Genomic DNA, 55,480 nt, shown 5'->3' with positions numbered 1-55,480 from the left:
AGGGCGGCGGTGTCCATCGACAACGCCCGCCGGTACACCCGTGAGCGTTCCACCGCGCTCGCTCTCCAGCGAACCCTGCTGCCGCGACACACGGCGAAACAGTCGGCCGTCGAAGCGGCCTCGCGATACCTGCCCGCCGGGTCCCGTGCGGGTGTGGGCGGTGACTGGTACGACGTGATTCCGCTGTCCGGGGCCCGCGTCGCGCTCGTCGTCGGCGACGTGGTCGGACGCGGCCTGCACGCCGCCGCCACCATGGGTCGACTCCGCACAGCCGTCCGCGCCTTCGCCGACATCGACCTCATGCCCGATGAGCTGCTCACGCATCTGGACGACGTGGTCATCCGGATGCAGCGCGAGGAGTCACGGGACGAGGGTGAGACCAGCGCCACCTGCCTGTACGCGATCTACGACCCCGTCTCCCGTCTGTGCTCCGTCGCCAGTGCCGGCCATGTCCCGCCGACCGTGGTGCCCCCCTCGACCACCGGCGACGACACCCGGACCTCCAGCGTGGTCGAGCTGCCCCAGGTGTCGGTCGGTCCGCCCCTCGGCCTGGGCGGACTCCCCTTCGAGACGACCGAGTTCGAACTGCGGGAGAGCAGCCTGCTGGTGCTGCACACCGATGGGCTGATCGCCGACCGCACGCGTGACGTGGACGTCGCACTCACCACGCTGCACGATGTCCTCACCTCGGCGCCGGAGTCGCTGGAGGAGACCTGCGACCACCTGCTGGCCGCTCTGCTGCCCAGCCGACCCGCCGATGACGTCGCTCTGCTGATTGCCCGGACCCGCGCCCTCGATCCCGACCATGTCGCAGCGATCAACCTGCCGTCCGATCCAGCAGCCGTATCCGAAGCCCGCCGCTTCACGTCCGACGCACTTGCAGCCTGGGGGCTGGAGGAGATGTCGTTCACCACCGAGCTGGCCGTCAGCGAACTGGTGACGAACGCGATCCGCTACGGCAAGAGCCCCATCCAGCTCCGCCTGATCCTCCAGTCGACGCTTACCTGCGAGGTCTCCGACGCCAGCAGCACGGCCCCGCATCTGCGCCGCGCCCGGATCTTCGACGAAGGCGGCCGGGGCCTGCTGCTGGTGGCCCAGCTAACCGATCGCTGGGGCGCACGACACAGTCGTGAGGGAAAGGTCATCTGGGCCGAGCAGGCTCTCCCCGCGGACAGCGGATCCGACCACCGAGCCAACGAGACACCGCTCGGGCCTGACGGCTGAGGCGCGTGCGACCAGGGCGTTCGCGTGGCCGGTGACGAAGCCCTCGATCGAAGCGACTTGATCGATCGACTAAGTCGATACACTGGACTGCATGGCTCATGTTTCCGCGGCGGAGCGCCGCCCCCAGTTGATCAAGGCGGCCATCGACCTCATGACCCGGGAGGGCGTCGCCGCGGGAAGCACCCGTGCCATCGCCGCGGAGCTCGGCGTCGCACAGGCCACCGTCCACTACACCTTCGGCACGAAGGAGGATCTCTACCGGGCGGTGATGGACCAGATCACCGACGAGCTGGTCGCGCAGGTGCAGCGGGCGGCGCCGGAGGACGCGGGCTTCGAGAGGACCTTCAGCGCCCTGGCGGGGGCCTTGTGGGGCACCGTGCGCGAGCCGACGTCGCACCAGCAGCTGCTCACTGAACTGACCATGTTCGCCCTGCGTGTGCCCGGGCTCAACGAGGCCCGGCAGAGCCATTACCAGCGGGTCATCGAGGTGACCGCACAGGTGATCGCCGAAACTGCGGACAGGACGGGACAGAAACTGGCCGAGTCCCCCGAAACAGTGGCTCGGTTCTTCCTCTCCGGCTTCGACGGACTCACCATGCAGGTCCTGCTGTGTGTGCCGGACGAGGCCACGGAGCGGACGGGCCTCAGGGCACTCGTCGCCGCGACCGTGGCGCTGGCCAAGGGGAGCCTCGACCTCCCGGACGTGCCGACGGCCTGACACGACGTGAAGACGGTTGGGGGCGCACCTGGAAGGTGCGCCCCCAACCGTCTGTCTCTGCCCACGCGTGAGACTCAGCCGGCCCAGACGTCTTCGACGTAGCGCCCGGACTCGACGAGCGCCGCGAGCCACGCCACGGCCTGCTCATCGCTCGCACCGGTCCGTTCACGATAGAGCGCCATGAACGCTTCCCGTACGGCCGGTGCCATACGGCGGCCGTCGCCGCAGATGTAGACGCGCCCGTCGGACTCCAGGACCGACCACACCTCCTCGCTCTCGCGGACGATGCGCTCCTGGACGAAGCGGGCGCCGTTCTCGGGCGCGTGCATGAAGGTGGGGCGCATGCTGACGGCGCCGGCCGCCTCGGCTGCCTCGAACTCCTCCCGGTGGAGGAAGTCCACGTCGGGATGGTCGCAGCCGAAGTAGCAGAGCAGGGTGCCGGTCGAGCCGGCGTGATGGCGATCGAGGACCGCGCCGCGGAAGGGCGCGAGGCCGGTACCCGCGCTGATCAGGATCACCGGTACGGAGGTGTCCTCGGGGAGGCGGAAGGACTCGCTGCACGGCAGGACCCGGGCCTGGATCACATCGCCCGCGTTCACCGTCTGCAGGAAGTGCGAGGCGATGCCCCGGAAGGTGCCCTCCCCCAACCGGTGGGGCGCCGCGAGCAGCGACACCATCAGGTCCGCCTCACCCGGCCGGGCCGCGGCGGACGACGAGATCGAGTAGTGCCGGGGACGCAGCACCGGCAGCATCTCCAGGAAGCGTTCGAAGGGCAGTTCGCACGCACCGTAGCGCTCCACGAGGTCCAGGACGCTGAGCCCCGCGACGGTCACGTGCTCCTGGAAGGACTCGGCACCGGCGGTGGCGAAGACGGTGAGCGGCTGCTTCTCGGGCGGGCAGGAGGTGTGCTCGGCGAGCACGGCGACCTGCTCCTGGGTGGCCGGGTCCTGCAGCTCGACGAAGTCGGTGAGCAGGCGGCGCAGGGTCAGCGGCCGGTCGACCGGCAGCGCGCCCCGACTCCGACGGCGGGCGCGCAGCCGGACCGTGCGGTCCAGGTCGAGGCCGAAGCGGTCGGCGACACGCTGGACGAGGGCCTCGGGGTTGCTGGGCAGTACGGCCAGGTGATCAGCGGTGCGGTAGCTGACGCCCTCGGGCAGACGGAGCCGCAGGAACCGCTTGGAGCGTCCGAGTTCGTGGTCGGTGTCGACGAGTTCGTACGCTTCGATGACCTCCATCGGCTGGACGCCGTGGCGCTCGGCGAGACCGCCGAGGACCGACTCCGAGGTGTCCTCCAGCTCGTACAGCCCTTCCGCTTCCGGCTCCGGTGCGGTGCCTGCCGCTTCGCCGGCGACCGCTGCGCCGTACTCGTCCAGCAGGACCGTCCACAGGTCCGCCGTCCACTGGTCGACCACTCCGCCGAAGTCACCTGATGCGTCGGCGGCGCCGCGCTCCAGAAGCGGGACGGCGCCGGCGGCGGCCAGACGCTCGTCGATCAGGGTGGGGATGCGCTGGTAGGTCGCCGCCCAGTTGCGGTCGCCGACACCGAGGACGGCGTACCGCAAGCCGGTGAGCGAGCCGGGGGCGAGGTTCTCCAGAGCGGCGACGAACTCGGCTGCGTCGTCGGTGGGGCGGCCGTTGTAGGAAGCGGCGACGATGACGACGGGGCCCTCGGTACCGGCCAGCCTTTCCGTGTACTCGTTGAGGGCGGCGACGGACGGGGCGAAGCCGTGCTCCTCGCCGTCACCGCCGAGGTCGCGGGCGATACCGGCGCAGGTGCCGAGGTTGGATCCGTGCAGCAGGGTCAGCGCGGTGCCGCTCGCACGGCGCGTCACGGTGGCGGTCCGGCCTGCGAGGGCGTCCACCGTCGTCACGGCGGGCAGGCGCCGTTCGTCGCTGGTGCGGCGGGCGAGCCGGAGGCTGAAGCCGTCGGGCTTGATGGTCAGCGTCGACTTGATCTTCAGCTGGTAGTCGGTGTGGTCGATCAGACGGTAGCGGTGCACCAGCAGGCCCAGCAGCAGGGTGGCCTCGTGCAGCGCGAACTGGCGGCCGATGCAGGCCCGCTCGCCGTTGCCGAACGGCTTGAAGGCGTGGACCGAGCGGGCCGCCTCCCGCTCGGGGGTGAAGCGCTCGGGATCGAACAGCTCGACGTTCTCCCCCCAGGCCGCGTCACGGTGGAGGGCCGAGGTGATCACCATCAGCGACTCGCCCTTGCGTACGGGGTACTTGCCGCCGATGACGGTGTCCTCGATCGGCTCGACGGCGAACGCGGGAGCCGTCGGCCACAGCCGCAGGCTCTCGTTGAGCACCTGACGGATGTAGGTGAGCTTGCCGATGTCGCCGTACCCGGGATCCGGGTCGTCGACGTCACCCCACAAGGCGTCCACCTCGGCCTGGGCCCGGGCGAGCACCTCCGGATGCTTGGTGAGGTAGTAGAGGGCGAAGGAGAGCGCGCTGCTGGTGGTCTCGTGGCCGGCGATCAGGAAGGTGATCACCTGGTGGCGGATGTTGACGTCGTCCAGCAGCTCGCCGGTGGCGGGGTCCTCGGTGTGCAGCATGAGCCCCATCAGGTCGTCCGTGCTGGTGTCGCCGGAGGCACGGCGCTCCTTGATCACCTCGTCGACGAGGTCCGTCATCAGGTCGACGTCCCTCCGGAACTGCTCGACCTTCTTCCTCTTGAAGAACTCGGAGCCCGGCATGGACTCGCCCTTCTCCTGGGCGAAGACAAGAGCCCGGGCCATCGCGTCGACGAACGGATGCAGCTCGTTGCGCCGGAAGGACTGGAAGTCGTAGCCGAAGCCGCACAGACCGATCGTGTCGAAGGTCAGCCGGGTCATCTCGTCGGGGACATCCACCGACTGCACCCCGGCGAGCCGGTCCCACTTGCCGATCAGTGAGCGGGCGACCTTGAGCATGGGGGCGTGGTAGCTGCGCATCGCGCCGAGCGAGAACGCGGGCATCAGGACGTCGTGGGCCTTGCGCCAGTTCGGTTCGTGGTTGTACGCGGTGAACAGACCGTCCCCGGCCAGGGCCCGAACCTCGACCAGGTCGGCGTGAACGTGCTTGCGGAAGCGGGTCTCGTCCGACAGTTCGGTCACGAGGTCCAGGCCGCCGATCATGACGGTGTCCCTCCCGAAGACCCGCAGCCGGTACACAGGCCCGAACTCCCTGAACTCCTTCAGCAGGTAGGCCAGGAAGTCCGCGCCCGCAGGAAGGTTCAGCGCGTGGCCTACGAGGGGCAGCGGGGGGCGCTCGGGGATCGCCCGCGCCGCACCTACGGACACCTGAGTCATGAGCGTGCCTTTCGTTTCTCTCCAGCGGTCACCAACCAATCTACACACGACTTTGTCAGTCGAACATGTCAGGTGACTGTATCGAAGGACACAGGCGACTGGGGAACCCGGAATCCGATACGAACGTCCGGCGGCAGCCGCTTGACAGGCGACCTCGTCAAGAGACACGGTTAATCGACATGGTCATGTGACCATGTCGTGCGTCTGAGCTGCAGGCGTGCGCTTCTTCCCGAGCACATCGAGGTTTGCGCATGAACACCATGCTGGCCGGGCGGCTTCGCCTGGACACCCGCACCTTCGCCGTCGAAGAGGTCCCGATCCCGGTTCCCGGCCCGGGCGAAGTCCTCGTCGAAGTGCGGGCCGCCGGCGTCTGCCTGTCCGACATCCATCTGATCGACGGCAGCCTGAGCCCCTTCTACCCCGTGGACACCGTCAAGGACTCCGGTGCCCTCACCCCCGGCCACGAGGTGGCCGGTGTCGTCCACACCGTCGGCCCCGGTGTCAAGGGCGACTGGACCCCCGGCCTGCGCGTCGTACTACAGGCCGGTCAGGCGTGCGGTGACTGCGCCGACTGCCTGCGCTACATGACCTGCCGCCGGCCTCTGACCCGAGGAGTGGACTACGACGGCGGCTGGGCGCAGTACGCCCTCGCCCGGGAGGACACGCTGCTCCCCATCCCGGACCACCTGCCGTTCGACCAGGCCGCGATCATCCCCGACGCCGTCTCCACCCCGTACGCCGCGATCGTCGACACCGGCGCGGTCCGCCCCGCGCAGGCAGTCGGCATCTGGGGAGCCGGAGGTCTCGGCGCCCACGGCATCCGGCTCGCCCGCCTGGCCGGAGCCGCCCCAGTCATCGCCGTCGACCCGCTGCCCTCGGCCCGAGAGCGCGCCCTCCTGTTCGGAGCCGACGAGGCGCTGGACCCCACGGCCGGAGACTTCACCGAGTCGGTGCGCAGGGCGACGGCAGGGCGGGGCATCGACGTCGCCTTCGACTTCGCCGGCGTAGGAGCTGCCCGCGCCCAGGCCGGCACCGTGCTCGGCCCGAACGGCGTCCTGGTCCTCGCCGGCCTCACCCCGGAGCCGGTCAGCGTCGCCGACAGCATCGACTTCTGTTTCAACGTCCGGCAGATCCGCGGACACTACGGCTCCGAACCTGAGCACGTGGAACAGCTCGTCGCGCTGGCCGCCGCCGGACGGATCGACCTCGGCCCCTCCGTCAGCGCCCACGTCCCCCTGGCCGAAGCCGCGGACGCCGTCGCCCGGCTGGAGAAGAAGATCGGAGACCCGATCCGCCTCGTACTCACCCCCTGAGCACGGCGGGGTGGAGTCCGGATCACCAGGCACGACGCAGCCGACCCGGATTATTCGGCCACCCCGCGCCGACAGGGCAGCCACTCAATTCTGTTTTGACTTTTCCGAGGGATCAGAAATCAGCCGAAGCCGGTGTTCGATTACGAGACCGGACGGCGAGCAACTTCACGATCGCCGAATTGTTCGAATGAAGCCACAGGCTTCGGGCGTGGCGAGGTATGACGTGCCACATCGCCCGTCAATCGGCGATGCTGCGTACTCAGGAGGGAATCGGTGCATCGTGCACTCGCCCCGATCGAAACAGGTGCACTTTTCTGTTGCAGCCGGACTCCACAATTGGGACGGTGGAAACGTCGGAACCGCGACCAAGGAGGAGTCGGAAACTGGCATAGGCGCCGCGGATTCAGGCGTGGCACGTCACCATATCTGGCGCGGCATACAGCAGTCTAGAAATCTCTTACCGACCCGTTCACCCAATACATCCCACAATACGCAGACCGCGTGAGTGAAGGAGGAAAGCATGTCGAACTCTCTTAAGGGCGGAACCGAGGAAACAGCAGTCGACGTCGTGATCGTCGGCGCCGGCTTCGCCGGCCTGACCGCCGCAGAACGGCTGGGGAACATGGGGGTGTCGGTCTTGGTCGTGGAAGGTCGCGACCGCGTCGGAGGCCGAGCGTTCTCAGGCGAAGTGGCCGGGGTCAAGGTCGACCTCGGGGCAACGTGGGTCGCACAGCGGCACACTGCGATCCGAGACCTCGCGAGCCGGTTGGGGTGCACCACGACCAGTCAGTTCGACGAGGGCCACAACGTCCTGTGGATGGACGGACAGCGCAGCACCTACACCGGCACCTTTCCCGAGGTCTCACCTGAAGCCTTGGAAGACTTGGCCCGTATTCAGATGGCGGTGGCGGAACTGACTTCGACCATCAACGTCGATGCGGCATGGGAATCCCCGGACGCCGGCCGGCTCGACGCGGTCTCGTTCGGAGAATGGCTCGACCAGCAGCAGGCGACAACGAGCACGCGGGCGCTGATGACCATCCTCACCAAGGTGCAGTGGGGCTGCAGCCCGGGGGATGTCTCTCTGCTGCACGCGTTGCGCTACATTCGCGCTGCAGGGGGCGTGGAGCACATGCTCAGCGTCGAGGGCGGTCAGCAAGAGGAGCGAATCACCGAAACCACTCAGGAGATCGCCGTGAGGCTCGCCGAGCAACTCGGCGACAGGGTTGTCGTCGGTGCCCCTGTTCGACGAATCACCCAGGACGACAGCGGCGTCACGGTCAGTACCGACTCGAAAGTGATCAACGCCAAGTACGCCATCGTCACCGCCGCCCCCTCGCACCGCGCCGACATCGACTTCCAGCCTGCCCTGCCCGACAAGGCGGAAGGGCTCGCGAAGACCTGGCGTCTGGGCACACTGAGCAAGGCGTTCGTCGCCTACGAGAAGCCCTTCTGGCGGAGCAGCGGGCTTTCGGGTGAGGCACTGACCGACACCGGGACCGTTTTCATCACCTTCGACGTTTCGCCCGATGACAGCGGACCAGGCGTCCTGATGGCCTTCTGCGACCCTCGCGTATTCGACGGTTTCAACTCGGCGGATCGACGTCGCCGGGTGATCGACCAGCTCGTCGGGTTGTACGGCGCTCAGGCGAGCACCCCCATCGACTACGTGGACCACTGCTGGGGCCCGGCGTCCGAACCGTTCGCCCCGGGAGGGCCGAACCCTGCTGTAGCCCCCTATGCATCCGTCAGTTACGGCAGCGCCCTCACAGAGCCTCACGGGCGCATCCACTGGGCCGGGGTAGAAACCGCCGGCGAGTGGGCCGGAACCATGAACGGCGCCGTGCTTACGGGCCAGCAGACAGCCGAGCGGGTCGCACAGCGGCTTGGAGGGCACGCCGACAAGGGTGCCCAGTAGGGCAGCGCTGCGGGGAGCCGATCTCGGCAGGCCGAACGGGAAGGCGTGGCAGAGAGCTGCGTCGACCGGCGAGAACGCCGCCGAATCGGCTCCTGGCATCGCGCCAGTGCTGCGGGGGGGCAGGGCAGTCGGGTTCCTCGTCCTCCAGGAACAGGACCGGGCCGGGGGCGCCCGCCGCGCCGAAGAACCCCGAGAACCGCGCCATCCCCGAATCCCCCGACACCCACGCCGTCACTGCCGAAGAGACTGAGAAGAAGTGAATCTCGCCGCCGCGACCAACGAGCATCTCGCGAACGTCAGCAACACGCTGATCTACTCCGCGATGGCCGTCTACACCCTGGCCTTCTTCGCGTACATCACCGAGTGGCTCTTCGGCAGCCGCAGCAAGGTCGGCCGTACCGCCGCCGCACTCACCGCCGGCGCAGCCACCAAGGCGGCGTCCGGCCCGGCCGTCACCGTGAAGAAGGCCGGGGGCACCGCCGTACTGCAACGGCCGCAGGTCGTGGTGCGCTCCGCCTCCGGCTCCCGTGACGTGCCCGACGGTCCCGGCGCGCACGGCGGCACCGAGAAGGGCGACCTCTACGGACGCATCGCCATCTCACTGACCGTCCTCGCCTTCGCCATCGAGGCGGGTGGCGTGGTCTGTCGCGCCCTGTCGGTGCAGCGGGCGCCGTGGGGCAACATGTACGAGTTCAACATCACGCTCACGACGGTCGCCGTCGGCGTGTACCTTGTCCTGCTCGCCTTGCGAAAGAACGTCCGCTGGCTCGGCCTGCCGCTGGCCACGACCGTCCTGCTCGGCCTCGGCCTCGCCGTCACGGTCCTGTACACGGCCAGCGACCAGCTGGTGCCCGCCCTCCACTCGTACTGGCTGTACATCCACGTCTCGACTGCCATCTTCTGCGGCGCGGTCTTCTACGTCGGCGCTGTCGGCACGATCCTGTACCTATTCAAGGACAACTTCGAGAGCAAGCTCGCCGCCGGCGGCACGCCCGGCCGCTTCGCCAACTCGGTCCTGGACCGGCTGCCCTCCGCCGCCTCCCTCGACAAGTTCGCCTACCGCGTCAACGCCGCCGTCTTCCCGCTGTGGACGTTCACGATCATCGCGGGCGCGATCTGGGCGGGCGACGCCTGGGGCCGCTACTGGGGCTGGGACCCCAAGGAGACCTGGTCCTTCATCACCTGGGTTGCCTACGCCTGCTACCTGCACGCCCGCGCCACCGCCGGCTGGAAGGGCCGCAAGGCCGCCTTTCTGGCCCTGATCGCCTTCGGCTGCTGGCTGTTCAACTACTACGGCGTCAACATCTTCGTCTCCGGCAAGCACTCGTACGCGGACGTGGGCCTGGGCGCCCTCCAGTCGGTCAGTTTCTGAACCGGCCCCCTACTGCGGGAGGTCACCGCGGGCGACGCCCGTGACGATGTCCCGCAGCCGTTCCACGTACAGCCGCAGGTTCTTGTGGGCGACGTCGGTGTCCGGGTAGCGGCTTGCGAACCACAGGCCCACCAGCCAGAGCCTGTTTCAGGTAATTCCGCGACCGTCTTCTGCCCCAGCTCCCGGCGCGCTTCCGCGACAGACGGCGCCGCGCTTCTTCTCCGCATAGATCTGCGTGAGGCCATCGAAGGCGTCATCCTGCGTGCCGAACCCGCCCTCCTCGACCTGCTTCCCCAGACCGCTGCGGAAACGGATCGTGTATGGGTGCGGGCATCGCGTCGGCCTGGCACAGCCGCAGCCCTTGGAGAACGACTCCATACCGCAGGCGAGTTGACGAGCCACGCGACGCACCTTCTGCACCCAGGCCCCGGCCGCGGCATCACCAGGTCAGCAACCCAGGACGCCCTCGCACCCGATGCTGACCAATTGCTGACCTGAGCGGCCCTACTATGCCTCTGACCTGCACAAACGCCCAGATGCTAGATCTTGGACTTGAACATGGTACGGAACATGGAGTGGCTCCCGAATCATCTGCTCCCTGCCTGTCTGATACAGGTCAAGGGCGGCCTTCACTTTACAGCGGACATCCGCTTGGACTTGAGGACTGTGAGGAACGGCGCTTCAGTCCGACGGCAAGACTCCCTACCTGTGTGCCGATGCCGGCGCCTCCAGCCCTTGTCATCCGTGCGGCAGGTCCCCGGACCGGACCACACCCGCGCGCCCAGAGGTGGCTCAGTCTCTCCCTCGTATGCCAAGTGGAGTGCACGTCGTGCCCGGGTCGTCAGAAGGGTGCTCAACCTCGGCTTGTGAAATGGCCGTTGCCGACCGTTCCGGCATGATGGCTCGTATGACGGGTGGGTTGGATGTGCACGCGGCCGTGGCCAAGTTCGACAGGGGCTCCGTAACGGAGGCCGAGTCGGCCGCCGAGGACGAGCAGAAGCAGGTGCTGGCCCGGTTTCCGCTGGAGGAGTGGGCGGAGCTGCCGCTGGAACGCTACGCCCTCGGGCAGGGAGAGCCGCCCGGGGCGGGGCCGACGGGCGAACCGCTCGTGGACGGTCTGCCACGGCCCGAACCGGTCGGGAAGATCCCGCCACGGAGCGGTCCGCAGCCGCCACAGCACCCCGTTGACCACCTGCCGGTGATCACGCCACGGACGGCCCCGTCCGTCCACCTGAGGCAATAGGGGCTCTATCCGCCTCCATGCCGCATCCGTCAACTCGCCTCGACCTGCCACAAGATCAATTATCAGCCCGGCTATAGAGTCCTGCCCGTGGCGAATCATCAGGACGAGACCAGGACGGCCTACGACGGTGTCGTCGAGCTGTACGCATCGCTGTTCGCAAACCGGCTGGAAACACAGCCTTTCTCCCGGGCCATGATCGGCACCTTCGCCGAACTGGTGCGCGCGACGGGCAACCTGCGGACAGCGGACGTCGGGTGCGGGCCCGGACATCTGACAGCCATGCTGCACGAACTCGGCCTGGACGCCTTCGGACTAGACCTTGCCCCCGGCATGGTCGACCACGCCCGGCAGGCCCATCCGGCGCTGCGCTTCCAAGAGGCGCGGATGGAATCCCTGCCGATCGAGGACGCCGCGCTCGGCGGTGTGCTGGCCCACTACTCAATGATTCACACCCCTCCGGGGGAACTACCGGAGCTGCTCGCCGAACAGGTACGCGTCCTGGCACCGAACGGTCTGCTCCTGGTCTCCTTCTTCGGGACCGACGGACAAGTACCGGTCCGGTTCGACCACAAGGTGGCGCCCGCCTACAGCTGGCCGGTGGATCGCCTCGCCGAACTGCTGGGCGATGCTGGGCTCGATCCCTTCGCCCGGCTGCTCCACGATCCATCCTCTGATCGGGGCTTCCTCGACACCCATCTACTGGCCCGCCGTTCGTAGCCACTGCCCAGTCCCCCCAGCCGATCGGCGCACTCCGGATTGCCAGCTCAGCCGAATCTCGCTGATCAGACCGGAATTGTCAGACACCCCCTAGTGCACCCGGGCACCGCTACTTACTGGGTTGGGCCGGGCAAACCATCGGCAAGTCGCTCCCAAGGGCGGGTTCGCGAACGCGGCTCGGGCAAACCTCCATGGAGCTCCTGCGAGATGACCTGCCGGACCACGGCATGCGACGTGAAGCAGATCTCCAGCTTGCTTGCGCCTTATCTTCGTACAGGGTTTTCCCTCCTGACTACCTGACCACCCCTCACGATCCGCAGGGGGCGGGCACCCAGCCAGTACCGCCTTTCCGCGCGCAGGTCGAGTCAGTAGTCAGTCACCTGTAGCCTGGGCAACTGCCGCACCGCAGCGTGCCGTTGATGGTGCTTAAATCATCACCACAGACACCGCAAACGACTGCCCCTTCAATGGCCGCCCGTGACTGTGCACCAATACGGTCGCCCTGAAAACCGATGACCTCGTGTACCGCGGAAAGCCCCTCAATGGGGCCGTCGTAGGACCACTCCGCCCGTCGCATCCCATCGGGGTGCTCTTCGATGATTTGCCGAGCGGTAATGTGCTGCCCTCGCGCCTCGACGTCGACACCCTTGATCGATATGGTCGCCCGCTTGACCCCGGGCTTGAATAGGTGTCGGATCAGCAGAGCGAAGACAATGCACAACGTGGCCACGATGGCAACAATGGCCACATAGTTGCCCACGAGCACCAGTAGAAAGCCCTTGACCGATTCAACGTTGCCCCCGTCCAGAATCACGTCACGACTGGTACCGAAATCTACGCCTGCCAGCGTGTAAACGGCTAGAGCGGGCAAAGCGATTCCGACCTGAACGTGTATTCGGGGGCCCACATCCACCCATCTCGACACCTCGGTTGAGCGACGGCACAAGCTGCTCGTCATGCAGCCGCCACACCTGCCTCGGTTGAGGGACATCCCGTAAACGATCTCCGACATCGGCGGTGTGCTACCCCATGACCGCGCGGGCCGCGTCCAGAAATGCCAGCCGGTTGTCCTCCAAGTAGTCACGCACGCTTTCACCGTCGGGCAGGCCCTCCCACACCGTCCGGTTGAGGTCGAGGAAGTGCGCGCGTGCCGCGTCGTGCACGGGTAGGGGGAACTGGATGCGGATGAGACGCTCCGTGACCCAGAGCCTGTTCATGACGTCCTGGGTCGCGAGGAACCAGTCGTCGGTGTCCGCCCACTCGGAGGGCCTGCTGAAGGCGAAGCGTTCGGCTTCGGCCCCCACCTCGATGAACCGCTCCAGCAGTGCCAGCCGTTCCCCGCGCCGGGCCTCCGACAGGGCGGTCCTCTGCCGTTGCTGTTCAGCGCGTTCCGCCGAGAGTTGGGTTCTGTGCTGGACGAGGTAGGACAGCGAGCCGCCGAGGGCGACGCCGCCGAGCGATATGAGTGAAACCCAGACCTGACCTGACATGGCGGTCATCGTGCCATGCGGTCGCCCCCTGGGACGATCTTGCTGCGGTTTGTGTGATCACGGTGCCCCAGCCGCCCTGGACAGCCACGTTCACCGGGCTGAGCTCACGTCAGTTCGGCAAGCTGATCACCGCTGTGGGGCGAAGGCGGGGATCCCGTACGAAGGGCCGGCCGAGGAGCAGGAGCCTGCCGCTGGAGGAACGGATTCTGCTGGTTGTCGCGTACTGGCGCACAAACCTCACCCCGTGCAGGAACTCCCGGGCACGGGCCACCACGGCGGCGGTGTGCATGTGTCGTGGGGCAACGGGTCTGGCTGTTGGGGCAGCGCTCCCCGGAGTCGTTATCCGGCCACAGCCGCCACCACAGCCGCACAGGGGGACACTTTTCGTCCCGCCCTCCACATTCAAGACAACCGTCGAAGCCGCACTGTCGCAGGCGTAGGAGCGCCCCTACGCTGATGAACGCAGTCGGTTCGCGCCTCCCGCCCGTTCGGGCGCCCGGTGGCGCGACGCAAGAGGGAACCCGGTGCGAATCCGGGGCTGTCCCGCAGCGGTGAGTGGGAACGGAAGCCGTCGATGTCACTGGGCCCGTCAGGGCCGGGGAAGAGACGGCCGGTAGGTGTCCGCCCTTCCGGTGGACGTGCCCGCGAGTCCGAAGACCTGCCACTGCGCCCGCGTCCCGCGCGGGCTGTGCACGTGACCTCGTGGACTGGGTCGGCGGTATGGGCGGTCGTACGTCGTGCGTCGTACGGGTGGCCGCGCCTCCTTCCCCGTCGGCGTTCAAGGCCCGGTGCGGAGGAGGATGGTGTGCGGGACCCAGCCGGTTCGCGTCTGCCGTACCGACCCCGGGAGCCGGACGTGGACGGCGGCACGGTGTCCGGTGTCTGCCAGGGCACTCTGGGTGAGCTGTACCAAGGGCCGTCGCGAGTCGGCGCCGATCCCGGGATCGCGGTGGTGTCCTTTCCCGTGGACCGCCACTCGTGGGTCTATTTCACTCCGCGGACGGCGGCCGGTCCCCCGCCGCACGCACCGCCGCTCGGGAAGAAGTCGGCGGAAGCGGCCCGGCTCTTCCTGGACCACTACGGCCTCACTCTGCCCCCCGGTGACTGGCACACCCACTCCGAACTGCCGGTGGGCGTGGGTATGGCCAGTTCGACGGCGGACATCGTGGCGACCCTGCGCTGCCTGTTCCGCGTCTTCTCCCTGCCGTACGACACGGAGGTGATCCGCGGCGTCCTGGCGCGGATCGAGCGCTCCGACAGCGTCTTCCTCGACGAGTTCGCCCTGTACCTCAGCGGCCGGCACCGGGTGGTGCGGCGGCTGGGACCCGATGTCGGCTTCCACACCGCCTACGTCACGGAACCCGGCACGGTGGACACCGCCGCCGTCACTCCTCTGCTACTGGACCACTACCGGCGCCGCGGCGAGGAGTACCAGCGGTGTCTGACCGATCTGGTGAAGGGCTTCGACTCGGGTGACCCGGCCGCCGTCGCCCGTGCCGCGACGGTCAGCGCCGCGTTGTCCCAGGAGGTGCTGCCCAAGGCCACCTTCGGCAGCCTGCAAGCCCATCGTGAGCGGTTCGGCGCCGACGGCGTCTTCGTCGCCCACACCGGCTGCCTGGCCGGCTATCTCTTCGCCTCGCGCCCAGGCGCCCAGGTCAAGTCCGACCTCTCCGCGTTCTTCCGCTCGATCGGCCACCAGTGCACCTTCGCCCAAGGAGGCTACGGGTGATCCACCCCCACATCGCCGACGCCCTGAAAGCCCCGGACCTAGTACGGCTCAGCGACGGGCTGGTCCTGCTGCGGTTCGAGTCGATGAAGATCTACTCGGCTCTGGCCGCCGTCCGCCATCTGCTGGAGCGGGGCACCGTCCGCCCGGGGCAGACCCTGATCGACAGCTCCAGCGGCATCTACGCCTACGCCCTCGCCCTGGCCTGCCACCGGTACGGCATGCGGTGCCACATCGTCGCGTCCACCACCGTCGACGCCACCACCCTCGCCCAACTGGAGGTCCTCGGCAGCACCGTGGAACAGGTCAGACCGTCGCGGAACCTCAAGCTCGACCAGGAACTGAGGGTGCGACGGGTGCGCGAGATCCTCGCCGAGCGTCCAGGTCACCACTGGATGCGTCAGTACCACGACGACGTCCACTACCTCGGCTACCAGGAGGTCGCCGACCGGATCGCGGCGGAGTTCCCGGACACGCCGCTGACCGTGGTCGGCGGTGTGGGCTCCGGAGCCTCGACCGGCGGCATCGTCGAGCGCCTGCGCGGCTCGAACCCCTCGGTGCGTCTGGTCGGTGTCCAGCCCTTCGGGAGCGTCACCTTCGGCAGCCAGGACCATCACGATCCCGAGGCGATCATCGCCGGCATCGGCTCGTCCATCGCCTTCGACAACGTCCGGCACCATCTCTACGACACCGTGCACTGGCTGGACTTCACCCACGCCATGTCCGGTGCCGTCGCCCTGCTGCGCGAGCACGCGGTGTTCGCCGGGCTGTCCACCGGTGCCGGCTACCTCACGGCGACGTACGAGAGCCGCCGTCATCCCGACCGGCTGCACCTGGTGATCGGGGCCGACACCGGACACCGGTACGTGGAGCGCGTCTTCGCCAGGCACTCCGAGGCTCTGGAACCGGCTGCGCTGAAACCCGTCGAGGTCCGCAGTCCGGAGGAGATGGCCATGCCCTGGTCGAGGATGACGTGGCAGCGCACCGGCTGCCCGGCCGACCGGAAGGAGCGTGCCGCATGACCGTGGCCTGCCTGGAGTCACTGACCTTCGGCCTCGGCCATCTGGTCCGCGCCGCCGACCGGCTCGGTGAGCGCCTGGTGCTCCTCACCCGGGATCCCGCCTACTACGCCTACGAACTGGACCGGCTGCCCGCCGGCGCCCTCGAAGTCGTCGTGACCGACACCTTCGACGTGGAGCGGGTCGCCGCTCTGCTCCACCGCACCCCTCGGCTGGGCGGTCTGATCAGTTCGACCGACACCTGGACCCTGAGCGGCGCCGCTCTCGCCGAACGCCTCGCTCTGCCCGGTCTCGACCCCGCCGTACTGCGGCTGACCCGGGACAAGGCCGCCGTACGCAACAGGCTGCACGATGCGGGTCTCACCCGGGCGAGGGCCGTCGAGAGCGCCGACCCGGACCGCGAGGCTCGCGGGCTGCTGCTCAAGGAGGCGGGGCTGCCGCTCGTCCTCAAGGACACCGCGGGCACCGGGAGCCAGAACGTGTGGCTGGTGCGCGACGAGGGCGAACTCGACGCGGCGCTGGCGCAGGCGTCCGGGCGGGAGCTGAAGGGACGCCTGTTCGCGGAGCCCTATTTCAGCGGCCCCGTGTACAGCGCCGAGACGCTCACCTGGGCGGGCCGGACCCGGCTGCTGGGGGTGTCCAGCCGGCTGATGTCGCCGGAGCCGCACTTCCGGGAGGAGATCACCGCCTTCCCGGTCGCCTTTCCCGCGCCGCAGGCGGCGTCTCTGGAGCGTTGGCTCGACCGGGTCCTCGAAGCCATCGGCTACACCGACCGCTTCGCACACGTGGAGTTCGTGCTGACCGCCGACGGCCCGGAAGTGGTGGAGGTCAACCCCAGGATCGGAGGCGCGCTGGTCGGAGAAGGCCTGTGCCGGAGCCTCGGCGTGAACGTGTACGAGGCGATGGTCGAGGCAGCGCTCGGCCGCCGCCCCGGTCTCATGGACGTGGACCTTCCCGGCGGTCCGGCCGTCGCCTTCGTCCTCGGCTACCCGGCCGTTCCCGGCGTGTTCACCGGTGTCGCCGGGCTGGACCGGCTCACCGGCATGCCGGGGGATCCCGCCTGGTACCCGACCAAGCAGGCCGGCGACCTCATCGAGCACCTGGGCGACAGCCGGGGATACGCGGGCATCGTGTACGCGGAGGCGGAGACCGCCGAACTCGCCACCCACCGCGCCGTGGCCGCCGCCAACGCCCTGCGGGTACGCACCGTCCCGGCCGGCCGGGACGCGCCCGGTGGGTGAGCGCACCGCCCGGGGACCCGGCCCGCGCGCCTCGCTGTTCCCGCTCACCGGTCCGCTGCGGTTCCTCTTGCTCAGCTCGTTCCTCATTCCGCTCGGCAGCTTCATGGTCCTGCCGTTCATGTCAGTGTTCCTCCACGAGCGGCTCGGGATGGGGCTGGGCACGGTCGGCCTCGTCCTGGCCGCGGCGTCGCTCGTACAGTTCTCCGGCGGCATCGTCGGCGGAGCCCTCTCGGACCGGATCGGGCTGCGCCGCACGATGGTGTGGGCACTCGTCGTACGCACCGCCGGTTTCGCCGGGCTCCTGGCGGCCCTGCGCTGGCCGCCCCTCGCGATCTGGGCGCTGGTGCTGACGTGCTGCGGTGCCGCGCTGTACCTGCCCGCGAACAAGGCGTACCTGGTGCACGGTGTCGAGGACGAGCGCCGCCCGGCCTTCCTGGCGGCGGGCAACGCGGCGCTCAACGCCGGGATGGCGGTCGGCCCGCTCATCGCCGGACCGTTCGTCCTGTCGTCGCCCGGCTGGCTGTTCGCGGCCGTCACGGCGCTGTTCCTCGCGGTCACGGCGGGGCACGCGCGGCTGCCGGGGAGCGACGGCGCGGACGGCGGGGGCCAAACCGCGTCGCGGGGGACGGCTTCCCCGGGGCTCCTGGCCGGATTGGCACTCCTGCCGTTCGCCGCCAACGCGCTGGCCTTCTACCTCTACTTCCACTTCCAGCACTTCCTGGCGGTGTACGCCGTCGAGCGTGCCTCCGGCACGTTCTACAGCATGGTGCTGCTGCTCTGCTTCACGCTGGTCATCGTCGTCCAGCCGCTCGCGTCGGACCTGATCCGGCGCATGCCGTACGCCCTCGCCCTCGCTGTCGGGTTCACGGGCCTGGCCGCGGGCATGGCCGTGCTGGCGGCCGGCACCCGGGCGGCGCTGCTGGCGGGCGGCGCGCTGATCACCCTCGGGGACATCGTGCTGTTCCTCAAGAACGACCTGGAGGCACTGCGCCGCAGTCCGCGCTCCGACGCAGTGGTCTTCGGCCAACAGCGGCTGGCGGCGGGCCTGGGCGCCTGCGCGAGCGGCGTGCTGGGCGGGCAGGCGTACGGCTTCGGCGAACGGGCGGGACACACCGGCTGGTTCTGGCTGCTGGCAGCCGCCCAGTGTCTGCTCCTTCCCCCTCTGCTGCTCACGGTGCGCCACCGCGCGGCGCGCCGCCCTGTCCCCGACGACGACCATGAAGACGACCGTGAAGGAGCGCTGACGCACGATGGCACGCACCGGCGGATTCCAGGACGATGACTTCTGGACCGAGTTCCACGACTTCCTCTTCTCCGAGCAGCGCTACGAGCAGGCCGAGGAACTGCTCGACACCTCTCCCCTGCTCGCCCTCGCCGAGGGGGCACGTGTCCTGGACCTGTGCTGCGGGCCGGGGGTGTTCACCGTGCCGCTCGCCCGCCGGGGTCACCGGGTGACCGGAGTCGACCTGAGCCCGGCCATGCTGGACCGGGCGCGCAAGCGGTCGGCCGAGGCCGGTGCCGACGTGACGTACGTGCGGGCCGACGCACGCGAGTACAGCGAACCCGGCGGCTTCGATGTGGTCCTGAACATGTTCACCTCCTTCGGGTACTTCGAGGACCCCGCCGACAACGCGCGCGTGCTGCGCACCATGCACACCTGTCTGGCACCCGGAGGCATGCTCGTCCTGGACCTCGCCGGTAAGGAACTCCTGGCCCGCAGGGTCACCCCGCCCAAGGTGGTGCGGCGGGGCGAGGACGTGATGGTGCAGACCGACACCGTGCTCGACGAGTGGGCGCGGCTGCGCAGCGAGTGGGTGCTGGTCCGGGGCGAACGGGTGACGCGGGCGACCCTGACGTGGTTCGTGTACAGCGCGGTGGAGCTGCGGCGGATGGCCGAGGAGGCGGGGTTCGGCCGGGTGGAGGTCTTCGGCGGGTTCGACGGACGCCCCTACGACGAGGACGCCGAGCGGCTCGTCCTCAGGGCTGTCCGCGAAGCCTGAGGGACACGTGTGGGCCATGCGAGGTAATGACATCCATTTTCATGTAGTATCGCTCGCGCTCACCGATCAGACCCGGAGGTCCTCATGGCCGTGCCCAAGCGCAAGATGTCACGCAGCAACACCCGCCACCGCCGCGCGCAGTGGAAGGCCACGACGCCCCAGCTGGTCACGGTCACGGTGGACGGCGTGCCGTACCTCGTCCCCCAGCGCCTGGCCAAGGCGTACGAGCGCGGCCTCCTGCGCCCCGAGGGCTGATCCCCGGATGACGCACACCCCCTCGCCGCCACTTCCCGTCACCGTCCTGTCGGGATTCCTCGGTGCCGGCAAGACCACCCTGCTCAACCACGTCCTCACCAACCGCGAGGGCCTGCGCGTCGCCGTCATCGTCAACGACATGAGCGAGGTCAACATCGACGCCGCACTCGTGCGTGGCGGTGAGGCCGCCCTGTCGCGCACCGAGGAGCGCCTGGTCGAGATGACCAACGGGTGCATCTGCTGCACCCTGCGCGACGACCTCCTGGAAGAGGTGGACCGGCTGGCGCGCGAGGGGCGCTTCGACTACCTGCTCATCGAGTCCTCGGGCATCTCCGAACCCATGCCGGTGGCCGCCACCTTCTCCTTCGCCCGCGACGACGGCGCCACCCTCGGCGACCTGGCCCGCCTCGACACGATGGTCACCGTCGTCGACGCCGCCAACTTCCTCCCCGAACTGGCCACCGGCGACGAACTGACCGAGCGTGGCCTGGACCAGTACGAGGACGACGAACGCACGGTCAGCGACCTGCTGATGGACCAGGTCGAGTTCGCCGACGTCATCGTCCTCAACAAACTCGACCTCGTGGACTCGGCGTCGGCGGACCGGCTCCGGGCCACCCTGGCCCGCTTCAATCCGGCCGCCCACGTCGTGCCGGCGGTGCGGGGCCGCGTACCGGTCCGTGAAGTCCTGGGCACCAGCCGATTCGACCTGGAGCGCGCCCAGCAGGCTCCCGGGTGGGTCAGGGAACTCAACGGCGACCACGTCCCCGAGACGGAGGAGTACGGCATCTCCTCCACTGTCTTCCGCTCCTCCACGCTCTTCCATCCCGGCCGGCTGTGGACGTTCGTGACGGAGGCGCTGGACAGCGGGGCCTACGGTCAGGTCCTCCGGTCCAAGGGCTTCTTCACTCTCGCCGGCCGGCCCCACGTGACGGGACTGTGGTCGCAGGCCGGTTCGGTGGCACGCTTCGAACCCTCCTCCGCGCGTGACACCGACAGTCCCCACGCCCAGGAAATCGTCTTCATCGGAACCCATCTGGACAAGGAAGCGCTCGACGCGGCCCTGACCGGCTGCCTCATGCGGCAGGGCGAACCGCGGCCCGAATCCGATCCGTTCCCCGCCTGGGACACCTACGGTTTCGACGAGACCTGCGCACACGAGCACGACCCCCTCACCACCGTGACGGGGCTCTGAGACTCCGGGCCGGACGGTGGTCGCAGCCACGGCACCGTCCGGCCCGGTACACATCTGTGTCAGGGAGGCCGCTCATGGACAGGGAAAAGCCACTCCTGGGAACGGTGCAGGAGGCGCTCCTCATCCCGCTGTACGCCCGGTCCGTGGAGACCCGCACAGGGCAGGCGCCGCTACGGAACGCGCGCGCCGAAGAAATCGTCGCGTCCATCGACTACGACTTCGGACGCTTCGACGGTCTTCCGAGCCTCACCGGCGCGCTCCTGCGGACCCTGATCGCGTCCTCCGTTACCGACGAGGCGTGGGCCGCCGAGGTGACCTCGAGTACGGACGGGCCCTACCTGTTCCTCGCCGAGGCCGTACTTCCCTACCTGGACGAGGCCGATGTCCACCAGGTCGTCGATCTGCTCGCCGACCGCTTCCCCGGCGCCCTGCTCGCCCTCGACACCGCGGGGCCGGGATTCTTCGACAGCCAGGAGCAGCACGACGCGCTCAGCCGGGTCGAGGCACGAATGCACTGGTTCTGCCCCGACCTGCCGGACCAACTGGCCGACTGGCCGACTGGCCGACTGGCCGACTAGCGCCCATAGGCCGACATGGTGGCTTCGCACACCCTCACCAGCCTGCCCGTCGCTCTGCTCGAACAGTTGCCGCTCCCCTACCGGCAGATGGTGGCCGCGCTCTCCGCGCCGAAGCTCCCCCAGGCCGAGGGCTACCGGCTCGACCTCGTGCGCCTGCCCTGAGATCCGCGCACCCGTCTTCGGTGCCGTAGGCGCCGCCCGTGACCCCGCCGAGTCACGGTCGGCGCCTACGCTCCTCTTGCGGACGGCGACGTCACCAGGAGGACTTGGTGACCCCCGGCAGGAAGCCGGCGTGCGCCTGCTCGCGCAGATTGACCCGTGACAGGCCGAACTTCCGCAGGTGTCCGCGGGGCCTGCCGTCCACGCTGTCGCGGTTGCGCACACGCGTCGCGCTCGCGTCGCGGGGCTGGCGCCGGAGCTCGGCGACGGCCGCCTCGCGTTCGGCGTCGGTTGACGACGGCCGGCGGATGATGTCCTTCAACTCCTCACGGCGGGCCGCGTACCGCTCGACGACCGCCTTGCGCTTCTCGTTCTGCGCGATCTTGCTCTTCTTGGCCATCAGACCTTCCCCCCTCGGGCGCGAATACGGGCCACGGCGGCCTCGATGCCGATGCTGTCGACGGTCTTGACCGCCTTGGCGCTGAGCGTCAGCCGGACGTGCCGCCCCTCGCTGGGCAGCCAGTAGCGCTTGCGCTGGATGTTCGGGTCGAAGCGGCGCGAGGTGCGCCGGTGCGAGTGGGAGATGGTGTTGCCGAAGCCGGGCTTGGCGCCGGTCAGTTGGCAGTGGGCGGACAAGGTGCTGCTTCCTCTCGTCGGACGGCTACTTTTTGGTAATGGAAACCATTCCCATATACTACCTCCATGGCACGGGCCGAGTCCCACCCGCTGGCCATCCCCCCTCCGCCCCAGACACCGAGGAAGCGCCATGAAGCCCGGAATCCACCCCTCGTACGGCCCCGTCGTCTTCCGCGACCGCGCCGCGAACTACGCGTTCCTCACCCGTTCCACCATGACCAGTGAGAAGACCATCGACTGGGAGGACGGCAACACCTACCCGGTCGTCGACGTCGAGATCTCGAACGCCAGCCACCCCTTCTACACGGGCACCGCCCGCGTACTGGACACCGCCGGGCGGGTCGAGCGCTTCGAGCGCCGCTTCGGACGACGCGGAGCCAAGTGATGCGGGACGATGCCCGACTCCCCGTCGTCATGGTCGGCGGGCTGCACTCGGAGGCGCGCGGACAGGTCGTGGACCACCTTCTGCGCTCCGTCCCCGGAAGCGTCGCCCTGCACCACGACCTGTCCACGGCCGCGGAGCACGGCACCGTCCTGCGCCATGTGCGCGACGCCTCGGGCGAGGTCTCCCGCGGCGAGGCCCCGTTGGCGAACGACTGCGCGTGTTGCGCGCTGCGCGAGGATCTGGCTCCCGAACTGGAACGGCTCGCCGACGCCGGTCTGACCCGCCTGGCCGTCGTCGAGTTGTGGGACTCCGTCGAGCCCAGGGAGATGGCCGAGGTCGTCGTCCACCACGGCGGCGACGCGATGCGGCTCACCAACGTGATCACGGCGGTGGACCCGGCGCTCGTTCTCCCCTGCCTCGGCAACGGCGACGACCTGGCCGAGGTGGGTCTCGCGGCCGCCGCCGGCGACCAGCGCACCGTCGGTGACACCTGGGCCAGACAACTGGAGTACGCCCCCGTGCTCGCCGTCGTGGAGAGCCCTGACGCCGACGACGAGGATCGCGCCCTCCTCGCCCAGCTCCACCCCACCGCACACCAGGTCCGTGCGGACTCCCCGGAACTCGCGGAGCTGGCCTTCGCACGTTTCGACGCCGAGGCCGCCGCGGCAGCCCAGCACCCGGCCTGCGCCCTCCTTCCCCAGGAAACCGACGAAGCGGGCGTCACCACCTTCGTGTGGCGGCGCCACCGGCCGTTCCACCCCGAGCGCCTCTTCCAGGCGCTGGAGGATCTCTGCTGCGCCGCCGCCCGCAGCCGCGGACGGTTCTGGCTCGCCGACCGCCCCGACACCCTGCTGGCCTGGGACGCCGCCGGCGGAGCCCTGTGCGTCGAGAGCGCCGGACCGTGGCTCGCCTCTCTGCCCGACGCCGCCTGGGAGTTGGAGCCGCCCGTCCACCGGGCAGCAGCCGCTCTCGACTGGCACCCCGAGCACGGTGACCGCTGCCAGCACCTCGTCTTCACCTCACCCGGGCTCGACCACGACGGACTCGAGCGCGTCCTCGAGTCCTGCCTGCTCACCGACGCCGAGTACGCCGCGGGACCCGAGGGGTGGAAGCACCTCCCGGCAGCCTTCGCCCCCCTCCTCGACCCCGCCGTATGACACGGCCCGTCCACCCCGCACCGAAGGAGCACGCATGCCCTCCCGCCAAGGCCCCCGCAAGCCGCTGAAGTCCCGCCCCAACCCGCTCGACGCGGCTGGGATCACCTACATCGACTACAAGGACACCGACCTGCTGCGAAAGTTCATCTCCGACCGCGGAAAGATCCGCAGCCGTCGCGTCACCCGAGTCACGGCCCAGCAGCAGCGGCAGATCGCCAGGGCGATCAAGAACGCCCGGGAGATGGCCCTCCTTCCCTACTCGAGCCGATAAGAGCGTCCGTGGCGGCAGGAAACTGATAGATGAAATGCACCCCCGCTACCGGGGATGCATTCATTTTCGTCCGGGATCGGATCGAACAGGGCTCAGTGGTCGTCCCAGTGGCCGTCGTGTGCCGCGTGGCGATGACCGTCGTGCACGTAGTCCACGTAGTCCACGTGGTCGCCGTGCGGACGCGCCACGTGCCCGCAGCCCTCACCGTGCACATCCTCGTGTCCGGGATGCGGCTGATGCTGCACTGATGTTGTCACGCTACCCATCTCCACGCTTCGGAGCGCCGCCCCCCGAAGACGGCAGTACGGAATTCTCTTCCGATTTCCATCCCCACCGGAAAGACTGCCATGGAGGACACGCGCCGACAAACGGGCTACTCCGCCCATGCATTCGGTAACGGTTTTCACTGCGAATCAAGAGGGAATTCTCCGAACGATTCGACAACGGCATCGGCGCGCGGACCGCCGACGGGCGTCCACATGGCACCGTCGCCAGGTCTCCTCGATCTCCCGGTCCGGGCAGGACTGGACGGTGACTCCCGCGCCCGCGCGCAGCCAGGATTCGTCGCCGTCACCGATGAGGGTGCGCGGGACGAGGACCGCGTCCAGGGCTCCGGCGGTACTGCCCCGGAAGACCGCGCCGCCGTACAGGCCCCTGGGTCCGTCCTCGTGGCAGCCAGGGCGTGGAGGGCGTCGCGCTTGGAGACACCGGTGGCGGTGATCGCGGGGAAGAGAGAGGCGAAGGCGTCCCAGGGCCCGGCGTTCTCGCGGAGCCGGCCCGCCAACCGTGACGCCAGGTGCGGCACCGATCCGCTCGGCCGGACCGTCATGAACTCCTCGGCCACGACCGAGCCGGGCCGGCACACCGCCGCCATCTCCTTCCAGGCCAGGCGTACGGACACGGCCAGTTCCGCGCGGCGACGGTCGTTCTCCGCCGGGTCGAGGCCGTGCGCGCGGGTGCCGGCGAGGGGCTGGGTGCTGACCCGGCCGTTCTCCGCGACCTCCAGGACGCTTTCCGGGCTGAACCCGGCCGCCCGGTAGCCGCCGAGGTCCAGCAGGTAGGAGCGGGCTGGGGTGTTGGACCGGCGACCCGCGAGATGGGTCGCGGCGAAGTCGACAGCCGGTGCGGCGGGCAGGGGGACCTTCCGGGAGAACACGGCCCTCTCCAGGAGCCCGGCACGGATGTCCTCGATCGTGCGGGCGACCGCGCCGCCGTAGGCCGCGGTGCCCGCGGCGATGACGCGTTCGGCCGCCTCCCGTGTCGCTCCGTCCTGCAGGGGCTGTCGGCCGGGTCAGGGCGGGAGGTTGGCAGAACAGAACGCCCGCCGGAACACAGTCCGGCGGGCGTTCTCCCTCGGGCCCCTCAGGGAACCCCGGAACGGGACGCGTCAGTGACCGGCCACCGTCCCGGACAGTTCGTTGGTGCCCTTCGGCAGCGTCACGGACGTCACCTTCTCGCCCGAGTCCAGGTCGAAGGAGTGCAGTTGGCGCTTGCCCGGGTCGGAGACGTACGCCGTGTGGTCACGGACGAACAGGGTGGGCCTGGGCTGCTGCCAGTCCAGGGGCTCCGTCCAGTCGCCGACGGCGTCGATCTTCTTCTCGACCTTGCCGGTCTCCGGGTCGATGACGTGCAGAACGCCGTTGGTGCCGAGCACGAGGGCCTCACCGTGCGGGCCGCGGGCGAGGGAGCGGAAGGAGTAGCTGGTGCCGAGGTCGACCAGCTTCATCTTGGCGGTGCGGGTGTCGATCAGGGAGATGCGGGTCGGCCGCTCCAGCTCCGCGTCGGGGTCGGTCTTGTAGTCGCCCAGGAGGATCGGGGAGGCGTCGCTGCCGGCCTGGTTGCCGGTACGGGCGTAGTCACCCGGAGCGTCGACCTTGGTGAACTTGCCGTCCTTGTAGAGCAGGACGCCGTCCTCGCAGCCGAGTCCGACCACCTCGTCCTTGGCCGCGGCCTCGCCGTGCACGCCGGGGCAGTCCTCGGAGCGTGCGATCTCCTTGCCGTCCTTGTCCAGGACGAGGGCGCCGGTGCGCTTCTCCTCGGTGCCGAGGGTGGTGACGAGTTCGCCGTCGGCCAGTTCGATGGCCACGCCGTGGTGGGGCTCGGGGGAGGTGTAATTCCGGGTCTTCGGCTGCTTCCCGCCGGCCAGGTCGGCGGAGTCGAGGACGTTCACCTCGCCCGTGCCGTCGGTGAACAGCACCGTCTTGCCGCCGTGCCGCACGACGTGGCCCGGCTTGGCGCCCTTGAACTCGGCGTCGGTGAACTCCTGCCGGGCGGCGTCGAACACGCGGAAGCCGGTGTCGGTGGAGATGACGACGTGGTCCTCGTCGCCCGCCGGGTTGACCCGGTTGAAGCCGGGCAGCTCGATCGTCTTCGCCAGCTTCAGGGTCTCGCCGTCGAGGATGTAGAGCCCCCCGTCGTAGGAGGCGACGACCGGGTTCTTGACGGCAGCGGCCTCGCTGCTCTTCGTCTGCTTCTTCGGCTCGGCGTCGGACGAGGCGTCGCCGTTTCCGCCGCAGGCGCTCAGCGCCATGGCCGTCGCCAGGGCGAGTGCCGTGCCAGTGAGCCTTCTGGCGCGTGTCGACCTGTTCATCGTGTGTCTTTCCTCTCCGGCCCTCGGGGCGCGGGGTCGTGTGGTGGAACGGCCGGCGTGTTCGGTTCGCCGGGCCGCGGGGAGGCTTGATCAGGCGCCGGTGAGGCCCTCGGCCATGGCCGAGGTGTTGGCGCGCATCATCTCCAGGTAGGTGCCGGCGCCCTTGCCCTTCTCGGTCAGCGACTCGGAGTAGAGGGAGACGACGTCCACGTCGCCGCCCATCTCCTGGCGCAGGACCTCCGCGAGCTTGGTGGGCTGGGAGGAGTCGGCGAAGACGGTGCGCACACCGGCCCGCTCCATGGCCTGAGTGAGGGAGCGCAGGTCGGAGGAGCTGGGTGAGGCGAGGGTGGTGCCGCTGGGGATGACCGCGCCGATCACGCGGAAGCCGAAGCGGTCGGCGAGGTAGCCGAAGACGTGGTGATTGGTGACCAGGGCGCGCTGGCTCTCGGGTACGCCGGCGAAGGATTTCTCCATCCAGGTGGTGAGGTCGGCGAGTTGTCCGTCGTAACGTGCCGCGTTGTTCCGGACGGCCTTGTCGTCCACACCCTTGACGTGTTCGGTGACCTGGTCGGCGATCAGGCCGGCGGCCTTGCGTACTCGGTCGGGGTCGGTCCAGAAGTGCGGGTCGGGTTCGCCGGCCTCGTCCTCGGGGCCGCCGTCCTGCCCGGTGTGGAAGGTGAGGGGGTCGGCCGCCTCACCCGCCGCGAAGGTGGCCACGCCGGACTCACGTGCCGCCTCCACGAGCCGCAGTACGTTCTCCTCCAGGCCGAGCCCGTTGTAGACGACCAGGTCCGCGTTCTCCAGCTCGGCGGCCTGCACGGCCGACAGGCCGAAGGAGTGCGGGTCGGCGTTGGGCTTCATCAGGACGCTGACGTCCGCCTCGTCCCCGACGATCTCCCTGGTGATGTCGCCGAGGATGTTGGTGGTCACCACGACCCGGGGCCGTTCGTCGCCGCCGCCCGCGCAGCCGGTGGCCGTACCGGCGACGATGAAGAAGCTGATCAGCGTCACCAGCGCGGCACGGATCCGTGCCGCGCCCACACGCACACTCATCGGCCCGTCTCCACCATCAGGGACGGCCGGACGTCCAGGTCGAACGTGCGGGCCACCCGGAGGTCGTCGTTGTAGTCGATCTCGTACACGCGCTTGCCCCCGGGGTCGTTGAGGTAGGCGCGGCTGCGGTCCACCTCGATCACCGGCGTCGCGGTGCCCTCGGACTCCGCTTCGGGGACGTCCTTCAGCAGGGGTTCGGTGACCGTGGTCTCCTTGCCGGCGGATATGTCGTAGCCGTGCAGGGCACCGTCGGTCTCCAGGACCATCAGGGGCGCGCCCTCGCCGGCCGTGTTGGCGGCGACCACGGGACCGGTCTCCACCCGGGTCCAGGCACCCTCGGTGACGTCCAGGACCCAGACGGCGTCCTTGCCGGCGGGTGCCGTGAGCGTGCTGCTGCCCGGACGGTGCCGGAACTCGGCGGCACGCTCCGCCTTCGGCACATCCTTGCCATAGGGGATCTTCCGGGCGGTGAAGACGCCGTCGTCCTCGTGGACGAGCAGGGCGCCGTCGGCGCAGCCGAGGACGATACCGCGCCGGGTGACCGCGTCGCCGCGCGGCTCCTCGCACTCCGCCTCCGGGGTGGCGACACGCTTGCCGGACCGGTCGAGCACGGTGACCTCGGCAGGGCCGTCGCTCCCGCCGGTGAGGGCGACGAGGTGTTCGGCGTACGGCACGACGGGGCCCGCGTAGGTGTCCGGGAGCCGGGAGGGGGTGCCGAGGGCGCCCTTCTCCAGCTCGGCGCGGCGGTACACGCTCGCCTTCCCGTCGGCCGTGGTGACCACGGTGACGCCCGCGTCGCTGCGGACGCCCGTGCCGGTGCCGCCCGGGAGCTCGCCGGCCTCCTGGATCTTCGCGCGGTAGTAGTGCACGTGGTCGCCGTGGTCGACCATCCACGCGCCGCTGTCAAGGACTTGGGTGCCGTCGGTGCCGTGGAAGTAGCCGAAGCGGCCGTCCGTGGTGAGGGCGGTGACGCCGGCTCTGCGGGCGGTGTCGTGGACCTTTCCGGTGATCAGGTCCAGTACCCGGGTGTCACCACTGCCGGGGTCGCCGAGCAGGAGCCGGGACTGCTGCTCGGCGGCCTCGGTGGCGCCTTCCACGTAGCCGTGCGGGGTGGCGGAGGAAGCGGGGTTCTCGGAGCCGGACTCGGCATCGTCCTGGCCTCCGCATCCGGCGGTCAGGAGGGCCACGGCCGCCAGCGCCGGGGCCAGCGATGTGACGTTTCTTCGGACGAACAACGAGATCGCCTCAGGTTTCGTTCGGTCGGGGGGTGGTGGCGCCCGGGGCCGAGGCGGCCGCCCGGGCGGGGACTCCGGCCGGGCGCGCACGGCGGCGGTGCCGGAGGCCGGACGCCAGGTGGGACAGGAAGAAGAGGCCGACCGCGAGGGCCGAGACGGTCGCCCCGGCCGCGGTGCTCAAGTGCCAGGAAAGGAGCAGGCCGCCGAAGGTGGCGGCGGCGCCGAGGACCGCGGCCAGGACCATGACCCCGCTCACGCTGCGCGCCCAGGGCAGGGCAGCCGCCGGTGGGGCGATGAGCAGGCCCAGGACGAGCAGCGTCCCCACGATGTGGAAGGAAGCGACGATGGCCAGGGCCAGCAGCCCCAGCAGCACGGCGTGCGCGAGCCGCGGGCGCAGACCCAGCGTCCTGGCCTTGCGCTCGTCGAACGCCAGCGCCAGGAAGGCCCGGTGCCCGAGCACCGAGACGCCCAGCGCCAGCAGCAGGGCCGCACCGAGGAGGGTCAGGTCGCTCTCGCGCACGGCCAGGACGTCACCGAAGAGGAAACCAGTGAGGTCCACCGCGAAGGACTGCGAGCGGGACACGATGATGACGCCGAGCGACAGCATCCCGACGAACAGCAGGCCGATGCCGGTGTCCTGGGACAGCCTCGGAGTACGGCCGAGGGCTGTGACGCCCGCGGTCATCACGGCCGCGCTCACCACCGCCCCCACCAGCAGGTTGCCCCCGAGCAGCGAGGCGACCGCGACGCCGGGAAGCAGTCCGTGGGACATGGCGTCGCCGAGGAAGGCCATCCCCCTCAGTACCACCCACGTCCCGGCGAGGGCGCAGATCGCCGACACCAGGATCCCGGCCCACAGGGCCCGCTGCACAAAGGCCACCTCGAAGGGGGCCGTCAACCACTCCATACGATGACCCTACAATGACAACCATGTTCAATAACAACCCTCCGTCAGCGCCGGACGACGAACCGAGGAACGAGCGCGTCCGGTTCCACGGGCTGAACGCCGGCTATCCGGGCCGTCCCGTACTCCATCAACTCAGCGCGGGCATACCGGCTTTGGCCATGACCGCGCTCGTCGGACCGAACGGAAGCGGGAAGTCCACGCTGCTGGGCGTGCTGGCCGGAGTGATCACCGCCACATCCGGACAGCTCCGGTACGCGGAGGGCTCGCCACCGGCCTTCGTCCCGCAGCGCGGCGCCGTCGGCGACACGCTCCCCCTCACGGCGCGGCAGACGGTGGAGATGGGCCGCTGGGGCGAGCGGGGACCGTGGCGGCGGCTGACCCGGCAGGACCGGGCCGCGGTCGACCACGCCATGGAACGGCTCGGCGTCACCGGCCTCGGGGCCCGCCAGCTCGGCGAGTTGTCGGGCGGCCAGCGCCAGCGCGTCCTGATCGCGCAGGGCCTCGCCCAGCAGTCCGACCTGCTGCTCCTGGACGAGCCGACCACCGGCCTCGACCCCGAGGCACGGGAGAGGATCACGGCCCTGCTGACCGCTCTGGTCGCCGACGGCACGACCGTCGTCCAGGCCACGCACGACCTCGAGGCCGCCCGTTCCGCCGACGCCTGCCTGCTCCTCAGCGACGGACGACTGGTCTCGGACGGCCCGCCCGCGGAGGTACTCACCCCTCAGGCGCTCTCCAGGATCTGGCAACCGGCGTGAAGCCCCGGCCTGGCCGCGTGGCGGTCGGCGTGTGCGGATCACCGCGGCCTCACTGTGCTGGGCGGGCCGCCACCGCGCGGAGGGTGCCGAACGGTGAAGCGAGTGACGTGAGCGATCAGAAGTACGCCGGCGGTCGGGGCGGGCTCGCCGACGCCTGCGCCTCACCGCTCGGGCAGGCGTGAACGTCCTGCTCGGCGGCTTCGCGCTCCTCACGATCGTCACGGTCGCCGGGGTCCTCGGCCCGATGCTCGCGCTCGGCCTCTACACGCCTCCAGGTCCGCGGCGTACGGGCACCGGAGACCGACTCCTGGGTGACGGTGACCGGCGTCTGGCACCCCAGCGGCCGGCTCGGCTCGGCGGCCGCCTGGCCCCCGGTGCTGGATGCCACGGACGCCCGGCCGATCGCCGAGCCGGCGGACCCCTACGAGGAGCGTTGAGGCCCGCCGCCGGGGTGGAGTGTGCAGGCCCTACCCGAGGACCGCTTCGACCGGTGCGGACGACCCGTTCCAGTCCATGCGTGACCACGGGAGCGCCAGTGCGTCCGTGCCGCGGACCTGTCGTGGGGCCAGGTCCTCGATCCGGGACGCCTCCCCGTGTCTGGCGAACACGGTGTCGACGTAGCGGTGTCCGGTGTCGGCGGCGATGAACAGTGCGGTGCGGCCGGGCTCTTCGCGCCGCTCCCACCGGGCGGCGAGGTAGGCGGCGCCGGTGGACAGGCCGGCGAAGACGGCGTGCCGCCGCAGCAGGTCGACGCTGCCTGCGAGGGCGCCGTCGAAGGCGAGCCAGTGCAGGGTGTCGTAGAGATCGTGCCGCACGTTGCCGAAGGGGATGGAGCTGCCGATGCCGGCGATGATGATCTCCGGGTCGGCGACGTGTTCGCTGCCGAAGGTGACGCTGCCGTAGGGCTGGACGCCGACGAGCCGCACGTCCACTGAGTGCTTGTCCAGGTAGTGGGCGAGGGCGCCGGTGGAGGCGCCCGAACCCACGCCGCCGACCAGGGTGAGAGGGCCGCCACCGGTCTGGGCGTGTATCTGTTCGGCGACGGCTTCGTAGCCGAGGTAGTGGATGTCGTCGTGGTACTGGCGCATCCAGTGGTAGTCCGGATGGGCGCGGAGGATCTCCTGGACGCGGGCGACCCGGCGGCTCTGGTCGAGCTTGAGGTCGCTGCTGGGCGGCATCTGCTCCAGGTGGGCGCCGAGTACGTCGAGTTGGGTGCGCAGGGTGTGGTCGACGGTGGTGGAGCCGACGATGTGACAGCGCATGCCGTAGCGGTGGCAGGCGAGGGCGAGGGCGTAGGCGTAGATGCCGCTGGAGCTGTCGATGAGGGTGTCGCCGCGCCGTACGGCTCCGGTGTCGAGCAGGTGGCGTACGGCGGCCAGGGCGGAGACGACCTTCATCGTCTCGAACCGCAGGCAGACGAGTCCGTCGTCGAGACGTATCAGGTCCGGGCGGCCGACGGCTTCAGAGATGTGGTCGTCCACGGGGGAACTCCAAGGTGGTCGGGGGACGCGAAGGTGGTGAAGGTGCGGGTCGGCGTGACGCCTTCGCGGGCCAGGGCGCGGCGGCAGCGCCGCAGCCCGCCGTCGAGGCCGGGTGCACGGGGATCGAAGAGGATGCCTGCGACGTTGCCGCTGTGCGCGATCTGCACGCCGACGGCGCCGGTGCTGTCGGCGATGCCCTTGAGGGCCGGGAACTCCCGCTGACCGAGAACCCGTTGACGCAGCCGCGCGCTCGCCGTACTCACCCGGCCGAGCAAAGCGGTGTCGGCGTCGGCCACCGCCGTGCGCAGCATGCGGCGCAGGTGCGCGTAGGCGGCGATGTCCCCGTCCTCGACGAGCGCTGTCAGGGACAGCGTGTCGACGGGTTCGCTCCCGCCCAGCGCGCAGCCGACGACCACCGCGGGCGGCAGGGCGGAGCCGAGGACCTCCAGGACCCGCCCCTCCCGCTGCGCGAAGAGCAGCGGACGAGGGCCGTACATCAGCGGGTCGCTGGCCTCCTCGGCGCGCACCGCGAGCCGGGCGACGGTCTCCGGCCGCAGCCGCAGTCCCCAGGAGTCGGCGACCGCCCGCACCGTGGCGATGACGTCGCTGGTGGACGAACCCATGCCGAGCCCGACCGGCAGGTCGCCGGTGAGCGTCAGTTCTCCGCCGCACGGGTCCTGACCGCGTAGGGCGGCGCACTCGCGCAGCGCGAGGACGGCGGCCTTGCGCGCCTTCGTACGGCTGTCCGGCGTCACCGTCACCTCGTCGGGCGGGCTGCCGGGCCTGCGGACGAAGCGGGCCGTGCTGCCCGGTCTGTCCATCGGGAGGGTGACGAGCCCGTGGCAGAGGTGGCGGTTCCCGTCGTGGAAGTAGCCCTGGAGGATCTCACCGTGGTGGCAGGGGGCCCGCCCGTCACCGGTGGTGCGGTGCGGGTCCCCGCCGGGTGCCGTCGGACGGGTGGCGTCCGTCACGCGGCGCCCGCCGCCCGGTAGCGGTACAGGGTCGTGGGCTCCGCGCTGAACTGGGAGAAGGGGAACGGTTCCGCGGACAGGGCGGTCACACCCGACCCCAGGAAGGCGCGTGCCACCGCGCTGCCGGTCTGGGCGTACACCACCAGGGGCACCCCGCGCTCGCGGCAGCGCGACAGGACGGTGTCGAAGCTGCCGTTGCTCAGGGTCATGCCGGTGGCCACCACGGCGTCGGCGGTGTCGAGGACCTCGTGCATGTCGTCGGTCACCGGATCGCCCCACTGGGTGGTGCGGAGGTTGAAGTCGCAGAGCAGGGGGTCACCGCCACGCTCGCGGATGGCCGCGACGAGCGGGTTGACCACCCCGATCAGGCCGACCTTCGCACCGGCCCCGATGTCCAGGAGCCCGGCGATCGCCGCGTCCCGGGCCAGCGCGCGGGTCTCGGGCGTTCCGGCGGGCAGCGTGACGGGCTCGGCCTCCGTCGCCTCCCGGTGCGGGCGTGCCGCGCTGAGGCAGGCGTCCAGCGCGGCGATCCGCAACGGCCTCGGGGCCTCGCGCAGCAGAGTGTCGACGGGGGATCCGGAGGCGTCCCGGCATATGGAGGCGTCGACCTCGCCGGCCTCGAAGGCGCAGGCGCCGAAGGAGCCGCCCAGGCGGACCAGGACGTACTGGTTGAGGTAGGTGGTGTTCCCGCCAGCCAGTCGCGTCCCGTGGTGCACCCAGAAGACGCTGGTGGCCACCAGGTCGGCGGGGCGGGGGCCGTGGTCGCCGGCCAGTACGCCGGCCAGGAGTTCGTCGGTGTTCTTCATCGCGGGCCTCCGGTGCGGGGCGTCTCGTGGGTGATGCGGAAGAGGAAGGTGAGCACGCCGTCCTGCCAGTCGTGGAGGTGGGCGATCCGGGGGCTGAGTCCGTGGTCCAGGGCGTACTGGACGAGGGCGCGCAGGTCGGCGGTGTTGGAGGCGATGACGTAGATCTCGCCGGCGGGGGCGAGCAGGTCCTTCTCCGCGATCTGCGCGAAGAACTTCGCCAGGAGCGGCGCGCCCACGCAGACGTTGCGTACGACGTCCGGGTCGTCGCTGACGGTCTGGCTGACGGCCGGTGGGTTGAAGGTGACGACGTCGAGGCGCGCACCCTCCGGGAGCGCGTCGAAGACGTCACTCACCGCGGGGAGGAACGAAGTGCCCGCGCGTTCGCCGACCAGGCGCCGGTAGTGGCGGGCGGTGGCGGCCACGCTCTGCGGATGGACGTCGAGTGCGTGGATCTCCCTGGCACCCCGCAGCCCTGCCGCCACGGCCTCGACGCCGAGACCGGCGCCCATGGCCGCGTAGCTGAGTCCGCGGGTCTCGATGCGGCCGTCGAGCAGCCGTTCGTGGATCATGCGGCTGGTCCAGCCGGGTGTGAAGACGCCGGGCGGGACGTCGAAGGTCCAGTCGTTCCACTCGTAGGAACGGGTGGTGTGCAGGTCGGCCTTGGGCTGGTTGAGCGTGATGATCTGGTCGGCGGGCAGGGGTGGGGGCAGCTGCTCGAGCAGAGCGGAGCCGGTCGCGTCAGGGTTCATGGGGGTCCTTCCGTGGAGACTTGGGTGGGGCGACGGGTGCGTGTCTGATTGCGGCCCAGTTCCTCCTCGGGGATCGGGGCATCGGGGTCGGCGGTGCGGGATCTCAGCGCGGCTGGTCGACGGTGACGCGCGGACCTCCGGGAGCACCGTGGGACGACGTGGCCCGGTACGTGACGGTCAGGTTGCCGAAGGAGTCGTGTCCGACCTCCGCGTCGACCTCGAAGACCTCGGCCGGCCGGGCCGGGGTCAGCACGTCCTTCGGTGTGCCCGAGGCGACCAGGCTGCCCCGGTGCATGAGGAGGAGGCGGTCGCAGTAGCGGGCGGCGAGGCCCAGGTCGTGCAGGGCGACCAGCACCGTCTGCTCCGTCTCCACCAGCAGTTCCATCAGCTCCAACTGGTCACTGACGTCCAGGTGGTTGGTGGGTTCGTCCAGCAGGAGGCACCAAGGCCGCTGTGCCAGGGCCCGGGCGATGTGGGTGCGCCGGCGTTCACCGCCGGAGAGCGACTTCCAGTGCCGGTCGGCGAGGTCCGTGAGGCCGAGGCGGGCCGGCGCGGCGTCGACGACCGCCCGGTCGGTGGCATCGGGACCGCGCCACCGGTCGCGGAACGGGGTGCGGCCGAGGCCGACCACGTCGGCGACCCGGAGGTCGGTGTCCGGGTCGGACGCCTGCTCGACGAAGGCGACGAGCCCGGCGACACGTCGTGCGCTCCAGCCGGCGGTCGGCCTGCCGTCGTACCGGACGCTGCCCGCGGTGGGGGTCCGCAGTCCCGCCAGGCAGCGCAGCAGGGAGGACTCGCCCGAGCCGTTGGGCCCGATCAGACCCACCGTCTCCCCCGGGCCGGCCTCCAGGGTGACGTCGTGGACGACGGCGCGGCCGGACACCGACCACGTGAGCCGTTCGGCGCCGATCCTCACAACTCTCCTCGCTTGCGCAGCACCAGAAGGAAGAGGGGCACGCCGAGCAGAGCGGTGAAGACACCGACGGGCACCTCTTGGGGGGCGAAGGCCACGCGGGCCAGCGCGTCCGTCCAGACCAGGAAGATCGCTCCCACGAGGGCGGAGAACGGCAGGAGGGCGCGGTGCAGCGGCCCGACGACGAACCGCACACCGTGCGGGACGATCAGACCGACGAAGCCGATGGCGCCGGCGGACGCGACCGCGACGGCGGTCAGCACCGCGGTGACCAGCAGCAGGCGGCGGACCACGGTCACGTCGACACCCGGCGACTTGGCGGTGCCCTCCGCCTCCCGTACGACCGCCCGCTGCTCCGCCGCCGGCTTCGCCGCACGCTCCTCGACCCCGAAGATCCGGCCGAAGTTCGCGTAGTCGTCGAAGAGGAGGTCGAACGCCGTCTTCTCCGGGTCGTTCTGCTTCGGGCAGTCCACCGCGCTCGCGTAGGCGGGCAGTTCGAGCTCGGCGAGTTCCTCGCGGGTGCCGGCCCGGTCCTTGGCGTACAGGTCGGCGAAGGAGGCGACCAGGAGTGTCTTCGTCGCCTCGCCGGTCCCACCGCGACCGGCCTCGTCGGTGGAGTCCGGGGCCGAGGAGCAGCCGGCGAGGGCGAGGCCCCTGGTGGACAGACAGGCACCGAGGCGTGCGGGACGGCGCATGAATCCTCCGGAGGGCAGCACTGGGCAATGGCTCACGTCATGTGACGGCGGGCCGAAACAGCACACTAATGGAAATGATTGTCACTGCGATAGTGTGGTGCCGACGCGACGGCGCCGGTGCCGCCCGCCATACGTCATTGGCCCGCAAGCTGCAGCAACTCGCCTACGTGGCCACGCTGTTGCGGGCCTCACGTACCCTGCCCGACGACCCGCACACGACAGGAGCGCTCCCTCGTGCCGAGCCCTTCCACCCTCTCCGCCTCCTCCGAGTCGCCTCCGGACACGCAGCGCACCGTCTTGCTCGACGTGGCGTTCCTCCGCCTGTGGACAGGCGCCACGGCGTCCGGGCTGGCGACCTGGGCCCTGCCCTTCGTGCTCGGCCTCGCCGTCCTCGACCGGACCCTCACCGCCACCGACCTCGGCCTGCTGCTCGCGGCGCGCACCGTCGGATTCCTCGCCGCCGTGCCCGTGGCGGGAGTGCTGGCCGACCGGCATTCCCGCCGGAGGGTGGTCTTGTGGGCCGGGCTCGCCTCCGCAGCCGCGGCCCCGGTGCTGGCGGCCGGACTGGACCGCTCGGTGCTGCTGATGGCAACGGCCGCCGCGGTGGCGGGAGCCGGGCAGGGCGCCTGCCGGCCCGCCTACCAGGCCCTGACCGCCGAGGTGGTCGACGCCGACCGCAGGCAGCAGGCCAACGCCGCCATGACGCTGTCGGTCCGGGTCACGACGCTCGTGGGCCCCTCCCTGGCCGCACTGCTCGCCGTCTTCTTCGACACAGGGGCGCTGCTGGTCGGCATCGGGCTGCTCTGGCTCGTCGCCGCATGCGTCCCGGGGCGCGGCAAGCCCCCGGTGGCCGGAGCGGACCGGTCGGAGTCCTCGGCCAGGGCAGGGAGGACGTCTTTCGTGGCGGAGTTCACGGAGGGCGTGCGTGAGGCGCGCAGGCACCCGTGGTTCCTCGCCGGTCTGGGCGCGCTGACGGCCGTCATAGCCACCGGCTACTCGGCGACCGGTGTGGCGCTCCCCCTGGTCAGCAGGGACGAGTACGGCACCGAGGTGGTCCTCGCGGGCGCGATGACCGCGTACACGGCCGGCGCGTTGGCCGGCGCCCTGCTCATCGCCCGCTGGCGTCCCCGCTCTCCCGGCTGGTCCGCACTCGCCGGGCTCGCCGCCTACGGACTCGCACCGCTGAGCCTCGTCGTCCCGGTGCATCCGGTCGTCGTGATGGCCGCCTACGCCGTCGCGGGCGTCGGCATCGAACTCTTCAACGTGCCCTGGTTCACCGCCGCCCAGCGCGAGGTGGCCCCCGACAAGCTGGCCCGGGTCTCCTCCCTGGACTTCCTCCTCTCGTACGGCCTCGCCCCGCTCGGACTGGCGCTCATCGCTCCGGCCATCGACGCCTTCGGGGCCCGGCCCGTCCTCGTGGGCTGCGCGATCGTGTGCTTCGCCGCCCCGGCCGCCGCCGCCCTCGTCCCCAGCGCCCGGACCTTCTCCCGAACGCCCACGCGCGACGACGCCCCCTGACGACCACGACGAACGGCCCCTGCTGGGGCAGCCTGGAGCCATGCACGCACCCGCTCAGACCCACCGCCCGCACTCCACCGCCGGTCCGGGCGTCACCCCCGGTCGCGTCCCGCACGGGAACGTACAGACCGCACGCGAACTGCTCGCCCGCGACGGGGCCGTGATCCTCACCGGCCACGAGAACACACCCGACGCCCTGGTGGTCGCCGCCGCCCAGATCGTCGGCGACCGGCTCCGCGAGCTGTACCCGCAACGGGTCCGCACCTCGCACCCGGGGAACCCCGTCCACCTGCACGCGGACAGCTTCGACATCGTCGTCGACATCGGCGGAGTCCCCCACCGCAGGCGCCACCCCGACGAGAACCACGTCCTCGTCCAGTGCGCCCTCCCGGCACCCGAGGGAGGCGACTCCTTCGCGCTGGACGCGTACGCGTTCGTCGACGACCTCGCCATCACCGACCCCGCGCTGCACACCTTCCTCACCAGCACCGACGTCGATCTGTACGGCGCCTGGGCGGACCTGCGCGGGCTGCCCGCCACCCCCAGGATCGGACGCCACGTGGAGTTCACCCGTACCGGACGGCGCGTAGTACGCCGCACCGATGGAGCGGTGCCGGTCCACCGCGATCCCGACGGCGACCACGTCTCCCGGCAACTCGCCCGCCTGACCGAAGCCGTACTCGGTGTCGAACCGTCCCTCCCCCGCTTCCGGCTCGACGCGGGCGACATCCTGGTCCTCGACAATTTTCGCTGCTGGCACGGCCGCGACGGACACACCGGGGAACGCACCGTCCGCATCCTCACCGCCCGCAGTTCCGACGCGGACTGAGCGGCTCCCAAGGACCGGCACCGTTCGGCCACACCCGAGATTAGGTCACCCAACTTGTTCGCCGGGCACCGCTGTGTTCGGCGTCGCCTTCTGCTTCCCGTCGCTCATGTGTACGGCCCGCATTGTGCCGGAGGCCGCTGCCGACCCGAACGGCGGCGGCGGCGGGCGCATGCCCGCTCGGTGATCCAGGTCACGTCACCCGTCCGGAACTCCAGGGGAGTCGTACCCGACTGCCTGCATCGAGGAGGTGCGTCTGTGACGACGGAACGGACTGCGTGGGGTGGGCGGAACGGGATGAGCTCGGCGACCGGGAAAGGCGCGGCGAGGGCTCTGACCACGTTGCTGACCTGCGCCATGGCCTTCTCGATGATGCAGTTGTTCCTGCTGGGAGCGCTCGGGCCGCGGCTCGTGGCGGATCTCGGGGTGTCCGAGACGGTGCTCGGGCTGACCACCACCGTCGGATTCGCCACGGCGGCCGTGCTGTCCCCGGCCGGCGGCCGGGTCGTCGACCGCGTGGGGCCACGGCGCTGTCTGGTGGCGCTGCTTGCCGTGGCCGCGGTCGCGCTGGCCCTGATCGGCGCGGCTCCCGGCCCCGGGTTCCTGCTGGCCGCCGTCGCGCTGGGTGGACTGCCGCAGGCGCTGGCCAACCCGGCCACGAACAAGGCGATCCTCGCGGCCGTACCGCCCGACCGGCGCGCCTCGGTGACCGGAATGAAGCAGTCGGGGGTGCAGTTGGGGGCGTTCGCGGCCGGGTTGCCGCTCGCGGCGCTGGCCGGTCTCACCGGGTGGCGGGGCGCTGTCTGGGCGGCCGCGGGCGCCGCGGTGGTGGCCGCCGTGTGGGCGGCACGCGCCTTGCCCGCCGACCCGCCGCCGAAGTCCACCCCGGCGGTCTGGGTACCTCGCGGGATGGTCGCCTGGCTGATGGTGTTCTCGCTGCTGCTCGGCTGCGGCGTCGCTTCGGTCAACACCTATCTGTCGCTGTACGGCACCGAGCGTCTGGGGCTGGGTGCCACCGCGGCGGGCGCGCTGGTGGCCGTCCTCGGCGTCTGCGGAATCGCCGGGCGACTGGGCTGGTCGAAGGTGGCGGGGCGGCCGGACCGGGCGGTCTGGCTGCCGGGCTTCCTCGCCTTGGGATCGGTGGCGGCCGCTCTGCTGCTGGCCGCCTCGTCCTCGGCCCGGCCGCTGGTGTGGGTGGCCGCCCTTGCCATCGGGGTGTTCGCCGTGGCGGCCAACGCGGTGTCGATGGTGCTCGTCATGCAGCACGCGGCAGCGGGCCGGGCCGGCCAGGACTCCGCGCTGGTCTCCGCGGGCTTCTTCGCCGGGTTCGCGGTGGGTCCGCCACTGTTCGGGCTGCTGGCCGAGGCGGGCCGGTACAACGGCGGGTGGCTGCTCGTGGCCGCCGAGTTCGCGGGGGCGGCGACGGTGGCACTGCTCTGGTCCGCGCGGGAACGCCGGTCGGCCGTGCGGTCATGAGAGCCGGCACGACCCGGGACCACCGGGGCCCGGGGATCGGCAAGGGGGCCGCGTGAGACCGGAGAACGCACTCGGCTGGGCCGACTCGGCGCTCGACGCCGTCCTCGCCAAGGCCGCCGTCACCCACGCCGAAGTCGGCGAACGGTTCCCCCTCTACGCGGATCCGGACTCCGGCAGGTGGAAGACCACCGCCCGCGGTTCCTGGACCGGCGGCTTCTGGGCCGGGCTGCTGTGGCTGCTGGCTCGGCACAGCGGCGCCCCCTCGCACGTGCGGGCCGCGCGGGCGTGCACGGCCCGACTGGCCGACTGGGCCGGGGCGGACACCTCCACCCGCGGACTGATCCTCTGGTACGGCACCGTCCTCGCCGACGACGGGGACCACGTCCGGAGCCGGGGCGCACGGGCATGCCTTGACGCGTTCGACGCGGAACTGGGTCTCGTACCGTGGGGGTCGGCGTTCGGAGGGCCGCGCGGCACGGCACGCGTGGACGGCGTGCCCGGCATGGTTTCGCTGCTGGCCACGGTGGACGCGGAGGCCGCCCGCTCGCATCTGAGCCGGCATCTCGCCCTGTTCACGAGGGCACGGCCGCCCGCGTGGTCGTGGCTGCACACCGCGGAGGCCGGGTGGGCCCCCGCTGCCGGCCCACCACCGGGTTGGAGCCGCGGTCCGGCGTGGCTCCTGCTCGCCCTGGCCGAAGGCGCCCGCCTGCCGGGCGGCGACCCGTTCGTCGCGCTCGCCGACGCCCTGACACCGTCCTCCGCCGTTCCACTAGCCGACACCGCTCACCCCGACGGCCCGCTCGACACGTCCGCCGCGGCCATCACGGCACTGGCACTGATACGGCTCGGGCGCAGGGACCGGGCCGCCGGCATCCTCGAAGTGCTGGTCGACCGGCATCTGACCGCCGACGGCCGTCTTCTGGACGGCTGTTACGACCTCGCGGCCGGAACAGCCGTCCGTCACGAACTGATCTGGGGAGACTTCTTCCTGGCGTACGCGCTCGCGGAACTCACCGGCCGGGTGTCCGGTGGCACCGGCTAGACCGGTCCCGCCCGCAGCACGCGCCGTGCCACGGAGGTGATGTGCAGTTCGTCGGGGCCGTCGAGGATGCGGGCCGCACGGCCCGTGCGGAAGAGGGCGGGGAGCGCGGTGTCCGGGCCGAGCCCCGCGGCGCCGTGGACCTGGATCGCCGCGTCGGCCACCAGGTGGAGGGTGCGGGCCGCAGCGACCTTGGCCAGTCCCACCTCCACGTGGGCGTCGACACCCTGGTCGATCCGGGAGACGGCCTCGTGGACCAGGGGCCGGGTCGTCCGCAGGGCGAGAAGCGACTCGAAGACGTGGCGCTGGACGAGTTGCAGGTCACCGAGCGGTCCGCCGGAGCGGGAGCGGGTGACGGCGCGTTCTCGCATGAGGTCGAAGGCACGGCCGGCCTGGCCGAGCCAGCGCAGGCAGCGCAGGGTCCGGCCGAGCTGGAGCCGTTCGGCGGCGACGGCGAGCGCCTTGCCGCGTTCGCCGATCAGGTGGTCGGCGTCCACCGTGACGGCGTCGAGTGCGATCTCCGCCTGCCCCGAGACGCCGAGCACGGGAAGGTCGCGCACCACCCGAAAGCCCGGAGCGGCGGTCGGCACCAGGATCAGGGACAGACCGTCCCGGTCCGAAGGCCGCCCGTCCGTGCGCGCCAGCACCGTGACGAAGTCGGCGGTTCCGCCCCCGCTGACGAACCACTTGCCCCCCGTCAGCCGCCAGCCGCCGTCGACCTCGACGGCACGGGTGGCGGTGAGGAACGGGTCGGTGCCGGGAACGTCCGGCTCGGTCATGGCGTAACCGGCTCGCAACTCCCCCGCGACCAACGGCGCAAGACAGCGTTCACGGACCCGCGGACTGCCGTGCCGCATCAGCATGAGCGCATCCAGCAGGGACGCCGATCCGAGCACCTCCGGCCCGTGATCGCTGGCGCCCTCCGCCTCCGCGACATGGGCGTACGCCCGCAGCCCGAGTCCCTGACCGCCCAGTTCGACCGGCAGGGGCAGCGCCCACAGGCCGTGCTCCTTCGCCTCCCGCCGCAGGCGGCGCAACGTCCGGGCCGCGTCGGGGCCGCCGCCGTCCAGGACTCGTTCGCAGGGCACGATCCGGGAGCCGACGAAGTCCGTCACCCGCTCCTTCAACTCCTCTGCCTCCGAGGGGCACTGCGGGTCACCGAGCATCTCGTCCGGCATGTCTGTCCCACCTTTCAGGGAACTCCGGCTCGCACCGGCCCGACTGTCTGTTCGTGGAATCGGTCGGGGGTGATCGCCCCCGGGTTCCCGCGCGTCAGGAAAGGAGAGGCATGGCACCACCAGCCACACCCGCCATCGGGCAGACGTCCCGGCCCCTCGACGGCCTGCGTCTGGAAGCCCCGGCCCTCCCGGGACCGGCGGACGCGGTCGTCACGGACCACCTACGGCTGCTCGGCGCGGAGGAAAGCGGGCCCTCCGGCGAGCACATGTCACTCGCCGGCCCCGGGGGCGGCGGCATCACCGCCCAGGTGACGTGGGGCGAGCAGGCCGTCGACGAGGCGACCGTCCAGGCGGCGACGGGCATCATGGCCGTGCACGGCCGCCGGGAGGGATCACCCCGCGGGCTCGCCGCCGACTACGCCACCACCGCCGCGGGCGTACTGACCGTACAGGGGCTGCTGGCCGGGCTCCTGGCCCGGGCAAACGGCTCACAGGTGGGGAGCGTCGAGGTCAGCGTCGAGCGGGCCGGTCTGCTCGCCGTATCGCAGTATCTCGCCGCCGCCGGCGCGGAGGAGGCCGAGGCCGCACAGGTCGCACCGGGTGGCCCACCGTTCACCTCCGCCGACGGGATCGTGTTCGAGCTGGAAACACTCGACGCGGGCGCGTGGGCCGCGTTCTGGCGCGCTCTCGGCGCACCGACGGACGCGGTACGGCGCGGCTGGCGCCCCTTCCAGTTCCGGTACGCCACCGCCTGCGCGCCCTTTCCGCAGGCGCTGCACGACTCGGCCCGAGGTCATCGGTGGGAGCGCGTACGGGAAGCGGCCCTGTCCGCCGGCACCGAGGTGTGCGCCCTGCACACTCTCACCGAGCGGGCCGCCGAGTACGACGGCGCCCCGCCCTGGAGACTGACGGCGCACGAGGCTGCGTACGTCGGGTCCGGCGGACCGCCGCCCGTCGACGCCCCGTTGGCCGGGCTGACCGTGCTGGAGGCCGGCCGCCGGATCCAGGCGCCGCTCGCCGCGCATCTGCTGGGGCTGCTCGGCGCCGATGTGGTGCGGATCGAGCCGCCGGGCGGTGATCCGCTGCGCGGCATGCCGCCGGCCTGCTCGGGCGTGTCGGCTCGCTGGCTGGCGCTCAACCGGGGCAAGAAGGCCGTCGAGGTGGACATCAAGTCCGCCGCGGACCGGAAGCGGCTGCGCGCGATGGCGGCGGACGCCGACGTGTTCCTGCACAACTGGGCACCCGGCAAGGCCGCCGCGCTCGGTCTGGACCACGAGGACCTGTCGGCCGACAACCCCGCCCTCGTCTACGCCTACACAAGCGGCTGGGCCGACCGGCTGCCCGGGGCACCCATGGGCACCGACTTCATGGTGCAGGCGCGCACGGGCGTCGGTGAGGCGGTCCGGCCCGAGGACGAGCCGCCCGCGCCGTCCCTGATGACCCTGCTCGACGTACTCGGAGGACTCCTGGGGACCGAGGCCGTCCTCGCCGGTCTGCTGTTGCGCCGGCGCACGGGAGCCGGCGTGCGCGTGGACTCGTCCCTGCTCGGAGCGGCCGACGTGCTGACCGCGCCGGCCCGAAGCCGTGCCGTCCAGGGCCTCGACCCGCGCCGGCCCGCCGGGTTCCGCCGCCCCGTGCCCACGGCCGACGGCTGGATCGCTCTCCCCGACCACGCCGCTCTCCCTCACGACGGGCGCCGCCTGTCCACGGCCCAGGCGCTTCGGTGGCTGCGCGAGCGCGGCACGGCCGGCGTCCCGGTCGTCACCGACCTCGCCGACCTGCTCTCCTCCGCCTCGCTCACCCGCGACGCCCACGGCTCCCCCGCCGTCCCCGCTCCCTGGAGGTTCGCATGACCGTCGCCCTGCACGACCTGCTGCCCGCCGCGCTGCGCCGTACCTGGGCCGTCGAGGGGACCTGCCCCGACCTGGACCTCTACAGCCTCTACCGCGCCCGCCAGATCGCCGACCCGCACCGCACGGCAGTCCTCGACGCCAAGGGGAAGCTCTGTTACACCGCGCTGGACCGCAAGGCCCGATGTCTGGCCGCCGGACTCTCCGGTCTCGGGATACGGGCCGGTGACGTGGTCGGCGTGCAGATACCCAACGGCCGCGAAGCCGTCGTCGCGGACCTCGCTCTCGCCGCCCTGGGGGCGGTGGCCCTGCCCTTCCCGGTCGGGCGGGGCGGACGCGAGGCGGCCTCGCTGCTGGGGAGATCGGAGGCGGTCGCGGTGATCGCGGTGGCCGAGCACCGAGGCGGGAACCACGCGGCCGACCTGCTGGCACGCAGGGGTGAACTGCCCGCCCTGCGCACGGTGATCGCCACCGGGCCGGCGGGCACCGTACCCGAGGGAGCCGTCCCGCTGTCGTCCCTGATGCGCACGGACCCGAAGACCTTCGCACCGGCCCGTCCCGACCCCGACTCGGCCGCCCGCATCCTGGTGTCCTCCGGGTCGGAGTCCGAGCCGAAGATGGTGGCCTACTCGCACAACGCCCTGGCCGGCGGCCGGGGCAACTTCCTCGGCTCCCTCATCCCGGACGGGCGCCCGCCGCGGTGCCTCTTCCTGGTGCCGCTGGCCTCCGCCTTCGGCAGCAACGGCACGCCGGTCACCCTCGCCCGGCACGGCGGAACCCTGGTCCTGCTCGACCACTTCACTCCGGACGCCGCACTGGAGGCGCTCGCGGAGCACGAGCCGACCCATGTCCTGGGCGTACCGACCATGATCCGTATGATGCTGGACCGGCTCGCGGAGGGCGGACGGCGGACGTTCACGCCTCCGACGGCCCTGATCGTCGGCGGCTCGCCACTGGACGAGTCCACCGCGGCCGAGGCCCGCTCCGCCTTCGGCTGCCCGGTCGTCAATCTCTACGGCTCCGCCGACGGCGTCAACTGCCACACCGGGCTGGGGCACGGTTCCCCCGGCGGCGACGGACGTCCCGGCATCGTGGCCGGACAGCCCGACCCCCGGGTCGCCGACATACGGATCGCGGTCCCCGGAACCCGTGAGCTGCGGGAGGTCGGCGGGGGCACGGTGGGAGAGATCGTCGCCCGCGGCCCGATGACCCCCCTGTGCTACGTCGCCGCGCCCGACCTCGACTCCCGTTACCGCACCCGGGACGGCTGGGTGCGCACCGGGGACCTCGGTCTCATGGACGAGGACGGCACGCTGCGGGTCGTGGGACGGCTGAAGGACGTGGTCATCCGCGGCGGGGCGAACATCAGCCCGGCCGAGGTCGAGGTCGAACTGGCCGCGCACCCGGCGGTCCGGGACGTGGTGTGCATCGGTGTGCCCGACCCGCTGATGGGCGAGCGGCTCGCTGCCTGTGTCGTGCCCAGGGACGCGGCCGCGCCCACACTGGAAGAGCTGTGCGCACATCTGGACCTGAGGGGCCTGGAGCGGCGCAAGCACCCCGAGCGCCTGCTGGTGCTGAGTGAACTGCCCCTGACTCCGGCCGGCAAGCCGGACCGGGCGGTGCTGCGGGAACGGTGTGCGCCCGACGCGGAGCCCCAGCAGCCCCTGGCCTCGGCCGGCTGACCTGCTGAACGACGAGGGCCGCCCGGGGATCTTCCCCGGGCGGCCCTTTCGTCACCGGCGCACGGACAAGGTCGCCGGGCGTCGTGAAACCCGCGGCCGGTGCCGCGCGGTGACTCAGGAGGCGTTCATCGCCTTCTCCACCGTCGTCGCCGCGTTCTTGTAGACGGTCAGCAGATCCAGGTCCTCGCCCGGATAGTTGATGATCGACACCTGGCGCGCGCCCGAATCGGGCAGCACGGTGCCGGTGGACATGTGAGCGTTGTCGAGGACCAGTTGCGGCTTCGTCCCGGACAGGTCGGACAACTGCTCGGCCGTCACCGCCTCGGGTCCGTACGTGCCGACCACCTCGGCTCCGGCCAGTTTCGCCGACCAGGCGGAGAACACCTGGGCGACGACAGTGGGTGCCTCGCCGTTCGGCCAGGCCTTCTTGAGGTTCTTCCGCAGCGTGCCGTACTCGGTGTCGAACGAGGTGATCCACTTGGCGGCGGCTGCCTCGGTGCCGAACATCTCGCCCAGCCGCGTCACCTCGGCCCTGGCCTTGTCCGCGTCGTTGTCGAGGTTGACCTCGACGAGTTCGGCGTCGCCTCCGGCGGCCTCCTTGAACTTCTCCGCGTACGGCTCGAAGGGCGCGTACAGCACGAAGTCGGCATCCGCGACAGCCGCGAGGTCGGAGGGCTTCGGGTCGTAGTCGGGGGCGTGCTGCACCGACTCCGGCACGATGACCTTGACGTCCTCGGCGCCCGCGGCCTTCGCGAACGCCCCTTCCCAACTGGTCGTGGCGACCACGACCGGACCGGTGTCCTTGCCCGCCCCGTCCGCGCCGGACGGGGCGGCCGAGGACGACGTGCCGCTTTCCCCGCCGCAGCCGGTGGCCGTCAGCAGGAGGATCGCGCTGAAACTCAGTGCGAAGAGGGGAGTGTTACGGACGCGGGTGCGCGCCATGAGCTGATTCTCCGTTCGGGTACGAGGTGGACGGCGAGGACGACCACGCCGGCGGTGAGGACGAGGACGGGGCCGGGCGGCCAGTCGAAACGCAGCGCGACCAGGAACCCGGTCAGGTTGACGACGACACCGATGACGACCGCCCACACGGTGATGGACAGCAGGGAGCGCCCCAGCCGCCGGGCGGCGAGGGCGGGCAGAAGCGTCAGCGCGTCGACGAGGAGAGCACCGGTGAGCTTGATGGCTCCGGCCACGGACACCGCGACCAGGACCAGCAGCACGAGGGTGAGCCGGTCGGCCCGCACGCCCGAGGACAGGGCGAGTTCACGGTCGTAGAGCAGGAGTGCGATGTCCCTGCGGCGCCACCAGAAGAGAGCCGGTACGACGACGGCCAGCGCGACGAGCAGCCACAGGTCGGCGGTGCCGACCGAGAGTATGGACCCCCAGAGCAGCGCGAAGGCACCCGCCGCGTTGACGCCGGAGACGGCCAGCAGGAGCAGCGCGGCGGCGATCGCCAGGCTCATCAGCAGGCCCATGGCGCCCGACAAACCGTCCGGAGTCCGGGCCAGCGGAGCGACTCCGGCGCCGGCGAGAGCACAGGCCACCAGCGCGCACAGCATGGGATCGAGCCCGGTCAGCAGCCCGACGGCGATGCCCAGGAGCGCGACGTGCATCATCGCGAACCGCACCGGCATGATGTCGAGACCCACGATGACGACGCCGATCACCGGCAGCCCGATCGCTGCGACCAGCAGTGCGGCACCGGCCCGTTGGACGGGCACGAGTTGCAGGAGCTGACCGACGTCGGCCGCGGCCAGGGCGCTCACCGGACCTCCCGCATCCGCCCGGCGGCCATCTCCAGCACCCGGTCGCAGCGGTCGGCCAGGGCCCGGTCATGGGTGACGACCACGACGGTCGCCGGCAGGGAGAGCAGCACGTCGGCGGCCTCCTCCTGACCGGAGAAGTCGAGGGCGGCGGTGGGCTCGTCGGCGAGCAGTACACCCGCGCCGGCCTCGACGCAGCCGACCGCTCGGGCCAGGTACATGCGCTGGAGCTGGCCACCGGAGAGGGTGTGCAGCGGCCTGTCGGCAAGGTGTCCGACCCCCAGCTTGTCGGCCGCCTCACGCGCCTCGGCGGGGGCGCCTCCGCTGGTCAGCAACTCGTTTCCCAGCAGGGGGAAGCGGCCGACCGCCGGCTTCTGCGGGATCCACGCGCACGCCCGCCTCCGCCAGGCCCATTCGGCGGCGCTCCCGGTGTCCCGCCCGCCGACCAGGATCCGTCCGGCGACCTGCCTGTGCAGCCCCAGAACGGCGCGCACCAGCGTGGTCTTGCCCGAACCGTTGGTGCCCGTCAGAGCGACGCGCTGCCCCGGTGCGATGTCGAGATCGACTTCGCGCACGGCCTCGACCCGGCCGTGCCGGCACGCGACGCCTGACAGGCGTACGTCCAGCCCTTTCATGCCACCTCCCCGCCTCCTCACAGGAGTCGGACGGAGGAGGCGGTGAGTTCCCGCGGTGCTGAAGAGAGAGGGGTCGTCCGGTTGGCGCGGCTCCGCCTCGCTCAGCTCCGGGTTCGACCCCGGTGCGGGGGCCGAACCCGTTTCTCAGGCCGGTTCGGCGTTGAGGGCGCGGCCGGCCGGGGTGCGGGTGTGGGTCCAGGCGGGCAGGGCGGTCAGGGATCCGACGGCCAGGAGGACGCCGAGTGCGGCGGCGAGCAGCCAGGTCGTCGGGGGCATGGCCATCTCGGGGCTGACCAGCCAGTACACGAGCAGCCCGCTCGGCATGCCCACCACCAGCCCGGGCAGTGCGGGCAGGAGTTGGGCGGCGCACAGGGCCGTGACCACCTGGCGGGGGGTGGCGCCGAGGGTGCGGGTGATGGCCAGGGCGCGCCGGGCCTGCACGGCGGTGCTCCAGCCGAGGAAGATCGTGTTGAGCGCGGACAGCCCCACCAGGACGAGGGTGACGCCGTGCAGTGCCTGGCTGGTCACGAGGTTGCGTGCCGCGAGGGGGTTGTCCGGCGCGTAGGCGGTACTGGTGTCGGGTGCCGCGTGGAAGGCGAGCACCGCGGTGATCAGGAGGGTGGTGGTCGCCGTACCGATGGCGGTGAGGGCGGCGCGGCCGGGTCGGCGGGCGAGCAGCCGGATGCCGACCAGGAGCGCGGTGGGCAGGTACGCCGTCATGGCGTTCAGCCGTGGGTGGTGGGTGGACACATGAGCCGAGTCGGCCAGGGAGTGGACGGTGCTGGAGCGGGCGGCGCGGACCACGGGGCCGAGTGTCCCGGCCAGGGAGACCAGGACGGCGAGGAACACGGCGGCCACGACGGTGTCGGTGGTCGGGCCGCTGACGGTGTTGAGCAACCCGGCGCCGGGATCGGCCAGTTCGGGTGCGGCCAGGGTCCCGGCGGTCAGCCCGAGGGCGGTGGCCACCACGGTCAGCAGCAGGTACTGCGCCAGCAGGACGGCGGCGACGTCGCCGGGGCCCGCGCCGACCGCCTTGAGCAGCCCGGCACGACGGTTGTCACGGGTGGCCCGTACGGCGGCGAGCGCGGCGAGGGTGACGAGGGCGGCCGAGGCGAGCAGCCAGCCGCCGACGACCAGGGCGGGCTGAGCGAATTTGATCATGCTCGCGTCGGTCCGGAGGATGCCCTGCCAGTGGTGGGTGTTGACCCATTCCGGGCCCCTGCGCTCGTCCGTGAAGACGGTTTCCCGCCATGTCAGGGTCGCGGCCGGGTCCTTCAGCTTCAGATGGAACAGGTGGACGCCCGACGTGTCGCCCGCGGCGGCACGGGTGTCGGCGGCGGTGAGCCAGATCCTGCCGCCGCCGTAGTCGGACGTCCCGGGCCCCTGGGCCCAGTCGTTCCACGGATACACCGGGGTGGCCGCGCTGATCGCGAGGCCCACGACGGGGTAGTCGCGCCCGCTGATCGTGACGCGGTCGCCGACGTGCAGGTCGAGCGTCTGCGCGAAGCCCCGCTCGACCACCGCGCCGCCGGAACGCACCCACGAACCGGACGTCACCAGCGGCTGGTCGACCTTGGCCGGTTCGTCACCGCGTCCCTCGATCGCGGAGCGCACGGTGTGTCCGTTCGTCCGGATCTTTGTCTCGAAGGCGAAGACCGGATCGGCCTGCTCGGCCACTCCGGGTGTCCGCTCCAGCCGTCCGGCCAGGCCGGAGGGGTCCTTGGCCGTCGTGATGGCGACGATGTCGGGTCCGTCGGTGGCCTCGCGCGTCTTCAGGTACGCCGTGGTGACGGCGTCGTTGGTGGAGAGCCCGAGGGTCAGCGAGGCGATGGCGGCGGTGACGGCGACCACGAACATCACGGACTCACCGGGACGGCGGCGCATGTCGCGCACGGCCAGACGCCAGATCAGCAGCAGGCGGCCCACGGTCAGCCCTCCCAGCTCAGCAGCGCGCCGAACTCGTTGCCGCTGCCACCGCCGCCGCCCAGGCGGGTGTCGCCGGCCAGTGTGCCGTCGCGCAGGGAGACGACGCGGTCCGCCGTGGCGGCCACCCGCTCGTCGTGGGTGACCGTGATCAGGGTCTGGCCGCCGGCGCGCAGTTCGTCGAAGAGCCGCAGGATGTCGTGGGTCGCGGCGCTGTCCAGGTTGCCGGTGGGTTCGTCCGCGAGGACCACCAGCGGCTCGTTGACCAGGGCGCGGGCGATGGCGACCCGCTGCCGCTGGCCACCGGACAGCTCCGAGGGCAGATGCCGGGCCCGGTCCGTGAGCCCGACCCGGTCCAGGAGTCCGACGGCGCGGTTCCGGGCGGCACGCGGCGAGGCACCGGCCAGCAGAGCGGGCAGCTCGATGTTCTCCGCCGCGGTCAACTCGTCCATCAGGTGGAAGTCCTGGAAGACGAAGCCGACGGCGCGGCGCCGCAGCCTGGCCAGCGCCCGCTCGCCCAGCTCGTCGATGCGCCGGCCACCGAGCCAGACCTCGCCGTCACTGGGCCGGTCGAGCCCGCCGAGGAGTTGGAGCAGCGTCGACTTGCCGCAGCCGCTGGGTCCGGTCACGGCGAGCGTCTGCCCGGCGGGAACGTCGAGGTCGACGCCGTCGACCGCCCACACCGCGCTCTCGTCCTCACCGTAGACCCGCGTCAGACCGATGGCCCGCAGCACCGGTGCGCGCACGTCGCCGCCTCCGACGTCGGACCCGTGCCCCACCGGTGCCGGGCCCGGACCGTCGTCCGGGTTCCCGCGCCGTGACCGGCCCCTGGCCCGCCGACCGTCGTTCGTCATCCGAATGCTCCGCCTTTCCCACGCGGGGCGCGGGTGGACCAGGTCCGCTCGCACGCCTCCAGCCAGCGCAGATCGGCCTGCAACCGGAGCGCGATGCCCTCCAGAAGCAGCCCGGCCTCTGAATCCGTGTCCTCCAGGAGAGCGGCGTGCTGGGCCTCGGCGAGGCTGCGCAGCAACTCCTGCCGCCGTGCCTCGACGAGCGCGACCGGGTCGGCCAGACCAGAGACGCCGGCGGCCACCAGCTTCAGATGGAACTCCGCCACGTCCGCTCGGGGCCCGCCGCCCTCGGTCATCCACGCGGCCGCCCGCTCCTGCCCGGCCGCGGTCAGGGCGTACACCTTGCGTCGCGGGCCGCGCACCGGCACGTCCTCACGTTCCTGGACGACCAGTCCGGCTTTCTCCAACCGGGTGAGCGTGACGTAGATCTGCCCCGCGTTCAGTGTCTCTCCCAACGGTCCGAGCGCTGCCGCCAGCCGCCTGCGCAGGTCGTAGCCGTGCGACGGCTCCTTGACCAGTAGCGCCAGCACCACGTCCTGCACCAGACCGCCCTCCTCAGCGACCACCAATAGATAGCGGTTATACAAAGAGGCGTCAAACCAACCCGAAGGAGGCCGACACTCGGCGATGCTGTTCCGAAGCCCCGGACGGGGAGCGGGAGGAGAGCGGAGGGTGGGAGGGGAGCGGGCGGGGCGGAGACGAGCCGCGAACAGCCGCCGAGGCGCAACTGGAGTACTACGTCATGCTCCAACGCATGGGCGACACACTCTAGACACGAAAGCCAACAGGTCTCAACAATGGTCCGTACCCCCGTTCGTCGTAACGAGACGGCACCGTGCCCCCGGCGGTGGGAAGGCGCTCATGGTTCACCCGTGGCTCAGTTCTGCTGTCAGACCACCGCGACCGTCCCGGCAGTTACGGCTTCGCGCCGCCGGCACCGACAGAGACTCCGTCCTGTCGAGAGCCGAACGTCGCTGACTCTCTCCACGCCTTTCAAGGGTCAAGACGCCCTCCAAGCGTCAAGACAGAGCTGTGTCCTGAGTGATTCCTCCGCGGGAGTGAAGAAACTTGAACCAGGCACGTACCGGATTACTAGACGAAGCGGACAGCGGAACGGCCGATGACCCGATTCGGGCCACCAACGGGGTGGGGCCGTACGCACCGGGAGTTCAGACGATTCACATCTCCTCGTTACTGCCCGGCGACTCACCGCGTTCGACGGGCCAGAGCGAGGAACACATCACCCGGCTGGCGGAGTTGGACGAGCCGCTGCCTCCCATCCTGGTCGACCGCCACAGCATGCGGGTGATCGACGGCATGCACAGGCTGCTCGCCACGCTGTTACGGGGGCAGGAGCGGATCGAGGTCGAGTTCTTCGACGGGACTCCCGAGGACGCCTTCCTCCGTGCCGTCACCGCCAATGTGACACACGGTCTCCCCTTGTCGCACGCCGACCGCAAAGTGGCGGCGGCACGCATCATCGCCTCACACCCCCACATGTCCGACCGCGCCATCGCGCGGGCCTCCGGCCTGGGGACGAAGACGGTCGCGGCCATCCGGCGCGATTCCGCCGACCCGTTGACCCAGGTGAGCGCCCGGGTCGGCAGCGACGGCAGGACACGCCCGCTCAACCGGGCCGAGGGGCGCCTCAGGGCCGCGGAGGTACTGGCCCGGCGGCCGGACGCCTCGCTGCGGGAGGTGGCGCGGATCGCCGGAATCTCACCGGCGACCGTGAGCGACGTACGCAAGCGCCTGGCGGTCGGCGAACTGCCCGTGACCGACGGATCCGGCACGCCCGGCCGCCGGGAGGACGGAACGGAAGCGGGCTCGGGAGCGGACGCCGGCGCGGAGCAGGACCTCGGTCACGACGCCGGGCGGAAGCTGCGGCGGCTGGAACAGGTGGATCCCGCACCGGTCCTCAGAAAGCTGCTGCGGGATCCTTCCCTACGCCACAACGAGGACGGCCGGAACCTGCTGCGCCTGTTGCAGCAGAACGCGATGACCATGTCCTCCGAACTGAGCGTCGCCGTACCGGCCCACTGCCGGGAACTCGTCGTGAAGCTGGCCCGGCAGTATGCCGACGCCTGGTACGACTTCGCCCGGGAACTGGACGAGCGGACACAGACCAGGACACGCAAACAGGCGTGAACTGAGCCTTGACGCATCGGACTTCGGGCTGCGAGGAGGGGGCGGGTCTTCGTCGTCGGATGGCCCGACCATCGCACGGGTTGATCAAGAGTTCGCCCGGTGGATGGTCGCCAGCCAGGCGTGGGCCTCGCCGCCGAACCGCGGGGCGATCGCGAAGGTCGTCCCCGCGATGTCGGCCACCGTCCATCCCTCCGCGAAGGCGTCGGCCAGCTCCTCCCGCCGTACCCGGCGCGGGCCGAGCGCACCGGTCTGGCGATCACTGAAGCACATCAGATAGCAGGTGCCTCCCGGCTCCGTCACCGACGCCAGACTCTTCACGTAGCGTCGGCGCTCCTCGTCGTCGAGGACGTGGAACATCCCGACGTCGACGACCGTGTCGAAGGACGTCCCGAGTCGGGCCAGGTCGAGCACGTCGCCTACCTCGAAGCGCGCGGACACCCCGCGCTCCTCGGCCTTCCGCCGCGCTCTGCCGATGGCGGTCGCCGAGCAGTCCACGCCCGTGGCGTCAGCGCCCTGGAGAGCCGCCAGCAGTGTGTGGTCCCCGGTGCCGCAGCCCGCGTCGAGCACCCGCCCGGCCGACAGCAGGCCGGCCTCGGCGAGACGCACCACCGCCGCTTGCGGACGGCCGACCTCCCACGGCGCGAGTTCCGCCGCCCGGTATATCGACTCCCAGTCGGCCGAGCGTGTTGCCATGCCGTCGCCTCCGTCTGTCGTTCGCTTTCGTGGGTTCTCTGGGTCGTGGGTTCGTGGGTTCTCTGGTTCGTGGGTTCTCTGGGCCGTGGGGTTCTCTGACGTCCCTCTAGTGGCCGAGGTCTTCCGGATCGGCGGCGTTCTCCAGACCCAGCCAGTCGGAGATACCGCGCCAGACCTGCGCCAGCACCTCCGGGCGGGCCATCTCCGTGTGCTTGCAGGGGAGATGGACCTCCGTCACCCGGCCGGACACGTTCTCCTCCCAGGCCGCCGCACCGGGCGCGGCGCCCTCCGGCTTTCCTTCACCGGCGGACAGAAGAAGCAGGTCGCCGTCGAAGACATCCAACTCGTGGTGCCGCAGGAGCCTGGCGGCGTTCTGGAACATGCGCAGGTTGCCAGGCCTGCGATGCCTCTCCTCGCCCTCGAACTTCGACTCGTACTCCGCCTCGATCTCCCCCTCGATCTCCGCCTGGCCGCGATCCGGGCCGGGCGCGTCTTGCCGCGCTTCGTCGTCGGACCTCTGTTCGCTCTGCCTCGGTGGCACCGCGTCCAGGGAGACCAGCGCCCCGACTTCCTGGCCGGCCGCTCGCAGCTGCACCGCGATCTCGTGGGCGATGATGCCACCGAACGACCATCCCAGCAGGTGGTACGGGCCGGTCGCCTGGACCGACCGCATGTACCGGATGTAGTCCGCCGCCATCTCCTTGACCGAGCCCGCCGGGTCACCGGTTTCCCGGACACCCCGGGCCTGGAGCCCATAGAGCGGATACTCCTCCGGTACGTACTGGGACAGCGGCATGTAGCACCAGCTGAGTCCGCCGGCCGGGTGTACGCAGAAGAACGGCGGCTTGCTTCCGCCGGGCCGGATGGGGAGGAGTACGTCCAGTTCGTTGCCCGCGTAGGGCAGGTCGAGGCGGGTGACGAGGCCGGCGGGGGTAGGGGCCTCGAACACGGCGCGGACCGAGAGGTTGAAGCCGCGGAGGCGCAGTCGTTGGACCAGCGCCACGGCCAGGAGTGAGTGTCCGCCGAGATCGAAGAAGTTGTCGTCGACGTTGACACGTTCGGCACCGAGGACTTCGGCGAACGCCTCGCACATGGCATCCTCCGCCGCCGTCGCCGGGGCGCGTCCGGTGTCGGCTGCGGCGTATTCGGGGGTGGGGAGTGCGGCTCGGTTGAGTTTGCCGTTGATGGTCAGGGGGAGTTCGGGCAGGGGCACGAAGGCTGCGGGGATCATGTAGGCGGGCAGGTGTGCGGCGGTACGGGCTCGCAGATCGGCGGTCAGGGCGGCGTCCGGGTCAGTTGTGGTGTTGGTGTTGGTGTTGGTGTTGGTGTTGGTGGTGTCCGTGACGGGGACGATGTAGGCGATCAGGCGGGTGTCCCCGGGAGTGTCCTCACGGGCGACGACAGCCGCCTGCGCCACCCCGGGATGCCCGGTCAGCACCGCGGCGACCTCACCCGGCTCGATCCGATGCCCCCGCACCTTCACCTGATCATCCGCCCGCCCCGCGAACACCAGCCGGCCCTCCGCCGTCCACCGCGCCAGATCCCCCGTCCGATACATCCGCTCACCCACCCCACCAAACGGACACGCCACAAACCGCTCCCCCGTCAACCCCGGCCGCCCCACATACCCACGCGCCAGACCATCACCCGCCACATACAACTCACCCACCACCCCCGGCGGCACCGGCTCCAACGAACCATCCAGCACAAACACCCGCGTACTGAACACCGGCCTACCAATCAACACCTCACCCGCACCCGGATCACACCGCCACAACGTGGCATCCACCGTCGTCTCCGTCGGCCCATACGAATTGAACAACACCCGCC

General features: G+C 70.9%; 54 protein-coding genes, 4 pseudogenes and 1 riboswitch (1 of these 59 cut by a window edge). Of the genes and pseudogenes, 28 read left to right on the top strand and 30 right to left on the bottom strand.

The features are described from left to right. Together ACGF3J_RS32130 and ACGF3J_RS32125 are read left to right on the top strand one after the other, a co-directional pair. A protein-coding gene (locus ACGF3J_RS32130) for a SpoIIE family protein phosphatase (RefSeq protein WP_393855394.1) crosses the window boundary here: on the top strand, positions 1-1,224 show its 3' portion. It extends 990 nt beyond the left edge of the window; the window shows 1,224 of its 2,214 coding nt (coding positions 991-2,214); the start codon falls outside the window, past its left edge; it ends in the stop codon at positions 1,222-1,224. Between the two features lie 91 nt (positions 1,225-1,315). Further along, complete coding sequence (locus ACGF3J_RS32125) at positions 1,316-1,942, top strand: TetR/AcrR family transcriptional regulator (protein WP_161326790.1); 627 nt, start codon at positions 1,316-1,318, stop codon at positions 1,940-1,942. Between the two features lie 74 nt (positions 1,943-2,016). Here ACGF3J_RS32125 and ACGF3J_RS32120 read toward each other — a convergent pair whose 3' ends face one another. Beyond that, positions 2,017-5,232 carry a bifunctional cytochrome P450/NADPH--P450 reductase gene (locus ACGF3J_RS32120; RefSeq protein WP_393855393.1) on the bottom strand — a complete coding sequence of 1,072 codons (3,216 nt, stop codon included), beginning with the start codon at positions 5,230-5,232 and terminating at the stop codon, positions 2,017-2,019. Positions 5,233-5,483: 251 nt separating this feature from the next. Here ACGF3J_RS32120 and ACGF3J_RS32115 point away from each other — a divergent pair, with 251 nt between their 5' ends. From ACGF3J_RS32115 to ccsB, 3 genes are all read left to right on the top strand, one after another. Then, positions 5,484-6,545, top strand: a complete 1,062-nt coding sequence (locus ACGF3J_RS32115; RefSeq protein ID WP_393855392.1) for a zinc-binding dehydrogenase — start codon at positions 5,484-5,486, stop codon at positions 6,543-6,545. A 520-nt stretch (positions 6,546-7,065) separates the two neighbouring features. Next, positions 7,066-8,463 (top strand): FAD-dependent oxidoreductase, encoded by a 1,398-nt coding sequence (locus tag ACGF3J_RS32110; RefSeq protein ID WP_161326787.1) that lies wholly within the window; start codon positions 7,066-7,068, stop codon positions 8,461-8,463. 256 nt (positions 8,464-8,719) lie between these two features. Further along, on the top strand, positions 8,720-9,835 hold the full coding sequence (gene ccsB, locus ACGF3J_RS32105) for a c-type cytochrome biogenesis protein CcsB (RefSeq protein WP_393855391.1): 1,116 nt from the start codon (positions 8,720-8,722) through the stop codon (positions 9,833-9,835). Between the two features lie 9 nt (positions 9,836-9,844). On the opposite strand, the gene ACGF3J_RS32100 is transcribed toward ccsB, so the two are convergent. The 3 genes and pseudogenes from ACGF3J_RS32100 to ACGF3J_RS32090 all read right to left on the bottom strand — a co-directional run. Continuing rightward, positions 9,845-9,967 (bottom strand): hypothetical protein, encoded by a 123-nt coding sequence (locus ACGF3J_RS32100; RefSeq protein WP_393855522.1) that lies wholly within the window; start codon positions 9,965-9,967, stop codon positions 9,845-9,847. 15 nt (positions 9,968-9,982) lie between these two features. Next, positions 9,983-10,237, bottom strand: a complete 255-nt coding sequence (locus ACGF3J_RS32095; protein WP_393855390.1) for a hypothetical protein — start codon at positions 10,235-10,237, stop codon at positions 9,983-9,985. Positions 10,238-10,928: 691 nt separating this feature from the next. Next, positions 10,929-11,129, bottom strand: a pseudogene (locus tag ACGF3J_RS32090) (transposase); the annotation flags it as partial. A 36-nt stretch (positions 11,130-11,165) separates the two neighbouring features. Here ACGF3J_RS32090 and ACGF3J_RS32085 point away from each other — a divergent pair. Further along, positions 11,166-11,795 (top strand): class I SAM-dependent methyltransferase, encoded by a 630-nt coding sequence (locus tag ACGF3J_RS32085; protein WP_030565738.1) that lies wholly within the window; start codon positions 11,166-11,168, stop codon positions 11,793-11,795. Between the two features lie 376 nt (positions 11,796-12,171). On the opposite strand, the gene ACGF3J_RS32080 is transcribed toward ACGF3J_RS32085, so the two are convergent. Both ACGF3J_RS32080 and ACGF3J_RS32075 read right to left on the bottom strand, forming a co-directional pair. Further along, positions 12,172-12,609, bottom strand: coding sequence for a hypothetical protein (locus tag ACGF3J_RS32080; protein ID WP_393855389.1), 438 nt, complete (start codon positions 12,607-12,609; stop codon positions 12,172-12,174). 208 nt (positions 12,610-12,817) lie between these two features. Continuing rightward, the gene (locus tag ACGF3J_RS32075) at positions 12,818-13,294 is read right to left on the bottom strand and encodes a hypothetical protein (RefSeq protein WP_393855388.1); all 477 of its coding nucleotides are present in this window, start codon (positions 13,292-13,294) and stop codon (positions 12,818-12,820) included. A 44-nt stretch (positions 13,295-13,338) separates the two neighbouring features. On the opposite strand from ACGF3J_RS32075, the pseudogene ACGF3J_RS32070 reads away from it, so the two are divergent. The 10 genes and pseudogenes from ACGF3J_RS32070 to ACGF3J_RS32025 all read left to right on the top strand — a co-directional run. Next, a pseudogene (locus ACGF3J_RS32070) lies at positions 13,339-13,527 on the top strand (IS5/IS1182 family transposase); the annotation flags it as partial. 256 nt (positions 13,528-13,783) lie between these two features. Next, positions 13,784-13,948, top strand: a riboswitch (cobalamin riboswitch). A 142-nt stretch (positions 13,949-14,090) separates the two neighbouring features. Next, on the top strand, positions 14,091-15,014 hold the full coding sequence (locus ACGF3J_RS32065; RefSeq protein WP_393855387.1) for a hypothetical protein: 924 nt from the start codon (positions 14,091-14,093) through the stop codon (positions 15,012-15,014). Further along, positions 15,011-16,033 (top strand): cysteine synthase family protein, encoded by a 1,023-nt coding sequence (locus ACGF3J_RS32060; RefSeq protein ID WP_161328572.1) that lies wholly within the window; start codon positions 15,011-15,013, stop codon positions 16,031-16,033. The genes ACGF3J_RS32065 and ACGF3J_RS32060 overlap by 4 nt, the downstream gene beginning before the upstream one ends. Further along, positions 16,030-17,271: an ATP-grasp domain-containing protein gene (locus tag ACGF3J_RS32055; protein WP_161328571.1), complete on the top strand. Its 1,242-nt coding sequence runs from the start codon at positions 16,030-16,032 to the stop codon at positions 17,269-17,271. The genes ACGF3J_RS32060 and ACGF3J_RS32055 overlap by 4 nt, the downstream gene beginning before the upstream one ends. Next, positions 17,264-18,553: an MFS transporter gene (locus tag ACGF3J_RS32050; RefSeq protein WP_393855386.1), complete on the top strand. Its 1,290-nt coding sequence runs from the start codon at positions 17,264-17,266 to the stop codon at positions 18,551-18,553. Before ACGF3J_RS32055 ends, ACGF3J_RS32050 begins: the two co-directional genes overlap by 8 nt. Beyond that, positions 18,522-19,271 (top strand): class I SAM-dependent methyltransferase, encoded by a 750-nt coding sequence (locus ACGF3J_RS32045; protein ID WP_393855385.1) that lies wholly within the window; start codon positions 18,522-18,524, stop codon positions 19,269-19,271. Before ACGF3J_RS32050 ends, ACGF3J_RS32045 begins: the two co-directional genes overlap by 32 nt. A gap of 84 nt (positions 19,272-19,355) precedes the next feature. After that, complete coding sequence (gene rpmF / locus ACGF3J_RS32040) at positions 19,356-19,526, top strand: 50S ribosomal protein L32 (RefSeq protein ID WP_007387878.1); 171 nt, start codon at positions 19,356-19,358, stop codon at positions 19,524-19,526. Positions 19,527-19,533: 7 nt separating this feature from the next. Next, positions 19,534-20,721, top strand: coding sequence for a GTP-binding protein (locus ACGF3J_RS32035; RefSeq protein WP_393855384.1), 1,188 nt, complete (start codon positions 19,534-19,536; stop codon positions 20,719-20,721). A gap of 74 nt (positions 20,722-20,795) precedes the next feature. Beyond that, positions 20,796-21,299 carry a hypothetical protein gene (locus ACGF3J_RS32030; protein ID WP_393855383.1) on the top strand — a complete coding sequence of 168 codons (504 nt, stop codon included), beginning with the start codon at positions 20,796-20,798 and terminating at the stop codon, positions 21,297-21,299. Between the two features lie 15 nt (positions 21,300-21,314). Next, positions 21,315-21,461, top strand: coding sequence for a hypothetical protein (locus ACGF3J_RS32025; protein ID WP_393855382.1), 147 nt, complete (start codon positions 21,315-21,317; stop codon positions 21,459-21,461). A 91-nt stretch (positions 21,462-21,552) separates the two neighbouring features. On the opposite strand, the gene rpsN is transcribed toward ACGF3J_RS32025, so the two are convergent. Both rpsN and rpmB read right to left on the bottom strand, forming a co-directional pair. Next, entirely contained in the window at positions 21,553-21,858 is a 306-nt protein-coding gene (rpsN, locus tag ACGF3J_RS32020) for a 30S ribosomal protein S14 (RefSeq protein WP_393855381.1), read from the bottom strand. After that, positions 21,858-22,094 (bottom strand): 50S ribosomal protein L28, encoded by a 237-nt coding sequence (rpmB, locus tag ACGF3J_RS32015; RefSeq protein ID WP_073731825.1) that lies wholly within the window; start codon positions 22,092-22,094, stop codon positions 21,858-21,860. The genes rpsN and rpmB overlap by 1 nt, the downstream gene beginning before the upstream one ends. Positions 22,095-22,224: 130 nt before the next feature. On the opposite strand from rpmB, the gene ACGF3J_RS32010 reads away from it, so the two are divergent. From ACGF3J_RS32010 to rpsR, 3 genes are read left to right on the top strand one after another with little or no spacing between them, the layout of a single operon-like run. After that, the gene (locus ACGF3J_RS32010) at positions 22,225-22,479 is read left to right on the top strand and encodes a type B 50S ribosomal protein L31 (protein WP_393855380.1); all 255 of its coding nucleotides are present in this window, start codon (positions 22,225-22,227) and stop codon (positions 22,477-22,479) included. Further along, entirely contained in the window at positions 22,479-23,636 is a 1,158-nt protein-coding gene (locus ACGF3J_RS32005; protein WP_393855379.1) for a CobW family GTP-binding protein, read from the top strand. The genes ACGF3J_RS32010 and ACGF3J_RS32005 overlap by 1 nt, the downstream gene beginning before the upstream one ends. A gap of 34 nt (positions 23,637-23,670) precedes the next feature. Beyond that, a complete protein-coding gene (gene rpsR / locus ACGF3J_RS32000) occupies positions 23,671-23,907 on the top strand; it encodes a 30S ribosomal protein S18 (RefSeq protein WP_161327486.1) in 237 nt (78 codons plus the stop codon). Positions 23,908-23,999: 92 nt separating this feature from the next. On the opposite strand, the gene ACGF3J_RS31995 is transcribed toward rpsR, so the two are convergent. The 6 genes and pseudogenes from ACGF3J_RS31995 to aztB all read right to left on the bottom strand — a co-directional run bounded on the left by ACGF3J_RS31995 (position 24,000) and on the right by aztB (position 29,692). Continuing rightward, on the bottom strand, positions 24,000-24,164 hold the full coding sequence (locus ACGF3J_RS31995; protein ID WP_393855521.1) for a hypothetical protein: 165 nt from the start codon (positions 24,162-24,164) through the stop codon (positions 24,000-24,002). Positions 24,165-24,320: 156 nt separating this feature from the next. After that, a pseudogene (locus ACGF3J_RS31990) lies at positions 24,321-25,156 on the bottom strand (chorismate-binding protein); the annotation flags it as partial. A 138-nt stretch (positions 25,157-25,294) separates the two neighbouring features. After that, positions 25,295-26,497: a zinc metallochaperone AztD gene (aztD, locus tag ACGF3J_RS31985; RefSeq protein WP_393855378.1), complete on the bottom strand. Its 1,203-nt coding sequence runs from the start codon at positions 26,495-26,497 to the stop codon at positions 25,295-25,297. A gap of 90 nt (positions 26,498-26,587) precedes the next feature. Then, positions 26,588-27,550: a zinc ABC transporter substrate-binding protein AztC gene (aztC, locus tag ACGF3J_RS31980; protein WP_393855377.1), complete on the bottom strand. Its 963-nt coding sequence runs from the start codon at positions 27,548-27,550 to the stop codon at positions 26,588-26,590. Continuing rightward, the gene (locus ACGF3J_RS31975) at positions 27,547-28,785 is read right to left on the bottom strand and encodes a hypothetical protein (RefSeq protein ID WP_393855376.1); all 1,239 of its coding nucleotides are present in this window, start codon (positions 28,783-28,785) and stop codon (positions 27,547-27,549) included. The genes aztC and ACGF3J_RS31975 overlap by 4 nt, the downstream gene beginning before the upstream one ends. 10 nt (positions 28,786-28,795) lie before the next feature. After that, the gene (gene aztB, locus ACGF3J_RS31970; protein WP_393855375.1) at positions 28,796-29,692 is read right to left on the bottom strand and encodes a zinc ABC transporter permease AztB; all 897 of its coding nucleotides are present in this window, start codon (positions 29,690-29,692) and stop codon (positions 28,796-28,798) included. A 23-nt stretch (positions 29,693-29,715) separates the two neighbouring features. Here aztB and aztA point away from each other — a divergent pair, with 23 nt between their 5' ends. Further along, entirely contained in the window at positions 29,716-30,450 is a 735-nt protein-coding gene (gene aztA, locus ACGF3J_RS31965; RefSeq protein ID WP_393855374.1) for a zinc ABC transporter ATP-binding protein AztA, read from the top strand. A gap of 311 nt (positions 30,451-30,761) precedes the next feature. Then, positions 30,762-30,887, top strand: a complete 126-nt coding sequence (locus ACGF3J_RS31960) for a hypothetical protein (protein WP_393855373.1) — start codon at positions 30,762-30,764, stop codon at positions 30,885-30,887. A gap of 30 nt (positions 30,888-30,917) precedes the next feature. Here the strand turns inward: ACGF3J_RS31960 and ACGF3J_RS31955 are convergent, their stop codons facing one another. The 6 genes from ACGF3J_RS31955 to ACGF3J_RS31930 all read right to left on the bottom strand — a co-directional run bounded on the left by ACGF3J_RS31955 (position 30,918) and on the right by ACGF3J_RS31930 (position 36,065). Further along, positions 30,918-31,931 carry a pyridoxal-phosphate dependent enzyme gene (locus ACGF3J_RS31955; protein WP_393855372.1) on the bottom strand — a complete coding sequence of 338 codons (1,014 nt, stop codon included), beginning with the start codon at positions 31,929-31,931 and terminating at the stop codon, positions 30,918-30,920. Beyond that, positions 31,889-32,902 carry a GHMP kinase gene (locus ACGF3J_RS31950; protein ID WP_393855371.1) on the bottom strand — a complete coding sequence of 338 codons (1,014 nt, stop codon included), beginning with the start codon at positions 32,900-32,902 and terminating at the stop codon, positions 31,889-31,891. Before ACGF3J_RS31950 ends, ACGF3J_RS31955 begins: the two co-directional genes overlap by 43 nt. After that, positions 32,899-33,708, bottom strand: coding sequence for a Rossmann-like domain-containing protein (locus ACGF3J_RS31945; protein WP_393855370.1), 810 nt, complete (start codon positions 33,706-33,708; stop codon positions 32,899-32,901). The genes ACGF3J_RS31950 and ACGF3J_RS31945 overlap by 4 nt, the downstream gene beginning before the upstream one ends. After that, positions 33,705-34,457 (bottom strand): methyltransferase, encoded by a 753-nt coding sequence (locus tag ACGF3J_RS31940; RefSeq protein ID WP_393855369.1) that lies wholly within the window; start codon positions 34,455-34,457, stop codon positions 33,705-33,707. The genes ACGF3J_RS31945 and ACGF3J_RS31940 overlap by 4 nt, the downstream gene beginning before the upstream one ends. 103 nt (positions 34,458-34,560) lie before the next feature. Then, the gene (locus tag ACGF3J_RS31935) at positions 34,561-35,373 is read right to left on the bottom strand and encodes an ABC transporter ATP-binding protein (RefSeq protein ID WP_393855368.1); all 813 of its coding nucleotides are present in this window, start codon (positions 35,371-35,373) and stop codon (positions 34,561-34,563) included. Then, positions 35,370-36,065, bottom strand: coding sequence for an iron chelate uptake ABC transporter family permease subunit (locus tag ACGF3J_RS31930; protein ID WP_393855367.1), 696 nt, complete (start codon positions 36,063-36,065; stop codon positions 35,370-35,372). The genes ACGF3J_RS31935 and ACGF3J_RS31930 overlap by 4 nt, the downstream gene beginning before the upstream one ends. A gap of 234 nt (positions 36,066-36,299) precedes the next feature. Here ACGF3J_RS31930 and ACGF3J_RS31925 point away from each other — a divergent pair, with 234 nt between their 5' ends. The 4 genes from ACGF3J_RS31925 to ACGF3J_RS31910 all read left to right on the top strand — a co-directional run bounded on the left by ACGF3J_RS31925 (position 36,300) and on the right by ACGF3J_RS31910 (position 40,927). Then, a complete protein-coding gene (locus ACGF3J_RS31925) occupies positions 36,300-37,583 on the top strand; it encodes an MFS transporter (RefSeq protein WP_393855366.1) in 1,284 nt (427 codons plus the stop codon). 40 nt (positions 37,584-37,623) lie between these two features. Then, positions 37,624-38,412 carry a TauD/TfdA family dioxygenase gene (locus ACGF3J_RS31920; RefSeq protein WP_393855365.1) on the top strand — a complete coding sequence of 263 codons (789 nt, stop codon included), beginning with the start codon at positions 37,624-37,626 and terminating at the stop codon, positions 38,410-38,412. Positions 38,413-38,706: 294 nt separating this feature from the next. Continuing rightward, positions 38,707-39,885 (top strand): MFS transporter, encoded by a 1,179-nt coding sequence (locus tag ACGF3J_RS31915; protein WP_393855364.1) that lies wholly within the window; start codon positions 38,707-38,709, stop codon positions 39,883-39,885. A 52-nt stretch (positions 39,886-39,937) separates the two neighbouring features. Beyond that, positions 39,938-40,927 carry a sugar ABC transporter permease gene (locus ACGF3J_RS31910; RefSeq protein ID WP_393855363.1) on the top strand — a complete coding sequence of 330 codons (990 nt, stop codon included), beginning with the start codon at positions 39,938-39,940 and terminating at the stop codon, positions 40,925-40,927. On the opposite strand, the gene ACGF3J_RS31905 is transcribed toward ACGF3J_RS31910, so the two are convergent. Next, positions 40,924-42,102, bottom strand: a complete 1,179-nt coding sequence (locus ACGF3J_RS31905) for an acyl-CoA dehydrogenase family protein (RefSeq protein WP_161328635.1) — start codon at positions 42,100-42,102, stop codon at positions 40,924-40,926. The genes ACGF3J_RS31910 and ACGF3J_RS31905 overlap by 4 nt on opposite strands. 110 nt (positions 42,103-42,212) lie before the next feature. On the opposite strand from ACGF3J_RS31905, the gene ACGF3J_RS31900 reads away from it, so the two are divergent. Together ACGF3J_RS31900 and ACGF3J_RS31895 are read left to right on the top strand one after the other, a co-directional pair. Beyond that, on the top strand, positions 42,213-43,955 hold the full coding sequence (locus ACGF3J_RS31900; RefSeq protein WP_393855362.1) for a CoA transferase: 1,743 nt from the start codon (positions 42,213-42,215) through the stop codon (positions 43,953-43,955). Next, positions 43,952-45,634, top strand: coding sequence for a class I adenylate-forming enzyme family protein (locus tag ACGF3J_RS31895; protein WP_393855361.1), 1,683 nt, complete (start codon positions 43,952-43,954; stop codon positions 45,632-45,634). Before ACGF3J_RS31900 ends, ACGF3J_RS31895 begins: the two co-directional genes overlap by 4 nt. Positions 45,635-45,748: 114 nt before the next feature. Here the strand turns inward: ACGF3J_RS31895 and ACGF3J_RS31890 are convergent, their stop codons facing one another. From ACGF3J_RS31890 to ACGF3J_RS31865, 6 genes are all read right to left on the bottom strand, one after another. Continuing rightward, positions 45,749-46,576 (bottom strand): metal ABC transporter solute-binding protein, Zn/Mn family, encoded by an 828-nt coding sequence (locus ACGF3J_RS31890; protein WP_393855360.1) that lies wholly within the window; start codon positions 46,574-46,576, stop codon positions 45,749-45,751. Beyond that, positions 46,534-47,403: a metal ABC transporter permease gene (locus tag ACGF3J_RS31885; RefSeq protein WP_161326463.1), complete on the bottom strand. Its 870-nt coding sequence runs from the start codon at positions 47,401-47,403 to the stop codon at positions 46,534-46,536. The genes ACGF3J_RS31890 and ACGF3J_RS31885 overlap by 43 nt, the downstream gene beginning before the upstream one ends. Next, positions 47,400-48,035, bottom strand: coding sequence for a metal ABC transporter ATP-binding protein (locus ACGF3J_RS31880; RefSeq protein ID WP_393855359.1), 636 nt, complete (start codon positions 48,033-48,035; stop codon positions 47,400-47,402). Before ACGF3J_RS31880 ends, ACGF3J_RS31885 begins: the two co-directional genes overlap by 4 nt. Before the next feature lie 144 nt (positions 48,036-48,179). Then, a complete protein-coding gene (locus ACGF3J_RS31875; RefSeq protein WP_393855358.1) occupies positions 48,180-49,961 on the bottom strand; it encodes an ABC transporter permease in 1,782 nt (593 codons plus the stop codon). A 2-nt stretch (positions 49,962-49,963) separates the two neighbouring features. After that, the gene (locus ACGF3J_RS31870; RefSeq protein ID WP_393855357.1) at positions 49,964-50,812 is read right to left on the bottom strand and encodes an ABC transporter ATP-binding protein; all 849 of its coding nucleotides are present in this window, start codon (positions 50,810-50,812) and stop codon (positions 49,964-49,966) included. Continuing rightward, positions 50,809-51,351, bottom strand: a complete 543-nt coding sequence (locus ACGF3J_RS31865; protein WP_393855356.1) for a PadR family transcriptional regulator — start codon at positions 51,349-51,351, stop codon at positions 50,809-50,811. The genes ACGF3J_RS31870 and ACGF3J_RS31865 overlap by 4 nt, the downstream gene beginning before the upstream one ends. A 526-nt stretch (positions 51,352-51,877) precedes the next feature. Between ACGF3J_RS31865 and ACGF3J_RS31860 the strand changes: the two genes are divergently transcribed. Continuing rightward, entirely contained in the window at positions 51,878-52,957 is a 1,080-nt protein-coding gene (locus ACGF3J_RS31860) for a transcriptional regulator (protein WP_393855355.1), read from the top strand. Between the two features lie 84 nt (positions 52,958-53,041). Here the strand turns inward: ACGF3J_RS31860 and ACGF3J_RS31855 are convergent, their stop codons facing one another. The 3 genes and pseudogenes from ACGF3J_RS31855 to ACGF3J_RS31845 form a co-directional block, all read right to left on the bottom strand. After that, positions 53,042-53,650, bottom strand: a complete 609-nt coding sequence (locus ACGF3J_RS31855; RefSeq protein WP_161331591.1) for a class I SAM-dependent methyltransferase — start codon at positions 53,648-53,650, stop codon at positions 53,042-53,044. A 106-nt stretch (positions 53,651-53,756) separates the two neighbouring features. Continuing rightward, the gene (locus ACGF3J_RS31850; RefSeq protein WP_346346286.1) at positions 53,757-55,208 is read right to left on the bottom strand and encodes an alpha/beta fold hydrolase; all 1,452 of its coding nucleotides are present in this window, start codon (positions 55,206-55,208) and stop codon (positions 53,757-53,759) included. 78 nt (positions 55,209-55,286) lie between these two features. Continuing rightward, positions 55,287-55,475 (bottom strand): annotated as a pseudogene (locus ACGF3J_RS31845) (AMP-binding protein); the annotation flags it as partial. Between the last annotated feature and the right edge of the window lie 5 nt (positions 55,476-55,480).

Source organism: Streptomyces sp. NPDC048171, from assembly GCF_043202655.1.
In the GTDB taxonomy this organism is placed as follows: domain Bacteria; phylum Actinomycetota; class Actinomycetes; order Streptomycetales; family Streptomycetaceae; genus Streptomyces.
The sequence above is the reverse complement of the archived record's forward strand: the minus strand, read 5'-3'. Positions and strand labels throughout refer to the sequence as shown.

Excerpts from the sequence above, each read along its gene's own strand:
- ACGF3J_RS32125 (WP_161326790.1), top strand. The coding sequence starts at position 1,316 with ATGGCTCATGTTTCCGCGGCGGAGCGCCGCCCCCAGTTGATCAAGGCG.
- ACGF3J_RS32120 (WP_393855393.1), bottom strand. The coding sequence starts at position 5,232 with ATGACTCAGGTGTCCGTAGGTGCGGCGCGGGCGATCCCCGAGCGCCCC.
- ACGF3J_RS32115 (WP_393855392.1), top strand. The coding sequence starts at position 5,484 with ATGAACACCATGCTGGCCGGGCGGCTTCGCCTGGACACCCGCACCTTC.
- ACGF3J_RS32110 (WP_161326787.1), top strand. The coding sequence starts at position 7,066 with ATGTCGAACTCTCTTAAGGGCGGAACCGAGGAAACAGCAGTCGACGTC.
- ACGF3J_RS32075 (WP_393855388.1), bottom strand. The coding sequence starts at position 13,294 with ATGACCGCCATGTCAGGTCAGGTCTGGGTTTCACTCATATCGCTCGGC.
- ACGF3J_RS32055 (WP_161328571.1), top strand. The coding sequence starts at position 16,030 with ATGACCGTGGCCTGCCTGGAGTCACTGACCTTCGGCCTCGGCCATCTG.
- ACGF3J_RS32045 (WP_393855385.1), top strand. The coding sequence starts at position 18,522 with ATGGCACGCACCGGCGGATTCCAGGACGATGACTTCTGGACCGAGTTC.
- rpmF (WP_007387878.1), top strand. The coding sequence starts at position 19,356 with ATGGCCGTGCCCAAGCGCAAGATGTCACGCAGCAACACCCGCCACCGC.
- ACGF3J_RS32035 (WP_393855384.1), top strand. The coding sequence starts at position 19,534 with ATGACGCACACCCCCTCGCCGCCACTTCCCGTCACCGTCCTGTCGGGA.
- ACGF3J_RS32030 (WP_393855383.1), top strand. The coding sequence starts at position 20,796 with ATGGACAGGGAAAAGCCACTCCTGGGAACGGTGCAGGAGGCGCTCCTC.
- ACGF3J_RS32025 (WP_393855382.1), top strand. The coding sequence starts at position 21,315 with ATGGTGGCTTCGCACACCCTCACCAGCCTGCCCGTCGCTCTGCTCGAA.
- rpsN (WP_393855381.1), bottom strand. The coding sequence starts at position 21,858 with ATGGCCAAGAAGAGCAAGATCGCGCAGAACGAGAAGCGCAAGGCGGTC.
- ACGF3J_RS32010 (WP_393855380.1), top strand. The coding sequence starts at position 22,225 with ATGAAGCCCGGAATCCACCCCTCGTACGGCCCCGTCGTCTTCCGCGAC.
- ACGF3J_RS32005 (WP_393855379.1), top strand. The coding sequence starts at position 22,479 with ATGCGGGACGATGCCCGACTCCCCGTCGTCATGGTCGGCGGGCTGCAC.
- rpsR (WP_161327486.1), top strand. The coding sequence starts at position 23,671 with ATGCCCTCCCGCCAAGGCCCCCGCAAGCCGCTGAAGTCCCGCCCCAAC.
- aztD (WP_393855378.1), bottom strand. The coding sequence starts at position 26,497 with ATGAACAGGTCGACACGCGCCAGAAGGCTCACTGGCACGGCACTCGCC.
- aztC (WP_393855377.1), bottom strand. The coding sequence starts at position 27,550 with ATGAGTGTGCGTGTGGGCGCGGCACGGATCCGTGCCGCGCTGGTGACG.
- aztB (WP_393855375.1), bottom strand. The coding sequence starts at position 29,692 with ATGGAGTGGTTGACGGCCCCCTTCGAGGTGGCCTTTGTGCAGCGGGCC.
- aztA (WP_393855374.1), top strand. The coding sequence starts at position 29,716 with ATGTTCAATAACAACCCTCCGTCAGCGCCGGACGACGAACCGAGGAAC.
- ACGF3J_RS31945 (WP_393855370.1), bottom strand. The coding sequence starts at position 33,708 with ATGAAGAACACCGACGAACTCCTGGCCGGCGTACTGGCCGGCGACCAC.
- ACGF3J_RS31940 (WP_393855369.1), bottom strand. The coding sequence starts at position 34,457 with ATGAACCCTGACGCGACCGGCTCCGCTCTGCTCGAGCAGCTGCCCCCA.
- ACGF3J_RS31930 (WP_393855367.1), bottom strand. The coding sequence starts at position 36,065 with ATGCGCCGTCCCGCACGCCTCGGTGCCTGTCTGTCCACCAGGGGCCTC.
- ACGF3J_RS31920 (WP_393855365.1), top strand. The coding sequence starts at position 37,624 with ATGCACGCACCCGCTCAGACCCACCGCCCGCACTCCACCGCCGGTCCG.
- ACGF3J_RS31915 (WP_393855364.1), top strand. The coding sequence starts at position 38,707 with ATGAGCTCGGCGACCGGGAAAGGCGCGGCGAGGGCTCTGACCACGTTG.
- ACGF3J_RS31905 (WP_161328635.1), bottom strand. The coding sequence starts at position 42,102 with ATGCCGGACGAGATGCTCGGTGACCCGCAGTGCCCCTCGGAGGCAGAG.
- ACGF3J_RS31900 (WP_393855362.1), top strand. The coding sequence starts at position 42,213 with ATGGCACCACCAGCCACACCCGCCATCGGGCAGACGTCCCGGCCCCTC.
- ACGF3J_RS31895 (WP_393855361.1), top strand. The coding sequence starts at position 43,952 with ATGACCGTCGCCCTGCACGACCTGCTGCCCGCCGCGCTGCGCCGTACC.
- ACGF3J_RS31890 (WP_393855360.1), bottom strand. The coding sequence starts at position 46,576 with ATGGCGCGCACCCGCGTCCGTAACACTCCCCTCTTCGCACTGAGTTTC.
- ACGF3J_RS31880 (WP_393855359.1), bottom strand. The coding sequence starts at position 48,035 with ATGAAAGGGCTGGACGTACGCCTGTCAGGCGTCGCGTGCCGGCACGGC.
- ACGF3J_RS31870 (WP_393855357.1), bottom strand. The coding sequence starts at position 50,812 with ATGACGAACGACGGTCGGCGGGCCAGGGGCCGGTCACGGCGCGGGAAC.
- ACGF3J_RS31855 (WP_161331591.1), bottom strand. The coding sequence starts at position 53,650 with ATGGCAACACGCTCGGCCGACTGGGAGTCGATATACCGGGCGGCGGAA.
- ACGF3J_RS31850 (WP_346346286.1), bottom strand. The coding sequence starts at position 55,208 with ATGTATCGGACGGGGGATCTGGCGCGGTGGACGGCGGAGGGCCGGCTG.